Source organism: Halodesulfovibrio sp. (assembly GCF_015482765.1).
GTDB lineage: Bacteria > Desulfobacterota > Desulfovibrionia > Desulfovibrionales > Desulfovibrionaceae > Halodesulfovibrio.
Window position 1 is genome coordinate 1 of record NZ_JADMLB010000040.1, and the last position, 57,671, is coordinate 57,671.

Below are 57,671 nucleotides of genomic sequence, written 5' to 3' on the forward strand. Positions count from 1 at the left end.
CTGCGTGAAAGGCAGGTGTCCTGGGCCAGGCTAGACGATGGGGACGCTTCTTAGTGCTTCGTGAGTTCCCTCACGTGCGAAGAGGTATTTATGGAAAACGGGCTCTGCTGTCAACAGAAAATATAATTATTTTTCATAAAAAATATATTTTCCCTCTTGCCACATTATGCAGGTCGTCTTATCTTAGATTTAAGACAAGGAAGTGAATATCGATATACCTTCCAATTAATATATCCCATCAACCCTAACGGAGGATAAGAAAGGCTAATGGGTAAAAAGAACGAACAGACAGTGAGAGGATCTACCGAACATAAAATTTAGGATTCGGAGCCGATGTACACGGTACATGACAAGGCCGAACCAAGCCAGAATGCGCTAACAGAATTTGTAGGTTGATCCTCTCTTCTTTTGCTTTATTACTTTCAGTCCACCACCTTTGGTGGTCTTTTTTTTTCTTTTCACTAAAAAACGCTGCGCACCTTAAGGCACGCAGCGTATCATTATATATAGGTCGCCGACAAAACTCGACACCGATAAGTGCTAACTATTTTTTAGCAATAATCGCTTTTGCTGGAACAATACCTGTTGCAGCAGCAGACACAATGTTACCTGCTACACCCGGTCCATCGCCGGCAACGTAAAGTCCTTCGATTGCAGTTTCAAGCTCATTGGAAGTTTCAACCTGTGTTGCAAAGAACTTGATTTCCGGAGCGTACAAAAGAGTTCCATCATCTGCGATACCCGGAATAACAGAGTTCAACTGTTCCAACCCATCTACAAGGTTTGTAACAATTCGCTCTGGAAGTGCCATTGCGATATCACCAGGAACAACGTTTGTCATAGTCGGAGCAATGTGTCCGTTATTGATACGTGTCCATGTTGAACGTCTACCGCGACGCAAATCACCAAGACGCTGTAAGATTGGTTTACCGTCACCAATAATGGTTGCCAATTTACCGATGGCTGTTCCGTATCCTGTATTATCAGAAACAGGGTCTGTCAGCACTACTTTGGAAAGAAACGCAAAGTTGGTGTTCTCAGATTTTTTATCACGGAAAGCATGACCATTAACGCATACGAAATCCTGATAGTTTTCGAGTGCGATAAAACCGCCAGGGTTTGTACAGAATGTACGAGTCTGGTCATCGTACTTTGATGTACGAACAAAGAAAGTCGGATCGTACACGATATCAGTGATGTCAGACATCACATCATTATGTGTTTCAACACGAACACCAACTTCAATACCGCGCTGGGAAACTTTCAAACCGTACTCATCGCAAACAGTGCTGATCCAGTCAGCACCGACACGGCCTGGAGCCAAAATCACTTTTTGGGCTGTGTAGGTACCTTTGTTGGTCTCTACACCCTGCACTTTTCCATCTTCCGCAACAACACGCTTAACTTCTTCTTTAGTCTTAATTTCAACACCGCGCTCTGCAATGTAGTTAGACATATTGTCGATGTGATCAGGAAGACAGTCAGAACCAAGGTGTTTCTGTTTAATCAAAAGAAGGTCAATGCCGTTCTTATTAGCTTCTTTACGGATTGCTTTCGCTTTATCCATGTTTGAAGGGTAAACAGGACCATCCATGCCAAACTTATTAAAGATCACCTCTGTCTCATCGATCAGATCTTTTGCTTCCTGCAGTCCCATGAACTGGGTCAAATCAGTCTTTCCAAGCTTGTGGATATAGTTAAGCTTACCATCAGAAAAAAGCCCGCCGCCGCCAATACCGGAAAGGATATGACAGGGTTTACATTTCACGCACTTCTGGGTTTTTCCAATTGGGCATGTTCGATTCTTAACCGCCGGGCCGCGGTCAATCATACATACAGAAAGGTTAGAATTCTCTGCAAGGTAGTAGGAAGCGAACAGTCCTGCAGGACCGCCGCCAACAACGATAACATCAAAATCTGTCTTATTAGACATAGTAACAATCTCCAAATATTCTATTTGGCTCAGGCTGAATTTTACTCCACAAAATACGCAAAAAACAGCCGCAAGCGACGTGCGTTCCATATCGCGCGCACAATGGCTTAGTATATCCTGTACTCAAATCCTCAACGATGTCAACTCACATTTTTTCAATTTTCTAAAAAACCCACATTAGGTCATTCTATAATACTAAGCATCGTTCTACCTGCAATACACTCATAATGACGATGTGCCCTGTCGCATCGTCATTTGTACTTGTATTAACCCCAAACTCCAGAGCTGAGGTACATATGCCTACTGAACGTACGACATACCGAAAGCGTATTTATGGAAAAATCAAAGATCGAAAGATCGTTTGGGTCGGGAGTAGAGGGTGTGATGCTATCCCACTTACCGACTTCAAGAACCCTGTTGTTTCAATCTGTTACGGAAGCCCGTCGCAGCATGAAGCAATTACCGAGTACACCTATGAAAGCATGATGCACCATAGGGTTAACCCGTATACTTTTGACGCCGCTTCCGACAATTCTGAAGGGGTCAAGGAGTTGCGCCGAATCCTTATTAAAGAATTGGAAGAGCCATGCTGTCTTATTCCTTACAAGCCAATGGCTTTTATAGACACAGCATACTTCCTACACCATAAGCACACTAAACTTTTAGGATTATTTTCTGAATTTCAACACCCTTTCAATCATAAAACATGGATTGAGACAGCCCTGCACGACTCGGGAATCCGTACTATTCCTTGGAAATATCTTGAAATCAACGAAGCCTCTAAACAGGAAATCTTCCGAGCGGCTATGGAAGATCCTATAATGTTGCGTGTCCACGCTGCTTCTGCTGCATCGGGACTCGTTAGAATTGACTCTAAAGAAAGTTTTGAAGCAGCATGGGAATGGCTTGTAGAAAAAGCCGCACCGCTTATTGCGTACTCACCATATTTCTCTGGTGCTTCATCGTTATCAGCCTCAGCCACGGTCTTTTCCGACGGCCGAGTTTCTCTGCACCCTCTTAGCTTACAATGTATCGGTGTTCCTGAGCTTACTCCTGTAAACTCAGGATATTCTGGTAACGACTTCGGAATAATTCACGACCTGCCCGTACACATCATCAACCAACTAGAAGCCATGATCCGCGATGTCGGTCATTGGCTTGCATCAAAAGGTTTTATTGGTGCATTCGGCATCGATGCGCTTATGCACGAAGAGCAGTTGTACTTTATTGAAGCGAATCCACGCTTCTTAGGCTCATCAAAGATGTGTGCTTGTGTCGACCAGCAACTTGAGCGTCCTGATGTTTACATGACGCATATGGCGGCTTTTCTGGAACTGCCCCCTCCTCCTCAAATTCCTTTGCGCGAACTGACAACACAGCAACCTCAAATTGGACAGATGATCTTCCACAATACTTACCCGCATACGGTTACCATTCAAAAAAACAAGGCTCAGTACAGCAATCTTCCGTTTGGGGTCACACAGACGCCGGATTCTTCCGTATCCGTGGCACCCGGTGGACCAATCAGTACGCTGGATTGGAATGAACCGTTATTGCAGCCGAACGGCACCTTGAATGAAACTGGGCAATTTATCGCTAATACCTTTTTAGAAAGCATCGCCATTTACCCGCAGGGGCTTTCTCCGACTCGCCCAAAACGGATTATTAAATAACTCTCAAGCAATAAAAACCGCCCCCTTAACCGACTATCAAGGGGGCGGTTTATCGCAACTGACATCACTATTCTCACGGCTACCAGAAACCTCTAGAGCATAAAAAAAGGCTGGCACCGTAGTGCCAGCCTTCATTACTTGCGTAGAACTTAGAACATTTGCTTAAGCAAATCTTCTCCACTCTCAACAGGGTCTTGTTGTTCGCGGGTCAATCGTTCACCTTGCATAATAGTCGGCTGAGTTCCCTGCTTAAACGGCAGGAAATAGCTCTTTCCACTATACGCACTGGCAACACGTCCTGAACCGGCATCAATTCGAACCTGAATAACTCCAGCAGGCATTTCGAAATCTTCTTCTGGGTAATCTTTGATCACAGCCTGAAGATAATCTCTTACAACCGGTGAAGCGGCACGAGATCCGGTTTCCCACTTACCCATAGGAGTAAGCTGGTCAAAGCCAACATATGCAGTTGTCACAAGGTATGGTGTTACGCCAACAAACCACGCATCTTTTTCATCGTTTGTTGTGCCTGTTTTACCACCAATAGGACGTTTAAGTACCTTAAGGCGCCAGCCTGTACCGTCCTGCACAACCTCTTTAAGCAAGGTAGACATGATGTAGGCTGTTTCTGGGTCCATCCCCTGAGTGCGTTGGGTTTCAATGGAGATAATATCATCGCCCCACGCATCTTTTACGGAAGTAATCATACGCCCTTTTACCCACTGTCCACCATTAGCAAAGGTTGTATACGCTTCCGTCAGGTTAATTGGAGAAACCGCAACAGACCCAAGTGACACAGAAAGGTCATACGGGAACGGTCCTTCCAGACCCATTGCTTTTGCGCGCTCAACAACTTTTGGAATACCCAACGCTTTCGCTACACGGATTGTACAGAGGTTACGGGACTTCACAAGCGCTGTTCGCAACAAGGTCGGTCCATAGAAGATACCTTCAAAGTTTTCAGGACGCCAAACTTTGGAGGTAGATTGATCAGTATAAACAATTGGTGCATCAAGAACGATTGAAGCCGGTGTGTAGCCATTATCAATGGCAGTAGAGTACACAATCGGTTTAAACGCTGAGCCCGGCTGACGTTTTGCCTGCGTAGCACGGTTGAACTGACTTTCAGTAAATGAATATCCGCCTACAAGAGCCAGAACATCACCAGTTCTTGGGTTCATAGAAACCATTGCGCCCTGAACATTAGGGTGCTGCTGCAACGCTAACGGAATTTCATCTTTATCAGTCAAAAGACGAGGTTCCCAGCTCTCTTTAAGACGTTCTGGAACATCGATAGACGCCCATACAACATCACCGACTTTAACGATCTTACGCGCATCTTTAATAGACGGAACGTGGTCGGTTGCAACTTTCGGGTTCGGTTTACGTGCCCAATGCATACTTTTTACAGGAATGCGGCCATGCATCTCGCCGAAACGTACATCTGCACCTGACTTTTCTACTTTCGTAACAAGTACCTGAATCCATTTTTTATCTGTCAAAACTGCTGGGATAACTTCCTGCTGCTGCAAGAAATCATCAACCATATCAGGTTCGATGCTTTGGATAGGTCCCTGCCAACCACGACGCTTTGATGAAGATTCCAAGCCAGCACGCAATGCTTTTTCAGCAGCATCCTGATAATCCAAATCTACAGAGGTGTAGACTTTGAGCCCAGCTTCGTACACGGCATCCTCACCATAACGAGGAAGCTCAATACCAAGCTTACGCATATTATCTTCACTCAAGTAGGTAATGAGCTTTCTACGAACTTCTTCTAAATACCATGCACCGCGTTTCCAGCTCGGATCTTCCATACTTTTGTATACAAGCGGAGCCGAAATAGCAGTATCGTACTGCTCCTGTGTAATCCACTTCAGCTCAAGCATACGGCCAAGAACATAACGCTGACGAGCTTTTGCTGATCCCGGAGAACGCAAAGGGTTGTATTTGGAAGGAGCCTGCGGGAGACCCGCCAGAATGGCAGCTTCAGCAACAGTCAACTCATTAACATGTTTACCGAAGTAGGTACGAGCAGCGGCTTCTACGCCATATGCGCCAGCACCAAGATAAATTTCGTTCAAATAAATAGTAAGAATTTCGTCTTTAGAAAGGTAACGCTCCAGACGAAATGCAAGAATAGCTTCTTTTAACTTACGTTCGTAACTTTTTTCAGAAGAAAGGAGTAAACGTTTAATAATCTGCTGTGTAATGGTCGATCCACCCTGACGGATAGAACCGGCACGCATATTTTTAATAAATGCTCGGAAAATAGCTTTTGGATCAACACCGTCGTGATCATAAAAACTATCATCTTCTGCAGCAAGAAAAGCCCGTTTTACTAGATCCGGCATCTCTTCATGAGAAACCAGAAAACGTTTCTCCCTGTAAAAGTACCCAAGTACTTGCCCATCTCGAGCGTACACGGTTGTAACCAACGGCGGCTGATAATCATTAATACGAGTAAAGCTTGGTAAGTCTTTGGAAGCCCACCAATAAAGTGCGGAGGCACCCAAAGTACCAAAAGCCGCTAACAGCGCAACGGTGATACCAACATACAGGAATATTTTTTTCATAAATTAATCTCGTTTGCAGAGTGGCTACTCGCCCTTATCAAAGCCCCAGGCGGAGCGGAGTAATGAAAACAACTCTCGAACTTGAGCTTTCTCCATTCCGAGTAATTCTAAAGAGTCTTCTACGGTGTCTGTTTCGCGGCATACCAAGCATCCCTGCGCCGTAAACATAGTCAGCTCTCTACCTCGAACCCAGAAAGGAAACAGTAGGCAGAACCATGGGCGCGCTTCCCTTGGAAGACAACACCCCTGCTCTGTCAGATAAACACAATAGCCTTTTTCGTTGGAACGCAGAACCCTATGAGTCTCGTTTGCAGGAAATTGTGTATCAATTTTTTTTCCATCATGCGGAAAAAGTCGTTTTAATGTTGTTATAAATTCCGGAGTGTTTGCAATAAAATTCTCGCCATCAACATCAGGTGCAGCCGCAAAAACTTTTTCCCACTCTGAATCAGACAAAGGGAAACAAAGTTCAACATCTTGGGGCTCTGCATGACAACAGGTTTTATATTTTGCTGCACAGCGCTCGCAAACAGTCGGATCATTTTTCGTAGAAATAGGTGCAGTCATTAGTAGCTTCCGCTGTCACGTTTCGGCCAGTTGCCGTTATAATTTTTCAGAATTGCAATATAATATTTCGGCCCGTACCCGCTGGTATGCGTTGTTTGATACTCCATTAACTCAACGGATTCAAACAAACCCTTAAGTGGCCGAACATCAATAGGTTTATGACGAACAAAGATAGCATCCCAGCCCTTTTTGGATTCAGGAGTTTCCCATAGGTCATATTGTGCCTTTCTTCGCCCGAAGTCCGCACAATAAGCCTGCGGCTGCCCCGGCGCATAGAAGGAGAGGTTGGCTGTTACGCCATAGCGGTCAGAAAAATAAAAAACTTTATCAGGGTTAGGCATAGAATCAGTAAGCTCCTTAAGCTTATGAGACATATCAGTCCAACCCATCAAACGCATAGCAGGGTTAAAGGAACGGGTGCGGAATGGAAGCTGTCCCATGGAATGCATAATAAGGAACAGAACAATGCCGATAATTACACCTGTTTTTCGAAGCGGAATTCTTTTACCACGGATAACTAAGGCATCTTTCCCCCAAACACGGCCTTTTTCTACTGCGATAGCAGCAAGCATAATACCGGCGGCATAGCTCATTGCAGACCAGTTCGGGTAAATACGTTTGTGGAAACTCCAGAAAATAAAGAAGCCCCAAAGCATCCAGAATGCAACACTCAGCAACAATGCTTCACGCACACGGCTGTCATCGCCAAGAGCTTCAGCACCCTTTTTTGTCCAGCCTTGTTTTAACGCTGTCCAACCGCCAAAAATGAGGAATGCAAACCACCAAGGGGTAAGCAAGCCTATCTGTGAACCAAAATATTCCGGGAAGCGGTCAAATCGGAAAAACGGCTTTGTGGATGTACCTTGAGCTACACCTGCAAGCTTGGCGACATGACGGAAGCCTACCCAGTTATTCTGCATGTTCCATATCAAAATCGGCAAGAAACCGATAACTGTGCCAACGGCCATTGCTATTGCAATTCGTTTCACAAAAACTTTGCTCAGCAACTTTCTACGCCACAAGCCGATACAGTAGAAGAATACAACGCCCAGCATTGCGAGCATCATGTACTTTGCAAGAATACCTAACGCCATTGCGATTGCCAAAATGACATACGGCGCTTTGCGGTCAGGATTTTCACTGGCGGCATACACGGCAAATAATGCAGAAAGCCAACACACAAGTAGCGGGCTATCAGTCGTCATTAAAATACCGGAAGCAAGGAAAAGAGGAATCGTGTTCGCCAGAATTACAGCCCAGAGTGCAGCAACAGGACGTTTCATCATATGTCCCATTCCGTACAAAAGAATACTCTGTGTCAGGAAAGAATTAAATACAGCACCGATACGAACACCGAACTGTGTATCTCCAAAAATGCTCGTCCAAGCTTTAATAGTCCACGCAATCAGTGGCCCTTTGGAGTAGTAGGAAAACTGCATGTGTCGAGTCCAGTCCCAGTACTGAGCTTCATCGTACACAAGATCAAGCTGGTTGCTCCATAAAAATGCAATGCGGATACATGTGGTGCAAACAATGATCGCAGCAGCCACTAAATATGGGTGTCGCTGCCAAATAGCTGTGTTATTCAAAATAGACCTCACAAAACAATATACTATGATCACACATAATCAGCACTCAACGTAGCCCGCTGAGCGCAAAAAAATGCGTATTATATCCTTAATCATAAAAGGCTCCCTAATTCATACCACTTATGCCCAATTGTCAACTCTGACCCTCTTAACGCAACACTCCTGAATATAAATCGATTCTTATTTTGAAATTTGCCAACGTATTTTTTTATTTTAAGAACAGATATAATCGAGTTCCCTCTTAGCGTTGCAGAAAAACTGTGGTAACATGCCCCACTGTATACCATTTTTGTCTGAATCCTTTTTCGTTGTTCTTGCGAATACACAATGAAAGGGCAAACTAGAGCCCCACTCGGAGGCGGCATGGCATTTTCTTTCTTTCAGCGTTTTCATCCGGCTGTAGTCCTGCTTTGTATTACAATCCTTGCGGGATGCTCAGGGAATGGCGAGCAACAGCAATTCAATGCGCCGCATGTTGATGTTATGGCGGTATACGAAATACCGGTTGCCAACAAATGGGATGCCGTGGGCAGAGTGGATTCAAAAGATATTGTTGATATCAAATCACGAGTGGAAGGGTTTTTAATCAAGCGTGAATTTGTTGAAGGTGACATTGTTCCTAAAGGCAAAGTGCTGTTCAAAATTGATCCAAAACCTTTTGAAGCTGACCTTCTTCTTGCAAAAGCAAGCGTAGAAAAAGCAAGAGCTGCGCTTATTGAAGCCAAACAGAACCTTGAACGCGGCAAGCAGCTCTATGCAGGTAAAAATATCAGTAAATCACAGCTTGATGCCTATACCAGTACAGAACGACAGGCAGCAGCAGAACTGGATGCCGCTAAGGCTCAAGTGTACTCTGCAACAATTAATTTAGGATACACCACGATTAGCGCCCCCTTCAAAGGACGAATAGGTCGAACCATTTATTCTGTCGGAAACCTTATTTCAACATCCAGTGGTACCCTTGCAACAATATTTTCAATTGACCCCATTTATGTCTACTTCACGATCGATGAAAAAGATGTTGTGACCTATCGCTCCAAATGGGGCTATAAATCCTCTCCGAACCTTCGTTTTATGCTGAGACTTCCGAACGGAGCCATGTACGATCAAGAAGGAAAACTCGATTTTGCTCAACCATTTATTGACAAAGACACCGGTACAATCGACCTGCGTTGCGTTTTCCCCAACCCAGAAAGCCTGCTTCTTTCAGGAATGTATGTCTCTGTTATTGTGGAAGATGCAGATAAAAAACGCATGCCGGTTATCCCTCAAGCAAGTGTGCAGCAAACACAGACCGGCTACACAGTCGTTGTCCTCGATAAAAAAAATATTGCGACAACACGGGAAGTTAAGTTGGGAATGCGCCTTGATGCCATGTGGGTTGTTCTAAACGGATTACAGGCTGGAGAGCGTATTATCGTTGAAGGACTACAAAAAGTTCAGATAGGAAAACCAGTTACTCCAAACCTAGTTGCCGTAGATACAAAAACCGGTGCCGTTATCAAAGGAGCTCCAAAGGGAGCACAACAGCCGAAGACGGACACACCGTCGAATGTTGTTCCTCCCAAAACAGGCTCCAGTAACAACACTCCTGAAAACCCACGTTGGACAGAAACCAACCCTGCAGAAAAAAATGAGGCATCACCGCCTCCCGGCTCAATAAAACAACCTAGCGTAAAGCCAAATTCGTTAAAAGGAAAACAACCTGCCACGTCAAATAGCGGGAGCTGAGTATGACAATCAGCCATTTCTTTATTGATAGACCAAAATTCGCCATTGTCATATCAGTGATCATTACGCTTGTTGGCGGATTGGCTCTGGTTACGCTACCTATTGCGCAGTATCCCGACATTACACCACCAATTGTTACAGTGACGGCCAACTACCCCGGTGCCAGTCCTGAAACATTAGAAAGCACTGTAATTAAGCCGTTGGAAGACAACATTAACGGCGTAGAAAATATGATCTATATGTCGTCCTCCGCCGATACGACAGGAACGACGACAACATCTATTACATTTGCTCCGGGAAGCGATCCGGACATTGCTCAGGTGAACGTACAAAACCGCGTTTCACAGGCAGAACCAAAACTGCCGGAGCAAGTACGCAAGCTTGGCGTTAAAATTAATAAGCAATCGACTACCATGTTGCTTGGTATCAGTCTCATCTCGCCAGACAACAGCTATTCGGGGCTATTCTTAAACAACTATGCCAAACAGTTTGTTGTCGATCCGTTAAAACGCATAAAAGGTGTCACAAACGTACAGATCTTTGGCTCACCGTATTCTATGCGCATATGGCTTGATCCAAAGCTCATGGAATCCTTCCGGATGACAACTTCCGATGTTCAAGATGCGTTAAGCCAACAGAATATTATTGTTGCCGCCGGTAGCTTAGGCGGTGGCCCAAACCTCGTTGAGCAACAATTTCAATACACAGTACAGGCACAAGGTCGCTTAATCACAGAAAAACAATTTAATGATATCATTCTTCGCACGTCTCCAAACGGCGCGATTGTTCGTGTAAAAGATATCGGTCGTGCTGAACTTGGCGGCGAAGCATACAACTTCTTTGCAAAATTAGATAATAAAGCGCAGGCGTTTGTCGTTATCTATCAAAGCAGTGACGGGAATGCGCTGGAAATTGCGGAAGAAGCCTACAAACGCATGGAGATACTCTCCAGACAATTTCCAAAGGGCGTTGACTATCTGATACCGTATGACACCACAATATTCATTCAACGCTCAATTGATGAAGTAGTGACCACCCTCTTTGAAGCGGTTTTCCTGGTTATCCTTGTTGTATTCTTGTTCCTGCAAAACGTTCGGGCAACCTTTATTCCTGCGATTGCTATTCCGGTATCACTTATCGGTACCTTTGCTATTATGCAGGCATTGGGCTTTTCCATTAACACTATTTCGCTTTTTGGATTGGTATTGGCTATCGGGGTTGTTGTTGATGATGCCATTGTTGTTATCGAAAACGTAGAACGACATATGACAGAGTCGAAACTGTCTCCAAGGGAGGCAGCCCGAATTGCCATGACGGAAGTTTCCAGTCCTATTATTGCGACTACGCTAGTTTTGTTAGCCGTTTTTGTTCCAGTAATGTTTATGCCCGGTATTACCGGCGGTCTTTATAAACAGTTCGCTGTTACAATCTCGGTATCTGTTCTTATTTCATCGGTTAACGCACTGACACTAAGTCCTGCACTCTGCTCGCTCATCCTTAAAGAGGGACAGCTTGAGCCAATTTCATTCCTGCGCCCCGTTGATCGGGCAATAAAATGGTCTACTGAACGATATGGAACAATTGTTACCTTTATCCTTCGAAGAGGATTGTTAACATTGGTTCTTGTCGGCGGTATCTTTGCTGCTACAGGCTATTTTTATCAAAATACTCCGACAGCATTTATACCAAACGAAGACCAAGGATTCTTCTTTGTTGATGTACAGTTACCAGAAGCATCATCACTAAACCGTACCCAAAGAGTTCTTGATGAGGTAACGGAAATAACAAATAAGGTTGAAGGCGTACTTCGCGTTGTTACCGTTGCAGGACGGAGTATGCTTTCCGGTAACTTATCAAATACAGGGCTTGTTATCGTGATGCTCGAGGACTGGGACGCCCGCCCTAATGGAATGACCCTGCGCGAAATAATGGCTAAGGCGAGCAAACTCTATCACAACTACCCGTACGCCTCGCTCCGTTCGTTTGAGCTTCCGGCTATTCCGGGAATTGGTAATACAAACGGCTTCACGTATCAGTTGCAAGATACATTAAGCCGTCCACCCCAAAACATTGCAAAGGTAGCGCAAACATTGGCGCGTGAAGCAACGCAAGATCCTTCCATTGCGTTGGCCTACACAACATACCGAACAGATGTTCCGCAGTATTTTCTGGATGTAGATCGAAACAAAGCAATGGTACTCGGCATTCCTCTTGGAGATATCTATGCAACCCTGCAAGCTCAGTTCGGCTCACTGTACGTAAACGATTTTGTTCGTGAAGGACAAATCTATCAGGTAAATATTCAGGCAGATGCTCCATTCAGAGCAAATCCAGATGATTTCAGACTTTTTTATGTCCGTAATCGGAATAAAGAAATGGTACCAATTACATCTGTTGCAGCCATCAACCCTATTCAAGGCCCTGCTCAGGTGTTCCATTACAACTTATATAAAACCGTTGCTATCAACGGTAATGCAGCCCTCGGATATAGTTCCGGAGATGCCATTTCAACAATGCAGAGGCTCTCTGAAAAGCTCCCTCCAGGCTATACGTTTGAATGGACAGCTCTATCATTACAGGAAATTGAAGCAGGTAACCTTGCTCCACTGATTTTCCTGTTATCATTCACTTTTGTGTACCTATTCCTTGTAGCTCAATACGAAAGCTGGATAATGCCTATCGCCATTGTGGGAGCAGTACCTTTGGCTATTTTCGGTGCAATTCTGGGCACTCATTATTGGGCATCAATCTTCCAACTCAGTAACAACATTTATGCACAGGTGGGGGTTGTACTTCTTATAGGTATGGCAGCTAAGACCTCTATTCTTATTGTTGAGTTCTCTATGGATCTCTACAAGGAAGGAAAGTCTGCTAAAGAAGCTGCATTTACAGCAGCAAAGCTTCGTTTCCGTGCAGTGCTTATGACTGCTTTCTCCTTTATTCTCGGCGTATCTCCACTGGTAGTTGCTACAGGCCCTGGCTCTGCAAGCAGGCATTCTCTTGGTATTGCTGTTATGTGCGGCATGATTACCGCAACAATTTTCGCTCCACTTCTTGTTCCGGGATTCTATTACCAACTCCAGCGCTGGCTCGAATTTTTTGAAAGAAAAATAAGCAAAAGCCCTGAACCTTCCAAAACTGAAGAGGATAACAAAGTCTAATTTCAAATTTTTTGATAAAAAAACATTTTCTTGTTGACGGCTACACGGGTTCCATATAAACACCCTTTTCGCAGCACGTAAGACGTGCTTTCAATACAGCTCTCTATGATTTCAGCTTATTCTGAGATCTTTATATAGAAGCTCTTGTAGCTCAGTCGGCAGAGCGCATCCTTGGTAAGGATGAGGTCAGCAGTTCAATCCTGCTCAAGAGCTCCATTTTTTAGCGGACAACTTACTTTGTAAGTTGTCCGCTTTTTTATTCATACGCTCTTTCACCGCAGCGCCCGCTTTAATCTTTCTCCAAGCCACTTTTCAGCAGGACGCAACGGATAATCTTTCTTCCATAACAGATAAAAAGACCACGTATTGCCCTCCTGTAAGAACGATAGCGGCAATGAAACCATTTCTTCACGCTGACGCAACCGTAAAGTTTGTGATTCTGCAAGCCATGCCCAGCCCACACCTCGCCGCACAAGATCAATCATCAGCTTGCTATCCTCGCACAACCAAATTTTCTCACTGAATATACTCGAATCCGGCTCTCGCACACCATCTGTACTGGAAGCCACAAGCTGTTTATGCTCCCAAAGGTCATCTGCAGTAACAGAAGAAAGTTTTGCTAAAGGATGAACTGCCCCCACCATAGGCCAAAAACGTTCGCTTCCCAGTTGTTCCCATGAACACGACTCATCTGCCAAACCGGTTGAAGGCATTGCAACCCCCACATCGACTCGATCCTTTAAAACAAGTTCCTTAACATCCCCGATAGCAGCCCAAAGAACCTCAACTTGTATATATGGGTACTCCTTAGCGAAATCTGCCAAAACACCCCCGATAACCTCGCACGATACCAACTCTTCGACAGCGAGCCGCAAAAGTACCTGAGGTTTCTCAATAATCTGCTCCGCAGTGTCTTCTACAACTCTGCACTGATACAATACTGCTCTGACGGTATTCAACATTCGTTCTCCGTCGCTCGTCAGAACTGGGAACTTCCCGCTACGATCAAAGAGCGTTACTCCTAAATCAATTTCAAGATTCGCTACCGCCGTACTTATCCGGCTTTGGGCTTTCCCTAAAGATCTTGCAGCAGCTGAAAAAGAGCCGTGTTCGACTGCGGCAACAAAAGCCTCTAATTGTTCTAATGAAAACAGCATATTTCCTCCGCCTTCATTTCACCTTTCACAATTATACCTATCTGTTTTTCGGATATTATCTAATTAGAACTATATCTTTTTATGACATATTAGAAAAGGAAATCAAAAACAAATGGAATGATACTTCCATTAATAAAGGTGATTAGAATGAATACAGCAATGCGTACACCAAAAGACCGCGTACGACACACAATCCTTTTCGAAATACTACTGCTTGCTCTTTGCGTACCGCTCCTCTCTTTTCTTCTTGGAAAACCCTTGAAAGACGTCGGAGTAATGAGTGTTATGCTCAGTGTCATAAGTGCGGTATGGAATTACATATATAACTACCTCTTTGACCATGCATTACTTAAACTTGAAAAGCCGTTATACCCTAGAAGCGGCAAGCTCAGACTCACACACGCATTACTTTTTGAGCTTACCCTGCTGACTATCTCAATTCCTACGGTAATGATCTATCTGGAATGCAGCTTTATTAAGGCGTTAATGGTCGATATCGGTTTTGTGGCTTTTGTTCCTGTATATGCGTATGTCTTCAACGTTATGTACGACAGAGTGTTCCCGCCTCCAGCGGCACAAATTGTTTAATTTTCGGTTGTTCAAACAACTTTCTTTTGTTTCCTACATCTGCCATAATCCAGTTCGACGAAAATCACCGGCACATTGTGCCAATTATAAAACGGGGATTGTATGGAAACTAAAAACGCAATCGATACTACTGCCAACTGCAGTGACTACGTTCAGGGCAGTGAGTGCTTCGACGTAAAAAGTGCCTCCATGCCCCTCAAATATGGAACCGTTATCAAGAAAGTATAATGAAATTCCACTCCCATACAAAAAAAGACCGGACAAAAGGCTTGTCCGGTCTTTTCCATTTCATGATTACCTTCACTGAGCGTTTTCGCACAATGAGAGCATGAGAAAGGAGCCGCTGAGAGACGCAGCGACTCCTAAGTTCGATCCACTTTCCCTACATATACTAACAGTGTCGATAAACTGCATGACAGGTAAAAAACGCCACACCTGCCAGCGAGTCCTGAGGGGGCATACTTTTTAAAAAAGCATTAATAACAGAGCACAAATTACTCATGGCATAAGCTGGAATCATCAGCCACCAATTATGTGCTGACACATGTATATAAATGGATCGTACAATCTGTATATATGTCGTTGTAGCTTGTCTGTCGAAAATGCAACGTATCTCTTGCATCTACAACATACACTACAACTTCAACGCATTACGGTGTGCACATCTATACATCATAATGTTGCTTATAACACCTCCCTAAAGTGGTAGGTGCACAGCCTTTCATATCCAGCAATGGGAGACTGAAATGACAAAAAAATTGCACGATATTCTTGAAACAATTGTGACAGCAGATTCCAGCGATAAGTTATGGAAAGAGTTTGTCGAGTACACAAAAGAAATGGGAGCTGCTCAGATTCACACGTGGTTTGGACAAACCAACGAAGAACTGGTTTGTTATTCGACAATTCCAGAATGGTGGCAGCAATACTTCATTGAAGTTAACGCCATTGAATATGACTATCTGGCCAATCACACCACCAGGGGTAACGGCCCCCTTTTGTACGGATGCGATAAGGACTTGGAGAACCCTAGCCTTTGCCAGAAAGCACGTGATCTTATTAAAATGTCCACTGGGGAATTTAATTACGGAAGCGGAATCACCATGCCGTCATTTCACAATAACCAACGCATTGGTGGTATTAATGTCTGTTTTCCGGAGACAGTATCCGAACTGAACAACGTCTCTACTCAAAACATTTTAGAGTTGCTTCTTGTTTCAAGTACAGCTCACGAACGCCTATTTATACTGAGATCTCAAAAAGAACAGTCAACGCTGTTAACCCCACGACAACAGGAATGTCTGACATGGCTTGCTCTCGGGCTTACCTCTCAGGAAATTGCCAATAAAATTGGGATAAGCCTTCACACTGTTAAAATGCATATTGATTCTGCAAAAGAACGCCTAGGAGCGACTACTCGGATTCAAGCTGTTGCTAAAGCACTTTCTGCCGGATTGATTACTGTTCCTTGAAAGAACTCATCCGTAAGAAACAAAAAAAGCCTGAATAATATTATTCAGGCTTTTTTTGTTTCTGCATCACCTACATTGTATACACAACACGCACTGCCAGTCCCATTAAAACAAGTCCGGTAAGTCTATCCACAAGAACAGCACGAGATTTTATGGTGTCCAATATACTTGGCCTTGTAAGCAGGAAACTCACAACTGTGTACCATAGTCCGTCTATAAGAACAGGCGTTGCAACAACAACCGCCCTGCTTTGAGAAGCATTGCTGGCTGCGACAAACTGGCTGAACAGGGCTAAAAAAAACAAAGCGAGCTTCGGGTTCAACATTGAGATCATGGCACCATCACGGGCTGATTCCAACAAAGAACTCTCACCACCGGCTGTAAGCTTTGCCGCCACTCCCCCCTTTGACTGAACAGCATTAAATCCCAACCAAAACAGATACCCTGCTCCCAGATAAGCAATAGCTTTAAACAACGTAGGATTATGCTGAAGAACAATCGCCAGCCCAAGCACAGATGCCAATGCATATACACCAACGCCCATGGCATGTGCCCACGCAGTCGCGACACCGTTTTTCCAATTACCCCCGAGGCAGTTTTTAGCAACAACAGCTAAACTCGGGCCCGGAGACATTGCTCCGAGGATACAAATAGTCACCAATGAAAGCCAAACACTTACAGTCATCTAATATTCTCCAATAGAACGCATCTGCGCATTTATCTTCTCCTGCACGCGCGCACAGATGGCTATTATCTATGTATTGAGGAAAAACTTTGCAAATGACAATTTGGAATTGTCAGTAGTCTTGAACCGCAATACACTGCTGCTCATTGAATTTACAATCAAATTTTCCATAGTGCTTTTTTATAAGTAAATAGACCATTCAAACTACAAGGAATTGCAATGAAAATAGTTACCCTGCTCGGTAGCGCAAGAGGAACCGGCAACACCGCAACAGTTCTCGGATGGGTGGAAGATGAACTGCGTGCTCTGGGACATGAAATCGAACGAATTAATTTGACCAAAAAAGACATTAAACCATGTCTCGGCTGTGCCAAGTGCAAAGAATCTGAAACAGAAATCAACTGTATTCAGCACGACGACGCAGAAGAAATTTTGCAAAAAATGATCGGTGCGGATGTAACACTCTTTGCTTCACCAAACTACTTCTGGGGATACACTGCTTCTGTAAAAGCCCTTATGGACAGAAGCTGGAGCCTTGTTACCAACTACCATAAACCAAACCACGCTTCGTTGATTGAGGGAAAACGTCAGGCTTTACTCCTAACGGGCGGTGGTGTGTATGAAAACAACGCCGAAGGATTAGGCTTTGCGTTCAACAAGCTTCAGGCATTCTACAAAACACAAAATGCTGGTGAATTATTCATCGAAAAATGTACCATCGACGGAAATCGTCCAGACGACGCGCAGCAGCGTGCTGTTGAATTCGCCCGCAATATGGTGAAATAGCAACCTACACGATTAAAAAGGTGCCCTTGAATGTTCAAGGGCACCTTTTTTTTGTGCTACTACCGAAGTTATTTCGGTTGATAATCGAAATACTTTATCTTGTGATTAATATCACAATCTACACCTTTCTACATCGTAATATTCCGCCATAACAACATAATTCATAATTATTTTTGTCTGTTTTTTCACAATATAAAAACTGTATTACATTCTTTTTTATCTATTCTATTAAACAATCCGTTTTACTATTTTTTATTAGTTCGGAAAATTGCGTTATATGGTTTTCTTTCAAAAAAGTTGTCCCATATAAACATCATTACGACAGAGGTTACGTTATGAAACTGTTTTGGAAACTGTCTCTTCCCCAAATCATACTTGTACCGATACTGGGAATTATAAGCTACTTTATCATTAGCAGCTGTTTTGTATCCATGCAGCAACGTAATTTGACATATATTACTAATGATACGTTTCTATCTATAGAAAGAAATATTAATCAAGTAAGTCTCTCTGCACAGGAAACTGCATCTCTTTTTGCCCAGCTTCCAGAAGTAATTAGTGCCTATGAACTCGCCCATACAGGTGATATTGACGATCCAAAATCACCTGAAGCACAAGAAGCCCGAACGTTGCTTCGAAACACCCTAGCCCCGCAGTTACAAAGCTATAAAGAAGCCACCGGCCAAAAGCTGAAATTGCACTTTCACCTACCTAATGGAAGAAGCCTCGTGCGCTTATGGCGCAACAAACAGGCAAAAAAGAACGGAACGTGGGTTGATATTTCAGATGATATTTCATCCTTCCGTCAAACCGTTCTTGATGTAAATCGTACTGGAACGCCTGTTAAAGGTATTGAACTTGGTCGTGGTGGTTTTGTACTACGCGGTATCGTCCCGGTTAAAGATAAGGATGGCATGACCATCGGTTCTGCTGAAGTGCTCAAAAGCTTCTCTTCAGTTTTTGACATAGCCAAGCAAAAAAATATTCCGATGATGCTCTTCATGGACAACAAGTTTCTCAATATTACAACCCGCCTGAACGATGCTTCGAAATATCCTGCCATATTCAATAACACATTGGTAAACCCGACAAAGGAAAATGAACCTTTTGTCGGAATGATCACTGATGACTTTTTACAACGAGCTTCAGAAGGAAGAATTTCTGAACAGACAGGAAACTACACTTTGATGGGCTCTCCGATGTTAGACTACCGTGGACAACAAATCGGTATCCTTGTGGGAGCAATTGATTATTCAGAAGCCCTGTCTCTTGCAAGTACTGCAAACACTTCGCTCGTAACAACATTGGCAGCAATTTTATTACTTCCTCTTCTTGGTATCATTTTTGTCCTCAAGCGATACATCACTACACCGTTGGGAACCATCACACATACCATCAAGATGCTTGCTGAGGATAAAGCTGATCTAAAAGAGCGCATCACAGTTAACCAGCATGATGAAGTGGGTGATCTTACCCTTTGGTTTAATACGCTAATGGAGCGGCTGACAGCCATGCTCAATGAAATGGAAGGATTCAAAACAGTTCTGAACACCATTCCAGACCCTATATTTGCTGTTGATACAAACTTCAATTTCCTGCTTGCGAACAAGGCAGTTGAGCAGGCGGCAAACGCCAATCAAAAAGAACTTACTCAGCTTCAATGCCACAACACCTTTAATACTGAAGCCTGTCGTACGAAGAACTGTCCTGTTGAACGGGTAAAACAGACACAACAAAAAGTTGTTGCCGAAGTCATCACTGTTCCGGGTGAAAACGGACCAAGCTATGTGCAGCCGGTCGCAGACATCATGGTTGACGCTGAAGGAAACCATGTAGGCTACATTGAAGTCGCACGAGATGTTACTGATCTGGTTATTTCTGAACAAGAAATTAACCTTCAGCTCTCTACAATCGAAAAAGTTTACGAAGAAACAAAAGAAGCTGCACATGAACTATTAGCATCAGCGACCACACTGGAATCTAAAATTACTGATGTTTCACATTCTGTAGACTCTCAGCAACAGCGGATACACGAAACGTCAACCGCTATGGAGCAAATGAATGTTTCTGTGTTTGAAGTCGCACAAAGTGCCTCTACAGCCGCCCAGCGCGCCGAAGAAACTCGAGAACGAGCTGAAAAGGGAGCTGGTATCGTTTCAAACGCAATCGCATCCATCACCAGCCTGCATACTCATGCAGACTCTATGAATGGGGCTATGAAGCAACTGGGAACGCAAGCTGATGAGATAGGAAAAGTACTCGGTGTCATCTCCGACATAGCAGATCAGACAAACTTACTGGCTCTGAATGCTGCGATTGAAGCAGCCCGTGCAGGTGAAGCAGGTAAAGGCTTTGCTGTTGTTGCAGATGAAGTTCGAAAACTTGCTGAAAAAACCATGCATGCAACTCAGGAAGTAAATAAAGCAATCACAGCTATCCAGCAACATGCTGTTACTTCAATCGAAACAACTCAAGAAACAATGACATTGGTAGATTCCGCTACGTCATTTGCGAACGAATCGGGCAACGCCCTTTCCCAAATAGTCGATCTTGCAAATGAAGCTGCCAGTCAAATCGGAACCATTGCTACTGCTGCAGAAGAACAGTCCTCGACTTCTGAGCAAGTGACGCGCGCAATGGAAGACATTACAATCCTTGTAGGAAGCGTTACCGCAGAAATGCAAGAGTCTGCGCAAAACGTTAAGGATTTATCTCGACTGGCACAACGTTTGGACACATTATCCAAACAATAAGCGCTTCTACCGTTACCCCCCGCACTGCACAAGCAGTCACATTGAGAAGCCCCGCATAGTGTAGAATGCGGGGCTTCATGTATGTTAACACCCTGCGCGACCTAAATTAGCCACTAGCCGCTTACATAAGGCAGGGTACGGACACAGCCGTAAGGGATTTGCTCTTACCGCATATAAGGGCATCGAACCATATGGATATTATGGTATCTGAAGCCGTATGCAGTGTTTTGTAAATTCGGAACCATATCGATACGTTTAGGAGCTGGTTTCATATGATAGCCACGGTAGTAGCGTTTGTAACATGGTCTGGCGTATGGACACATAACCATGTATTCGCGTGTCATTGGAACCATATAGACTGTACGGCATCGAGGCATCATCATAGGGCGCACCACTATTGCACGACACGGTGCAACTCGATAATCGCCATATTTTACGGCTTCAACTTTTACAGGGGTTCCTTTTTTAAGTACTACAACCTTTTGCGCAAATGAGTACGTAACTGTTGAAAAAATCAATGCTGCAACTACAAATGCAATAGCGATAAGCTTTTCCTGTCGCATAATTTTCTCCTTTTATACTAACATGCTGTATTGTTGCAGATACTTTTGCGTATAATATTCGGAATAGTTTCCTTGTAACTCTGCCATTATTCAGCTTTTTTGAATATGGCAGCAAGTACTGCAACAATAAGAACAGGCATCTCGCATTCCACATAACAGTTTTCACCGCTATTGTAGCAAAGAGAGCATCTCGCTCAACAGAATTTCTGCCGTTTTCTGGCCTGTAATCGAAAGCCAATGAAATACTGACGTCTTTTAACGTTATAGATTTTCAAACTGCCTCATTGGACTACAACCATGACATCATAATGAAAATCACTGTCTAACAATCTGATAAAACAGAAAAAAGAAGCACTGCTTTAAGCAACGCTTCTTTTTTTGTACATCATTTCTTCTTTTATTCTGGAATAATAGAGCCAACTCCTTTAACCATACTTACTGCGCTCAATCGCCCCGCCTATAATCCGGCTACAGCTCTATGCCTTACTGAACAACCATCCTTGCTCTATGTTCAAAAACTTGAGCTCCATTACGCCTAAGTACAACATACCCTTCCAGTATTGTTCCGGCATATTGAGAAGAATCTTTTTTTCCTATGTAGTCATATCGCTGAGCAGTGTAGTGGGTAATATGAACTGTCTTTTCAGCGAGCAAAATTCCTTCCACTGTTTTCAATTCTAAAATAAGCATATCACCCTCTTGAAGCATTGCTGTAACTGCTGAAAAGACCAAAGGCATGTGACCAGATTTCAAAACGTTGACTGAGTTTGGACGTTGGAGGATTTCCTGTGCGGAATGCGGACGGCTGTTCAAATACACTGCCCGCAAAACTTGTGAAGGAACATACTGAAGAACCTCTTCTGAGCTATCTTCCCATAACGGTTCTTGAGAAGGATGCTGGACAAAAAGCTTACATCGCCCTGCTGCCATGGCTCCCATACAGGCACCGGAAAACGGACAGACAATTTCTCCGTCTCGTGAAACTTGAAAATGAATATGAGCAAACTCTGTCTTCCCAGACAATCCAACCTGACCGATAACGCTTCCAGCCTTCACTACATCACCAGCCTTCACTAAAACAGAATCCTTTTTGAGATGACAATACAATGTATGCCAGCCATCTCCATGATCGATAACCACACCATTCCCGCACTCTCGCCCAGCGACATTCGACTCACCAGATGAGAAATAAACATCCTTCATTTCATCGCGTGTTCGTAAAACCCTTCCGTCTGCTGCTGCAACAACATCCACGCCCGCTAACATTGCATCATATGACACGCGAAAATCTGTCCCTTTATGTCTGCTATAACTTCTGGAACGGGTATGGAAGTCCTGCCCTCCCTGCATGGGGCTGACATCAACATAGTTCTGTATGAAGCAGTATCCTTCATCCGGTGGCAGTATTGGCGGAACCAGCGTAATTGCCAATACTGGTGTGTTATACACAATACAACATACAACAACTATCACACGCATACACTGTATATTCATACTCACCTCAAGATAAGAAGATCATAAGAATATTACTTATTTTATGTATATCATGAGATGATTTTAATACTTCATAGCAGAGCTTTTAGCATTTTATACAAGGAATACGATCATATAAGTGGTAAATATTTTTTCAATGCAACAAAAGAATATAACAAAAAACATATAGTAAATATTTTCTAAAAGTTACTTTCTCCATTGATAAAAACATTAGCTAATATTGATTGAATACAATGCTGTGATACATTGACATAGTACAACGTCACAAAAGACAGTACACAATGAACTATTACATTACATACTGAACAATTACTGCAATCGTTATGCAGTCCTATTTAATGTTTATCATGTTTTGTATACTAATTACAGAGAGTTGTGTGCTGAACAACCTAAGGAGATGAGACATGACAAGTAGATGTACCTTACTCGCTTTTGCGCTCGTTTTGGTGACCGCTACTTTCGCAAGCGCAATGCCGCAAACTGTCATGGTTGAAGAAGTACAAGTAATAGAAGTTCAACCAATGACCATGAGCGAACCAATGATGATGGACTCCAGAAAGGCCTATGTCGATGCAATGCGCGGCACAGGATACCTTCCGCCAACAATGATGTTCCAACCTGTACACACTCCTGCTGGACTGCGTGTGATCCGCACTGACAACCCTATGGGATTGCACCCAAGAATGTCAGGCAACTCACCGCTGAACATGCGTGCACTCTACCAGAACGCACCATACGAGACTGTGTACACAAGAGAAGACGGCAGATTTGTAAAATACAGAGTGCCGACCAAAGTACGCAACGCACCTACTCTGATGCAGTTAGGTCCGAATATGCATCCAATGGTTATGAGCCCTCAGCAGGCTAACCCATCAATGCGTGGCATTATCGTTCCATAACTGGTTCCGACACTACCAACAAAAAAAGAAGGGCTTCCCGCATAAGCAGGAAGCCCTTTTCATTATTCAAAGAGAATCTGTTGTTATTTTTCAGAAGGCTTTCCGAAAACAATGGCAGCAGCACCAGTAAAGGCAAGAATCAGACAGTACCAGTTACTTACGGCGATATCGACTGGAGAAACCTTTGCAAGAGAGCCAGCAAGCAGTACCTGAGCGGCATAAGGAACCAAGCCCTGAACCACACAAGAGAAGATATCCAGAAGACTTGCACTACGTTTTGCGGAAATGCCGCTGCGAGCTGCAATTTCTTTCGCCATGCCGCCGGAAAGGATAATTGCAACAGTGTTGTTTGCAATACAGCCATCTGCAAGAGCAGCAAGCGCTGCGATACTGAACTCGCCAGCTTTTTTGCTTTCGCCGGTTTTACTGAATCGTTTAGCAATATTGCCGATACGACAAACAATCCAAGTAAGGCCGCCGTTATGACGAATAAGCTCGCCAAGACCACCTACAAGGATGGACAGCACGAGAATCTCATGCATACCGACAAAACCGCTGTAAATATCCTGAGCAAATGTAAGCAGTGCGTAATCCGGAAGCGTTGCCAGTCCAACAGCGCCTGCGAGAACAATACCTGTTGAGAGAACGATAAATACGTTAACACCAGCAACAGCAAGTCCTAAAATGGCAAGGTACGGTAAAACTTTAATGAACTGCCATTCACCCGGGTTTGCTACAGATCCGGAAGAACCGGAAATAGCATAGAGAACAATAGTAGCGATCGCAGCAGGCAACGCAATCAGAAGGTTCATGCGGAACTTATCACGCATGTTACACCCCTGAGTACGGGTAGCAGCAATTGTGGTGTCAGAGATCATAGACAGATTGTCACCGAACATTGCACCACCGACAACTGCACCCATGAGCAGAGCAATAGACATATCAGAATGGGCAGCAACACCGGCAGCAATCGGGCCGATAGCAGCAATTGTGCCCATGGATGTGCCCATAGCGGTAGCAACAAACGCCGCGATAACAAACAGACCTGGCAGAACAAGGGAAGCCGGAACTAAAGAAAGCCCCATGTTTACAGTAGCATCTACACCGCCGACCGCTTTTGCAACAGCAGCAAAACCACCGGCGAGCAAGTAGATGACACACATGGTCATGATGTTAACGTCACCTGCACCTTTAAGGAAAATGGTGATCTTTTCATCAAGGGTTTCTCTTCCCATCCACAGCGCAACCATGATTCCCGGAATCACAGCTACTGTCGCTGAAAGCTGGTAGAACGCCATTGATACACCAGACATCATCAGAACAGAGCCTGTGCCGATAAAAAGCACCAGAAAAATTACAAGGGGGAGCAAAGCAATACCATTGCCCTGCTGAGCCTCTGTTGTGTGCGTCTTTTCTAACAAACTCATTTCTTCATTTTCCTTATTGCTACAACAAATTTCTGTCCAACATCACGAGTTTTCACTGGAACAAGCAATATTGTTTGTGTCCTCATTCACCTGAATTAAGGACCTCCCGACAACTGATGAGCCTTTCTTAGACACACTTTAAAACCCTGTCTACTTACAATATTGTCAAAAACAGCGTTTTTTGCATATTAACTATGTGCTTTTATTATTAATTCACTTAATTTGGATATAGTGAATTTATTTTTTCTGCTTATTTAGATTTCTTGAAATAGAGTACTTACTGCTTTTTCTAACGCCTTTCTCCTTGCCAAAATTTATTTGGTTATATAAACAGCCTTTCACAATTTCGGATGACGGTTGCAGGAGAGAGTGTCGCGAGACACCGCCGAAGAAGTAAATCTTTCAGGCAAAAGGACTGCTTCCCGACGAGCCTCTGGAGAGACTTCGCATGTTGCGAAGCACCGAAGGAGCAAGCCTTGCCGTGCAAGGTGAAACTCTCAGGTACCAAGGACAGAGTGGTGTAATGCACAGACATACCTTTTTTCTGTGCTGCACAAGCTATTCCCTTTTCCGCTCAGAGACTCATCTCATCCATCCTGATTAATTCTTTTTTTAGGAGACGAGATGCAATACATCACAGAACTGCTCAGTGCTATCGATTCATTTGTTTGGGGACCACCGCTTCTTATTCTGCTTGTAGGAACCGGACTTTTCCTCACTTTCCGCCTCGGCGCATTGCAGGTTGTTCACCTGCCGAAAGCACTCAAATTAGTTTTTTCCCCATCTTCACGTAAGTTATCCAGCAAAACAGGTGACGTTACACCATTCGCTGCACTTTGCACCGCGCTTTCAGCTACTATCGGTACTGGTAATATTGTCGGTGTTGCTACAGCAATCGCAGCCGGTGGCCCCGGTGCACTTTTCTGGATGTGGATCGCCGCATTTTTCGGCATGGCTACCAAATACGCAGAAGCACTGCTTGCTATCAAATACCGCGTTATTGACGAAAACGGTCAGATGGCAGGTGGCCCTATGTACTACCTTGAGCGTGGGCTGAATAACAAACTGCTTGCCCGTATGTTCGCTCTTTTCGGTATCGGCGTAGCGTTCTTCGGCATCGGTACCTTTGCACAGGTTAATGCCATTGCAGAAGCTGCCAAACTTACATTTGATGCACCAATCTGGTTAACAGCGGCTCTGCTGACTGCTCTTGTTACCTGCGTAACACTTGGCGGTATCCGCTCAATCGCAGCAGTAGCAAGCCGAATTGTTCCGTTCATGGCTATCATCTACATCATCACATCCGTTGCTGTTATCCTGCTCAACCTTTCAGAAGTTCCGGCAGCTATCAGCCTCATCATCGACAGCGCGTTCAACCCGTCTGCTGCATTCGGCGGCGCAACAGGTATGACGGTGCTTATGGTAATGCGTAACGGTGTAGCCCGCGGTGTATTCTCTAACGAATCCGGCCTTGGTTCTGCGCCTATCGCAGCTGCTGCCGCAAAAACTGACTCCTGTGTTCGTCAGGGACTTATTGCGATGACCGGTACTTTCTTCGATACCATTATCGTTTGCACCATGACCGGTATCGTGCTGGTTCTGACCGGCGCATGGAACACCCCGGGTCTTGCCGGTGCAGCTATGACTAACTCTGCTTTTGCAATGGGTCTTGGCAGCGACATTGGTAAATACGCTGTAACCATCGGACTCATGTTCTTTGCTTTCACAACGATCATTGGTTGGAACTACTACGGTGAACGCTGCACAGCATACCTTTTCGGTGTAAAAGCTATTAAACCTTACCGTCTTATCTACATCGGTCTTATTGCTTGCGGTGCTTTCCTCAAGCTCGACCTGATCTGGATCCTTGCTGATATTGTTAACGGCCTGATGGCAATTCCTAACCTTATCGGCCTGCTTGGTCTCTCCAGTGTTGTCGTTAATGAAACCCGTGACTTCTTTGCTAACGAACGTACTGAAAACGCATCTTCCGGTGCTGTTCTCACAGAAATGTAGCACAACTTTGAGGCTGCACTTCTGACACATTGCTCAAGCCTACAGCTCTCTACTCTTTTGCTTTCTTTGTAGGCTCCCGTCAGCAACGTACTGTCCTCAAAATAATGAAAGGGATGCAATCGCAATCGCGAATGCATCCCTTTTTCTTTTCTAATCATGGCTGTAAACACTGGGGCCTTACGATAAAAGATCCCGTATTCTCTAGTACACCTGCTGTTCTTTTGAAATAATAGGACGTTCCCAAACACAGTTCATGACTGCCCGCTTAAAGAAACGACTTCGAGATACGTAATCTTCAAAATGTTCGCATGTGAGGTCAAAGGCTTTACGCATATGGGCATCATCAAAACGATCACCATATTTTTCTACCATGGCTTCACGCACTTCATCCCATAAATCGGAATCTGTTTTATCCGGCCAAATCTGTTCTTCAGACATATAAGACATCCCCTCTCTAAAACTTACAGCTTCTCAATAACCAGCAAGTGTTCTTTATTAAGTTCTTTATTAGGAAAGTCATATCGGCCTACACGATACTCTTTCCATGGCAAGGAGGTTCCCCATGCCAGCACAGCATCACCCTCAACGGTACCGCCTTCATGCCCGGTATAAATATGAACAGTAACAACACCGTTTGATTCCATTTTAGGCAACAACGCCTCTAAGGATGCAATCGTTGTTTGTGCTCGGGTTATCACGGCATGATCGCTACCGGGAAGGTAGCCGAGATTGTACATACCACCCGCGACAGAAGTACCTTCAGGCAACTTTTCCGCCACAGTTTCGTGCCCTGCATGAATAAGAGTAACCCGATCCGCAACGCCGGCTTGCTCCAATCGTTCTTGAGCATTTGCCAAGCCGGACTCCTGAACATCAAAACCAAAAACCTGTCCTGATTCACCGACCAGCTCTGCTAAAAAAAGTGTGTCGTGTCCATTTCCTACTGTGCCATCGACAACAACAGCCGCCTTGCCTGCTTTTTTCCAATCATCAGCGACATGCTGCCAGATTGATTTCGTAAACTGTAATATAGAAGGAATGTGCCTAGGGCGCATGTTTTCTCCTGAAAATTTGCTTGAATAACCATTTTTTTACCATTTGGTGTTCGCAAAAAATACGTGAACTCAGAAAGAAGTACAACACCCCCCACGCAATCCGATTTTGTGGATATAAAGTGCACATTGTGCAAAATTCGTATCCATGTGCACACTACATATTGCACAAGTTGCACAATCAATGAACAGTCTTTTTTCCACAACATACTATATTTACAGTAAAAACAACTTTGGCACGCTCCCTGCTATAAAGAAAACAACAAACGAAACCAATCACATCACACTCCGTGATTGTTAACATAGAGAGCAATAAAAAGTATCCATCTAACGATCTAGTATCGTTAACACTTGAGAATGCGTTAATCGCACACCTCTTTAAAGTAGACGACTGAAACACCTACTCCCGTTGGGACGGCAGGCATGCCGTCCCCCTTAGAAAACAAAACGCAAAATGCGTTATATATAAATTACATCCTCATCCCTTAAGCTCCAACACTGTTTTGAGCAGGAACAGTGACCGGAGGGGAATAAAAAGAACGAGAAGTGCAGAGCAGGCACTTCTCGTTTTTTTATGCTCTCTATACAAATCAGCTAATTTTAAATATTCAACTAAAACAAGCTATTAATTTATATTTGCAGAATCAGTTCGTAAAAGGGAAGAATTCTGGTTCTTGCCCTACCCTACACCATTGGGGTACACCGCATCTCGTTCTGGCGTTTCGCCATAAAATTTGCAGAAAACGGTACGTGGATACAATGAATAATACGACACTTTACCTTGCCCCGCGAGGCTTTGAAAAAGAGCTGGAAAAAGAGCTTAATAATATTGTTGCCCACAAGGGACGTCTCTTCATCGCCAAGGGCGGTGTCCAAAAGACGATCTGGGCACAAAACATCTGGTTGAATCCGGTAGAAATTCCTATCGCCTCAATCGGTGACGGAGCAAAACAGCTCAAAGCTATTCAACGAAACTGGTGGCTGCACAGCGCAGACAACCATCGTCGTGCAAAACTTATCCAAGCCAAGCTCCCGCATGTTTCTGCAAAACGTATTGAATACGGTGCACCAAAACCTACAGCCCCTCTTGGCTCATGGACTCTTTGGGAACCTGATACAATTATTGCCGCCAGCAGGTGCACAAGCCCATATCCGGATGGTGAGCTCAACTTTGTAGAAGACAAAGAAACCTCACCGACCCGTGCTTACTTAAAGCTGTGGGAACTATTCACTGTTCTTGAACGCAGCCCTAAAGCAGGCGAGCTCTGTCTCGATCTTGGAAGCTGTCCGGGCGGCTGGACATGGGTTATCGCCAACACAGGCGCGCATGTATTCAGCGTTGATAAGGCTGAAATTCACCCACGTATCGGCTCCATGCCGAATGTTAACTTCTGCACGGGAAGCGCGTTCGGCCTTGATCCACGCCATGCGGGTAAAATAGACTGGCTGTTCAGCGACGTTATTTGCTACCCGGAACGCCTGTACACGTTGGTAGACCGTTGGTTGCAGCATGGAGAGTGCCGTAACTTTGCCTGCACCATCAAATTTCAGGGTGAAACAGACTATGAGACATTGGAAAAATTCAAGAATATTCCAAACTCAAAAATTCTTCACCTCTCTTGTAACAAGCATGAAGTAACATGGGTTAAGCTTGAAGAATGGGAAAAATAGTCTGAATAACAAAATATAACATCAACAACTGATTGCAAATATACATCATCCGCTGCAGTACAACACGACTGCAGCGGTTTTTTGTTTTTATACTATTTTGATTGCCATAGAATAGTGCAAAACGGTTGCATGATCGCCCATAAAACTTTACTCAAATAAGACAGGCAGGCTAAACCATGCACAATGGGACAGGTGCTACGGATTAGCTTTTACGCAACCATATCACAAAATAGGAAGGAAAAACGGGCATATATAGACAACACTCTGTGATAACAGGAGACGTGCATGCATGTTTTCACCCTGCCACAAATCATATTAATTCTCATACTCGCAGGACTCATTACTGTTGTAGTCCTGTCTAGACTTACGCCCGATGACCAAAGCCTCAGTGGCGCGGCTGACATCTTGCGCATGCACATCAGACATGCCCAAACCTTTTCCCAATCCTATAGCCACATGTATGGCCTGCAGAGCAGCCAGAACATCGGCTACTTCCTCTTTGAGCATACACCGGAGAACCGTATAAAACTTCCCGGCACAGAGGACATCTACCGCCTTTCCGGAAGTATGACCATCTCCAGTTTTACTCTCTATTTCAATAAAGAAGGCACCCCCTGCACCGATAAAACAGGGAAAGCCCCGCTGCCCCATGACCTGACGATTACATTACAAGACGGAATTGAATCTGAGACTATCACTGTCATGCCGGATTGTGGTTTTATTGGATAATCTCAAAGCTCCCCGAAAAAATTTCTCAAAAAAAGCCCCTGCTGAGTTCTCTCAGCAGGGGCTTTTTTATATTCGAATACAGTCTGTTAGTAGAGTCCGTCCGGATGGCAGGCAGACTCGTAACATCCAGTCATTTCCTTATCGTTACCGAATTCTTCGAGGTGACAGGAAAGACAAGAAGGACGTACACCTTTTTTATGCATAGCACGGAAGTAAGAACGCCATTTATTGGTTTTCTTAAACTCAGTGTCGTTATGGCAGGACACACAGCCTTTCGGTGGCTCTGTATCTTTCACTGGGGCACTGAATTTAGGCTTCTCATCCGGATCCTTCCACTTGTGGTGGCAGGTATTACATGAGTACCCCTCGTGACTGGAGTGATTAAACGTCACAGACAAGTCACGGTCGCTATTACCTTTGATACGGTTAATAACAATATCATCAGGACCGGAGGTCACTTCTTCTGCAAAAGCAACTGTTGCAACTGCACACAGACAAAGCAGACAAATGATACATAATTTTTTCATGGTATCTCCCTTGCTCTATGCTTTTTCGTTTCCGCCGAGCACGCTCTTGAACATACCGCGACGGGTTACAGTTTTAGCTTTTGGTGCAGATGCCACCATGGTTTCACGCTGTGCTGCAGAAGCAACAAGGGTTCCGTGGTAGTTTTCCGGAGCGGATTCACAAAGGTAAATTACGCGCACATGCTCAGGATCAGCAAGGTAGGCATCCGGGTTGGTTTTCTGTACTTCGGCAAGACGTGCTTTTGCCATTGCAAGCATCTCGTCACGGTCACCGAAGTTCATTGTACCGGTAGGACAACTCTTAACGCATGCAGGCAACATTCCCTTGCTTACACGGTTAATACACATGTCACACTTGTTCCAGATACCAGTCTCTTCATCACGGCGCGGAACGTTGTACGGACAAAGCTCCCAGCTTTCAAGGCGGTTCATGCCTGCTGTTTTCTCTGTCATAACGACAGCACCGGTTGCAGGGTCCTGCTTTACAGCACCCTTAGCGTACATGTTGCCGATGTATTTACACGGAGGTTCAATACAGTGACGGCACTGCTCAGGAAAGAACAACCACTTAAGCTTTCCATCTTCCTTCACTTCATTGAAGCGAACAAGACGAATAGTTTTTGAAGAAAGATCCTGAGGGTTCTGGTGAGAACCCACGTTGCGGGTTTCTTCAGCCGGAAGGTCTTTCCACTGTTTACAAGCTACCTGACAACCACGACAGGCTGTACACAGAGTAAGGTCTACAAAAAAAGCTTTACCTTTAATCATTATGCATCACCCTCCTTCCATTTACGTACGTTAACCATAAAGGCTTTGTACTCTGGAATACCGGTGTTCGGGTCACCTACGTTCGGTGTAACCAAGTTTGCAGAATCACCACCGTCTTTCGGTGTTACCCAGCCGTAGTGCCAAGGCATACCGACCATATGCACATCTTTTCCGGCAACTTTGTACGGCTGAATTCGATCAGTAACCATTGCAATTGCCCACAGGGAACCACGCACACTTTCAACAACAACCTTTTCGCCGTTTTCAAAACCGCGCAATTTTGCAAGCTGAGGACTGATCTCTACAAACATCTGCGGTTCAGTTTCCACAAGCCAGCTCATCCAGCGGGTCATGGAACCTGTCTGCCAATGTTCAGTCACACGATATGTAGACGCAACAAACGGGTAACGTTCATCGGCTACAGCTTTTTCTTCTTTTTCAAAATGAACAGCAGTCGGGTTATGCAACTGCTTGGAGAATGCATGAGTATCAACAGGACATTCAAGCGGCTCGTAATATTCCGGCAACGGACCATCTACACGACCCGGCCCAAAAAGCTGTCCCATACCATGCTTCAGCATGATAAACGGATGCTTGGTACCCGGAGCCCAGCCGCCATCCGGCACATCGCCGATCCATTTTTCACCATTCCACTTGATAACAGCTTTTTCAGGATTCCAAGGGTTACCCTTAGGATCACAGGAAGCTCTGTTGTAAATGATGCGACGGTTAACAGGCCAGCACCATGTCCAGTTAGGATACAGGCCAATGTTTGCCTGCTCCGCTGTCTGGGTGCTGTCATGACGCTCTGCTTTGTTTCCTTCATCAGTGTAGGAGTTACAGTAGAGCCAGTTACCGGAAGTGGTAGAACCGTCATCCTGAAGGTACGCGAAACTTGGAACCTGCTGACCTTTCTTAAACTTCTTACCTTTTACTTCTACATCACGGGTGAACCAGCCGTTACATAAACGAGCTGTCTGCTGAGCGCTGAAATGGTAGTGCCCTTTGTCGTCCGCTTCACACATGCTGTTAAAGGTAAGGTGGGTAATCGGTTCAGGGAACGCACCACCCTCTTCATTGTAAAGGTGGACAAGTTCTTCCCAAAGTTCATGGAAGTAGTGACCGTCGGTCAACACGCCGCCCTGTGGTTCCTGTGCTTTGTAACGCCACTGCATCCAACGGCCTGAGTTGGAAACAGAGCCTTCTTTTTCGATTGCAGAGGCACATGGAAGATAGAACGTTTCTGTTTTAACGGACTTAGGGTCCATGCCCGGTCCTTTCCAGAAATCGCTTGTTTCACAAGTAAAGAGGTTTACGTTTACCATCCAGTCCAACTCACCAAGAGCCTTACGGGTCTTTTCAGAATCTGAGCCAGAACAGGCAGGGTTCATACCCCAGATAAGAGCACCGGAGAATTTACCGTCCGCCATGCGGTCGATAAGCGGCAGCCAAGAATATTGACTGGCTTTATGTGAATCAAGACGCGGCAGGTAGTTGTATGCGTCTTTAGGATCATCATTTTCATACATAGCCTTAATAAGGCTTGCAGAATATTTAGGGTAGTTGCTCCACCAGTTAGCACTCTTCGGATCATTGGAAACCGGAGTAAACGCTTTGTTATACTGCTCAAGAGTGTCTTGACCAGCAAGTGGAGTTTTTAAGTACCCAGGGAGAATATGGTACAGAAGAGCGTAGTCTGTAGAACCCTGTACGTTACATTCACCACGCAGCGCGTTAACACCGCCACCGGCAACACCCATGTTACCAAGCATAAGCTGAATCATTGCCATAGCGCGGATGTTCTGCACACCGACGGAGTGTTGAGTCCAACCCATAGCATACATGATTGTACCGGCTTTTTTCGCTGTACCGGTTTCAGTGTACATTCTGTAAAGCTGTTTCAAATCTTCGATAGAAACACCTGACATGGAAGAAACTTTATCAAGCGTGTAGCGCTCGTAATGCTTCTTCATAATCTGAAATACACATCGTGGATGCTCAAGAGACTTGTCCTGCTTAGGATTACCTTTGCTGTCCATTTCAAATGCCCATTTGGACTTATCATATGAACGGGTTGCAGGATCAAAACCGGTAAACAAACCGTCTTTAAAGCCGAAATCTTTACCTACAATAAACGATGCGTTGGTGTATTCCACCATGTACTCTTTGAAGTAACGCTTTTCGTTCAAGATATAGTTAATCATACCGCCAAGCACAGCGATATCTGTACCGGAACGAAGCGCCGCGTGCATGTCTGAACGCGCAGAAGTACGGGTAAAACGAGGATCAACATGAATAACTTTTGCACCAGCTTTCTGTGCTTTCGTTACCCATTTGAAAGAAATTGGATGGTTTTCAGCAGGGTTACTGCCCATAATCAAAATGCAATCACTGTTCTGTAAATCATTCCAGTGGTTGGTCATCGCACCGCGTCCGAACGACTCTCCCAGAGCCGCTACAGTAGCGCTGTGTCAGATACGCGCCTGGTGTTCCACATACACCAGACCAAGGGAACGCATGAAAGAATGCATTGCATAACATTCTTCGTTATCGAGAGCAGCAGAACCGAGGGAAGCAATTCCCATGGTACGGTTAACAACCTTGCCGTCAGCATTTTTTTCTTCAAAGGACTCATCACGGGATTTTTTAATCAGCTTAGCAATACGCTTTTTACACCAATCCCAGTCCTTAACTTCAAATCGGTCACTGTATGGCGCGCGGTACAGACATTCTGTAGGTCTATCCGCGTTTACAGTCATCTGAATGGAGCTAGCACCTTTAGCACATAAAGAGCCGCGGTTAATCGGATGGTCGCTGTTACCTTCGACGTTCACCACACGTCCGGTTGATTTGTTAGTATGAACCAACAAACCACAGCCTACAGAACAGAACGCACAGATAGATGTGGTCTGACTGCTCCACTGGATTTTATTACCACCAGCTTCTTTTACTACATTATCCATCGCAAACGCAGGCCCCAACCCTGTAAATGCGGTGGCTGTGACTGCCGCTGCAGTCGTCTTCAAAAACGTTCTTCTTTGCATTCGCAACTCCATAACAACTCAAATATAAAGAAAACCAGCACATTCACTACATCATTACAGTTCCACATCTGTTTTGATGTACAATGCAAGCACAATATAGTTTGTATTCATTGTGTAATGCATCATTTTCTCTATTATTGACAATAATTGCAGGTAATACACTGTACTTATGCCCTACCACACTGCAAAGTACTACATATTAACCGCTATATCCCCGCTTTTAATAGAAAACATAACACAACACTCATTGCTCATTTGACGATCAAACAAATGAACATAGTTTCCGTAAAAGGAAATCTCTTACTACACCGCAATCTCAGTGCACTATATAAGGAATGTACGTGGCATATCTGTAGAACAGAAAAATTGTAACAGTGTCAATGACTCTACTTTTTGACAAAAAGACATACCCCATGCAATATTTTGCACATACTTCTTAGAGTTACTGTATGGTAAAAATTCTTTATTCATTCATATCGAATGGTTAAACAATCAGATCGAGGCAGTGTCAATCCAAAAGTAAGAATATTTTTTGTGCAAAAAAAGCGTAAAAACAAATTCTCAGAAAACCGTATTTTCTACTGAAATAGTCAGAATTACCTAGACGCAGTCGTGATACCGCCCCTTTCTCCACCCCGTTTTTTCTGCCAGTTCTCTACATTTTTCATCAACAGTTAAGAGTAACCTTATCTTTCTCTCAAGACAGTCTTCACCCTGACAACACACATACCTCGAAACGCCAACCTATGTTTGAAAAAACAACCAAGTTGTCTCAGACTCCGATCACCCCAATTCACCGCAAAGGAACAAAATAAAAAAAGGATGTTGTTTTTGATAAACAACATCCTTTTTACACAGTAATAAAGTCTCAACGCCGCAACTTACATCCATTACAATAAAAAGACGGATGCACCTATCGCCGAAGGCACACCCGTCAATATTCCCTACCCTGTCGTCGATATCATCGCAGTAAGGCTGCTTTGTAAATTTGTATAGTATGCAAGCTTCCCATCAAGCACTGAATATTTACGACGCAAGTCCGCTTCTTTTTTAGCTAACCGCTCTTCCTGATTATAAATATCATTTTCCAGTTTTGTTGCAGTTGAACTATATGTCTCAGAAAGCGTTGTAAGAGTTCCGTCTTCAGCATTCGTCCATGAATCCAACGCATCTTGCAGCTGAGGAACAACCCCTTCCTTTACACGCAGGTCAGCAGCATGTTTACCATCAGACAAATCTGAAATTTCAATAACCATACCTGCTGCCGGAGTTCCCGCCGCAGCGGTAATCACATTTCCGTCGATACTGGCAGGCTCCCCGTTAAACGTTGCGGAAACCACCTCTCCGTCCACAACGGTATATTCAAACTCGTAGGCACCGGGAGCAGTAATGCCATCAATGGTAGACGTTACCTGAACGCCTCTGGTGTCGCTAATTCCAGAGTTTGCACAGCCAAGTAATTCAGCAACTGCGTAGGGATCGTCCTCTAAAATTTCATCAAGCTCTTCTTCATTAATTAAAAGCTGACCAAATGTTTCAGAACCTTCATTCGTATCTGTATAAAGACCTAGCTGGGACAGAGCATTATAGCTATCATACTCTCCGCTGAACCCTACAACCGACATCGACAACTGACTTTTGAGATCGTTATACACCATATCCATTGAATTACTATCAATAGTGTATGCTTCCATCTTTTCACCAGTATCTTCATCTTCCACATACGTAACAATTCTGCCGCTAAGAACTTGAATATCATAAATCAACGTATTCACCTGCTCTACAAAGGACTCAATATTTTCCTTTGTCACTTCTGTATCGCAAGAAATAGTTAAGTTAACAGGCCCTTCTGTAACGTCTGAAAGAGTCAGTTCCAAACCGGGAACAACATCGTCTACTGTATTAGATTCACGCTCCATCCAAGAATCCGGATCTGAAGGAAAGCCATCAATTTTGATCTGTGCATTTTGAGCAGTTCGAACGTTTTCAAATTCTGCGGTTGTATAGCCTGTAAGCGTTGTTGTATCGGAAAGGGTAATAGCATGGTCTGCACCGGTATCTTTACTCGAAAGCCTGAAGTACAACGTATCCCCATCGGATAAGAGATCCGCATTGACCAGATCACGAGCTACAGGATCATTATTGATCATGTCTACAAGCTGCTGGGCTGTTGTATTTGCAGGAACTTCAATAGTAATTTCTTCACCGTCACATTCAAAAGCAAACACAGCGTCGACGTCAGTCACGACATCTGTCGGTTCTGAATACGATATTCCAGAATTAACCCACACATCATTCTGTGCCAGCTGGTTCACTTCAATAGTATGACTTCCCTCTTGTATATCCCCTGTAACCTTCCCGGACACACTCTCATTGGAGGATGTCACAGACATGGCCAAAAACTCACTCATAGAATTCATATCATCGAGTGTCTTATCAAGTTCACCCATTGATGTAACAAGATCATTCAGTAACGACTGGCATGCTTCTGTTTCAGCAAGTTGAGCTTCATATTTTTTCTTGGCAAAGCTTTCTGCTTCTATCTGAGCATCAATAATCTCATTAAAATCTGTGCCGTTACCAAGACCGGTAAAGTTTACAGCACCTGATGAGGTAGCAGGTGTATACGCCGTAACATCGGAAGATACAGAAGAAATATATGACATGGGAACCTCTTACAGGTAACTGAGAAGGTTAAGCTTAAATACGTTCGAAGTTGTCGACAGAACAGCTTGATATACGTACTCCGCTTGAGCCATCTCAACTGAAAGCTGTGTCGCATCAGCATCTTCAACGGAGCTGATCTGAGAAATACTTCTATCTTTTGTTATACCTATCGCAATAGCTGTATTCTGCGCAGTATTCTGCCTTGCACCAACACCGGCAGCCTCTTGCAATAGTTGCTCATAAGCCTCGTTGATTGTGTCCAGACACGATGCAACACCATCGGTATTCCCTGTTTCCATATAGGCTACAAGGTCACCCATTGCTTCAAACAAATTCGGCTCAGGATACGGCTCTCCGGTAGAAGGATCTACTCCTCCAAAGATATCTGACCCGTTAGAGGTCACATCAAGACTTGTATCCTCACCAATTGCGAGAGACAGCTCCTGTTCACTTCCCGTGTATTCGTATGCAGGTCTGATATATAAATTAGTGCCTTCTCCGCTTCCATCTTCTTCAGTAACTACAGTACCGGCAGCAAGAGTAATTGAAACATCACCTGCCACCAGCTCTGTATCACCAGCAGCCAATGTAGCAGTTACCCATGTGTCACCACCGTCTACAGAATACTGATACTCAAGGTCATCCGGGCCACCAATGGTGCCGGAACCCGTCATCTGAATATAAACAGTTTCCGGAGCCTTTCCTTCAATCGATACCACATCTGCATGTGTCATTGTCGGATCATCAATGGTGACACCAAGGGTCTTTTCATAGGCACTATTTTCTATATCGTTTCCAGCAAATAAGTATGCTTCACCAAGCTTGGTATTGCTGACCTGATAAATAGAATCCATCACCTGTTTCAACTCAACAGCCATGGCCTCCATCTGCTCTTTTGTATACGTCTCTGTAGCACCCTGCTCTGCGAGCTCACTTACTTTCATAATAAGCTCACTTGCCTGCTGCAATGCACCGTCAGCAGTCCCAAGGTAGTTTCCTCCGAGCGTGCAGTTTTCTTCATAGGTCAACAATGTTGCAGAATATGCTCGCAACTGCATGCTTAAGGCGGCACCGGATGGATCATCAGAAGGCGCATTCAACTTCTTCTGAGTACTGGTCATCATCTGTAATTCCATCACACTGCTCAGAGATTTATTAATCTGCTGCAATGATGAGGTGTATATCTGGGATGTAGCAATTCTCATAACGGCCTCCTAAAGCATGTTCAGCACTTCATCGAGCATATCGCGTGCTGTAGTAATAACCTTTGCACATGCTTCGTACTGCTGTTGGTATTTAATAAGGTTTATCTGCTCCTCATCTACGTTCACACCATTGGAAGAAAGCTGATAATCGTAATAGTACTGGTTGGAACCCTGAGCATATGCCTGATTCTGTTCCGCAAGCATCACACCTGCACCGACATCCGCGACTATCATGCTTGAAAAGCTTGAGAGCGAGTCGTTAAAGGTCACATTCCCGACGGTAATGGAGACATTTTTTTCCGCCAGTGCTGCCAGAAGCGTTGCTGTGGTGTTATCTCCACTGACAACAGAACCGTCTTCCGCAACTGCTCCTGCATTAATATGCTGCGGGTTATTGGCCACGTAACTGTTCACGGCAATGGTTTCAGCAGAAGTTCCGGTAAAAAACGTATTCAGCCCAAGCCCTGCCATAAGGTTTGCATCATCTTGCGCCACCTCAAAGGAAAGACCGGTTGCAGAAGCCATTTCCAGTGTCCCGTCAGCGGAAATAGAAGCTGTCAAATCACCACCGGATGCAGCATTGATTTTTGCTGCTATGTCTTCAAGAGAATCTGTAGCCGGATCAACGGTAATGGATACGGTTGAAGCAACAGAGCCGTCATCATTATATAGAACGTACTCTACATCACCCGCTTCAAGCTTATCCCCGTAAAACAACCCGCTTTCTGCCAAAGGAAGCGTTGCGTCTTTTACTGCATACGATCCGGAAAGACTGGTATGATGTTCAAGGCCTGCGCCTTTTGAATGCGCAAGGTTTGTTTCCCAAATAAGTGACTCTGCAAGCCCGTCCAACGCATCCATTGTCGGCATCACAGAATCATCACGTGTAAGGAACAGTCCGGCGATAGACCCTGAAGCGGCTCTGTCTGAGGCTAGAGAATTCTGCCCGTCGGATAACGGAGTAATATTCAAAAATGTTCCGTCACCGTTTTCAAGATACAAGCCGGATTTGGGAGTAACAAAATGCCTGTCTCCGGCGGCATGACTGCCGGATGATGTGTCAAACCAGATATCAACACCTGCTATGTTCTCCGGATTATCCGCATCTCCTGCTTCATAAACAACGGGATTTCCACTTTCATCCGTGATCCATGTTTTGCCGCCATCAAGGGAAGCGTAATAGTGCGTGTCATCAATGAACTCGACCATTATCTCTTCACTTGATTCTCCGCTGAACTGAATATTACCGTCATAGGTAGAGGACGGCATTAAAGACTGACGGGATTGTGGCGGCTGATGAGAAAGATGATGTGTTTCCTGTCCCTCAACAAGCGAGTAACGCCCTTCAGCCAGCACAGTTGCAGTACCGTCCACCTGATATTCTACAGTAACATTTACATAGGTTGAAAGCTGTCTGATAGCCTGATCTCGAGCATCCACGGCCTGATTATCAGTCGGATTCGCCGCAACCTGTGCATTTAAAGCTGCGATCTGGTCTATCAGTGAATTTGCTTCCACAACCTGTGCGGAAATTTCCTGATCAATGGAATCATAAATCTTTTCCATTTGCGCATAGGTATCATTATATGTAGATGCTATTCCCTGCGCAGTACTCAACACCTCTTCCCATGCCCCAGGTTGTGTCGGGTCACCTGCAAGAGTGTTCCAAGCACCAAAAAAACCGCTCAAAGCTGCGTTCAGACCTGTCGTATCAGACTGACCGAGCGTACTCTCCAGTTGCATCTGGTAAATCAATTGCTGATTGTACTTTGAGGCATCTGAGGATGTTGCAAGGTACTGTTGCTCCACAAAGTAGTTCATGGAAGCAGTAATACCCGCAATTTCCGCGCCGGTTCCAAGCGTCAGCCCTCCGGACTGAACTGTGCCAGAAGTTTGATAGATGGGGCTTTGCTTCTTATAGCCCGGAACATCAGCATTTGAGATATTGTTTGTAGTAACATTGACGCTGGTCTGCGAATTCATCATACCGTTCAGACCAGTATTGTAGATAGCATTAATCATACGTCCTCCTCAGGTAACGAAAGCTAGTTCCGCTTCAGATTAATCGCTGTCTGCAATAATGTATCTGCAGTTGTAATAACCTTACTGTTGGCCTGATAAGCAGATTGCAAAATGATGAGGTTGGTCATTTCCTGAGCCATGTCCACATTGGAAATTTCCAGGGTGTTGGACAAAATGCCACCCAGACCACCTACTCCCGGAATACCGACAATCGCCTCACCGGACTCTGCTGTAGCAAGAAACTTGTTGCCGCCCTGCGCGCTTAAACCGTCTTCATTGGCAAAATCTGCAATGGCCACGTTATATAGTTCAATGGTCTGCCCGTTTGAGTACTCGCCAATGATTGTACCGGATTGATCGACGGTAATGTTTTGCAGTGTTCCAGTCGGAAAACCATCCTGATATAATCCGAGGGTGGCAGAGCTGGATTCATATGAGGTTGTGGCTGAATAGTTTACGTATGGATCGTTAAAACCGGGGAGTTCTGTGTAATCAACGTCAGCACCGGCATTTTGCAAATCAGCCAATGTCATTGCGCCATCACCGTCATTATCCACAGCTCCGCTCCAGCCGTTTCCGGTATCATGGTCTTTATTCACCATACCGAAGTTCATAGCAATTTGCTGATTTTCAGCACCACCGGAGAAATTTGCTTCCATGACAGGGACACCGTCTGAATCAAACTCTGCAAGCGTCCAGTTCGCAGGATCTTTTCCATCAAAACCTGCTCCGGTTGATGCCACCGGAGTATACGCAGACATTGAGGTCATAGTACCGGAAGGAGAAAACGTCATAGTACCTGCCATCAACAAACCCGCAGAGCTTGTTCCGGCAAAGCCTTCACGCATATCTTCTGATGGGTTACTGGCGATAGTGTACTCCCAAACAGTATGCCCGTCCGCATCAACAGAAACTGGGTCCATATATACTGTTACTTCGTGAGTACCGCCCGCCTCATCATAGACTGTGATGGTAGACTGGTATTCATAGCGGCTCTGATCCAGCGGCGGGGAAGCAGTGCCGTCATACATATCGAATAACGCAGTATATGCGCAGCTTGTTGTATCATCTGTCGGATCGCCAGGTGTTCCATTGTCATCAACAGTCGCAGTACTGTTATCCTCAGCAGAAGCATTAAGGTTCAATGACATCTGAATACTGTCTGTAGCCTTAGGCGGAGACTGAGAATCATCAATTTGAATATCACCGATTGCACCAGTCGGGCTGCCTTCATCCATTGCCCAGCCTTGAACTCTGTTTCCCTCTGGATCAACGAGGTACCCTTGAGCATCGAGATCAAAGTTACCGGCGCGGGTGTAGTACAGCGCTCCATTGTTAGGGTCCTGAATCATGAAATATCCGTCACCGGAAATTGCCATGTCTGTACTTGATCCTGTTGACTGATATGAACCTTGAGAGAAATCTGTATCAATGTTGGCGACAGAAGTACCGTTACCGGTCTGGCCTGCATTCACAGTTTCATAAAAAACATCCTGAAAAATGACACTGGAGCTTTTGAAGCCAACAGTGCCGGAGTTTGCAAGGTTGTTACTGACTACAAGTGTAGCCTGACTCTGCGCCTGCAATCCTGAAATACCGTTATACATAGAACCTGTGATACTCATTACGCGTCCTCCTCACCAAGACCTACAGAAAAGATATCTGTGTATTTTACTACAGTCCCATTTTTCAGGGTAAACAAAGCTCCATCAGCACCGTTGGTAACAGAGACAACTGTATCGTTAATAGTTGTAGTTGCCCCTACCTCCTTACCATTCGCATCCGTGGCACGTATCTCGACAGTGTAGTTACCGTCGGATGCTGATTCACCGGTAAGCAGCTCTCCATCCCACTCAATTTCCATAGAGCCGGCCTTAATAGCACCAAGATCCTCTGTCGCAACAATATTTCCGGCAGAATCGTAGATATCGACATAAACGGACTCAGCATCTTCAGCCAGATACATTGTCATATCTGAAGATTCGCCGTCTTCCATCGTCAACGTATTACCGGACACTTCGACATCCCGACCAAGGTATGACACAGGGTCAACCCTGTTTCCCAAGGCTTCCTCCAGTCCTGCCAATTGATCACTGATACTCTGCACGGCATCCAGCTGTGCAAACATGCAAGTCTGCTCAGTGATCTTTTCGGTATCCATAGGATCTGTCGGGTCCTGATACTGGAGCTCAGTTGCCAACAACAGCATGTAGTCAACTTCACCCAAAGTACTGCTGGATGAACTTTGATAATTAGATGTTGTTGTATCAACATTGGAGTTGATGCTGCTAATGGTCATGCTTTCCCCCGTAGGAGTCATATTTAGTGTAGTAATTACGTAACCGCCGTAATGCCTGATGCTTAATGCATCGGACAGCACTTTCCGATAATGACAATAAAGTTGAGGCTTCTTTTGTTGAATAGTCTTTTTCAATAGTAAGAAGTAAAATTTCCATTTGTCTTTCTGTAAGTAACGTCTTTGGAATATAGTTCTGAACAGTAAAGAAATGTGTTTTTACAGCTACTGAAAAAGTTTCGTCTAATATTTCCGTTTTGTGTTTTTGTTGTTTTCGTAAATCATCAATAATAGAAGACTCAACTATTACGTAAATCCAAGATGACAACTTTGCTTTTGCGCTATCGTATTTATCAAGATAATTGTTTTTGATAATTTTAAGCGCAACATTTTGAAACACTTCATCTACTATTGTAGAATCGATGCGTGAGTTAAACTTTTTCAAAACCGCTATGATTGTTCTTTTTATTAATGTTGTATGGTCAACGAAGAAATCATTATAGATATCTGAACTAGATTTATCTCTTATGCATTGTTTCATCTTGAACTCCATGCTTACTATTGAGCAACACACATGCCCAACAACATTACGTTTCCGTAAAATTGCACTAAAGTTACAATCACAAGAGCTAAAGGAAATGTTGAGAAAAACAAAAAGCGATTAAGGTGGGAGATTTTCACTTAAGCTTTCTTTAGATTCAGGCGTTTTTTGGCGTGTTTTTTTCGGAAAAAAGCAGGAAATTTTTGCCTAGTGGAGGGTTTTACAGTGCAGTTTTATCAGGCGGTAAATATTGCCTAACATTCAAGCGTAAAAATTCAGGGCAAAGGAAAAGGAGGTGGGCAAAGAGTACCCTTTCAAGAAATACCATCTGTAAAAGATAGAGGGGTACCAGCGTAAATTCATGGAAGCAGTTGTCCTGCCACTATAAATGAATGATTGAATCAATCTCTTAAAAAACAAGATCACTCTACAAAAATATCTCAATATAACAGTCCAGTACAAAGACAAACGCAATATTCTAGAGCCCGAAACGAAACACTTGCATTCAATCACAAACTGACTAGGCGTTAGCTCACACAAAAGTTAGCTGGCCAATCTTGTAAAAAACCTTTTCTAAAAGAGCTTCCATCACCTTTTATTTTAAGCTGTACCCAGATGCTGCTTGTTTTGCGCCCACAAAAAAGCCCCCGATTCCTGCAGGAGAATCGGGGGCTTGCAGCATGCTGCATGAGCTTGCTGCTTCCAAATATTTCGCGTTAACCAATCAACTTTAATGCAGTTTCAGGAAGCGAGTTGGCCTGTGCAAGCATTGAAGTAGCTGCAGAAGAAATTGTCTGACGCAGTGTGTATTCAGTCATTTCTGTTGCAACATCCACATCGGAGATGCGTGATTCAGCTGCACCAAGGTTTTCAGCCTGAATCTCAAGGTTAGAGATAGTTGCCTCAAGGCGATTTTCATACGCACCAAGGTTTGCACGGTTTTTATCTTTCATCTCAATGGCTTTACCGATTGCATCAAGTGCTGCCTGAGCGCCTTCCTGAGTCGCAATGCTGGAGCCAGCATACTCACCTGTTTTACCAAGCTCTTTTTCAAAAGCAGATAATTCCTCATCAGGAATTGTAGAAACACTCATGGCAAACGCGGTATCAGCAGTTGTGCCTGTCAACGGTGTACCGGTGCCGGTAAGAGCATAGTTCGTTCCGTTATCCTGAATAGTTACTGTACCAAGGGAAGCACTGCCATCTGAATTAATTGTGAAACTCTGATCTACCGCATCCTGAGCAATATTCATCACTGAAGCATCCGCTGGGATATCGGTTGATTCGTCTTCAATGAAGTACTGAGCTGAACCATCAGAAGCAGTTGAAGTCATTAAGTGCTTATCTTCACCCTCAATATTAACGGTAAGATCGCCATTTGCCCCAACAATTACAGGGTAGCCTGCTTCCGGAACAGTAGCCGATGTAGCCTGCTGTAATTTTACAGAACCATCTGCATCAATGGTTGCGTACATAGCTTTACCATCTACAAGCAGCATTCCGGTATCTGCCTGAATTTCAGCGTTGGCTGTGCCACCAACCCCGTAAACAAGATTACCGTTCGCATCAAAACTCACATTAAGGTCTGCGCCATCAATGGTAATAGCTGTGTCAGCACCACCCATTGCCGCTGTATGAGCGTCACCTACAGTGGTTTCTCCACGCGCAACCAAATCATCTTTTGCCTGCTGTTCTTCCGCCGGATCACCAACAACACGTTCTTTTAACTGAACTTGTGTATACCCCTCTGCCGCCAGCTTTGCTGCATCCATTGTAGGGTCTGTACCATCAATGTAGATTTCACCATCGGCGTTCTGGTAGATGGCTTTTCCATCCTGTGTTGTAGCAAGTCCGTTCTCATCAATTTTATAGTCCAGAGAATCGCTGCCAAGGCCAAGCGCGTCGGAACTTACATCACCGATATTAATGGAATACTTGTCTTCATCTTCATCGTTTCCGGTACCAAAATGAATACTCATAGAACTGCCGGTCTGAGTCTGCCCGTTCTCATCAATGTATTCCGCGCCTTCATCCAAAGAACCGTCCAACAACTTGGTTCCATTAAAATCTGTTGAATCAGAAATACGAGTAATTTCATCAGCCATAGACTGGTACTCCTGATCAATAATAGCGCGCTGCTCATCAGTGTAGGTACCGGTAGCAGCCTGCTCTGCTAACTCACTCATACGAATAAGTTTTTCATCAATAACAGACAACGCACCATCAGCTGTCTGAATCATAGAGATAGCATCGTTTGCGTTACGAACACCCTGATTCAATGTGGTAACCTGTGCACGCATCATTTCACGAACAGCCAGTCCTGCTGCGTCATCAGCTGCACTATTAATACGCATACCGGAAGACAAGCGTTCTGTAGATTTAGTCAAATCTGCATATGCACTGTTCAAGTTACGGGCTGCGGTGTTTGCCATAGAGTTGTTGTTGATAATGAGAGACATAGTAAACCTCCAGGTTTGTAATTCTGCATCCATGCAATGACTTTTTCATTTTCGCTTTACGCTATGCATATGAATACGCGGGAGACTTACTGTTTCGTTTATAAAGCATTATATGTTTTTACTGATTTTTTATGTAAAAACGCGCGCCATTAACACGTTCTTTAGAATACATAAAAAGACGCAAACAAAACCTCACAAACCCTTAAGAGTTCTTGTGAGATTCTTTGCGTCTTCTTTTTCATAAAACCGCCCCTGATCCCTGGAAAAAATCAGGGGCGGTAAGTCATTACAGCGTAAAGCCAGAAAAGTCGGCTGGCTTTGAATTATTTATCCGATAAGTTTCAATGCGTTCTGCGGCAGTGAGTTAGCCTGTGCAAGCATTGAAGTTGCAGCTGAAGAAATGGTCTGACGTAAGGTGTATTCAGTCATTTCTGTTGCTACGTCCACGTCGGAAATGCGGGACTCAGCAGCTGAGAGGTTTTCACTCTGGATCTCAAGGTTAGAGATTGTAGCCTCGAGACGGTTTTCGTACGCACCAAGGTTCGCACGGTTTTTATCTTTCATATCAATGGCTTTACCGATTGCATCAAGTGCTGCCTGAGCGCCTTCCTGTGTCGCAATACTGGAGCCAGCGTATTCAGATGTTTTACCAAGCTCTTTTTCAAAACTCGCAATTTCGTCATCTGAAGCCACTTTTACACCCATATCAAATGTTGCCGCGGTACCACCGGCAAGCTCATAGTTACCACCGTTGATATTAACGGCAGCACCGTCAAGTGTTGCGGAACCATCAGCTGCAACGCTGAAGTTCTGTTCTACAGCATCTTTGCCAACATTCATCATGGTAGCATCTGCTGGGATGTCAGTACTTTCGTCTTCGATATGATAGTTTGTTGAGCCGTCAGTATTGGTAGACGTCATCAAACTCTTGTCATCACCATCGATATTTACAGTTAGACTACCATCAGCCGCTACAGACACCGCGTAACCTGCATCAGGAATAGTTGTACCGGTAGCTTCATGCATGGAAACAGTGCCATCAGCATCAATGGTAGCGTACATTTTGTTACCACCAATAAGCAGGTGACCTGTATCTGCTTCAATCTCCACAGCATCACCACCAGCACCAACACCGTATGTCAGTTCACCCGTAGTTGCATCAAAAGATGCTTCCACAGCTTCGCCGTCAATTTCTACAGCGGTTGTAGTACCACCCGCAGCCGCTGCCTGAGCAGCTGTAACACCTGCTTCTGCAAGTGCCGTCAGGTCGTCCTTGGCTTTCTGTTCCTGTGTTGGATCAGCAACTTTTTCTTTCAACTGAACCTGAGTAAAGCCCTGTGCAGCAAGCTTTGCTGAATCCATTGTTGGGTCAGTACCATCGATGTAGATATCGCCATCTTCATTCTGGTAAATTGCATTACCATCCTGAGTTGTAGCCATACCATTTTCGTCGATTTTGTAGTCCAAAGAATCACTGCCAAGACCTAACGCATCTGAACTAACATCTTCAATTTCAATGCTATACTTATCTTCATCAGCATCGTTTCCGGTACCGAAGTGGATAGTCATTGAGCTACCAGTTTGCGTATTCCCATCACCATCTACATATGTTGAACCGTCTTCGAGCGCACCATTAAGCAAGCTCTGGCCGTTAAAGTCTGTAGAATCTGAAATACGGGTAATCTCATCCGCCATAGTCTGGTATTCCTGATCGATAATTGCACGCTGCTCATCGGTGTACGTACCGGTAGCAGCCTGTTCTGCAAGCTCATTCATACGGATAAGCTTTTCATCGATTACGGAAAGGGCACCGTCAGCAGTCTGAATCATAGAGATCGCATCGTTTGCGTTACGAACACCCTGATTCAATGTAGTAACCTGTGCACGCATCATTTCACGAACAGCAAGGCCTGCTGCGTCATCTGCTGCGCTGTTGATACGCATACCGGAAGACAGTTTTTCAGTAGATTCGGTCAACTGTTTGTATGCGGTGTTAAGGTTACGAGCTGCGGTATTTGCCATTGAGTTGTTGTTAATGATGAGAGACATAGTAAACCTCCAGGTTTGTAATTTTGCATCCTTGCAATTGTCTTTCGTCAAGAGCGACATGCTCTATGCAAATGAATACGGAGGCAGCCCCTCATTTTGTTTATAAAGCGGAAAATTTTTCCTAGTTGGAGCTTTTACACTCAACAAATATTTTTCATACGTTCACTTAACATTTATTAAGTTGATGAAAAAAACATAAACATCGTATGGTTCACCTATGTTTCCGTTGGAGGTGGTATGAAACGCATTTTATTTATCGACGACGATTTTGAATTAGGTGAGCTGCTCGGAAGCTACTTAAGTGGAGAAGGCTTTTCGCTCCAAACAGCACACGACGCTATGACAGGTATCGAAAAACTTAAAGAAGATACCTATGACATTGTGCTGCTTGATATCATGCTTCCGGACATGAACGGTTTTGATCTGCTACAAAAGATCAGAGGCGAGTACACCATGCCAGTAATCATGCTCACAGGCCGTAGTGATGAAATAGATAAAGTAGTCGGGCTGGAAATGGGGGCAGATGACTATGTTTCCAAACCTTGTCCTCTAAGAGAACTTGCTGCGCGTATCCGTGCTATTTTGCGCCGCACTGTTCCTGTAAAAGCTGCAGGGGTTCCCAATGCGCCGACCAAACTGGACCCGGCACACAAAATTATTATCGGCAACATGTCACTTACTCCATCTGCGCGTAGCGTACAGATTGATGATTCACCGGTACAGCTGACCAGTGCCGAATACAATGTTCTGGAAATGCTCACGAGTAACGCAGGGGCACTCATTACACGCGAACAACTTCTCGAAGATGCCTTGGGGCGTGATCCATCCTTGGACGACTATGTTCTCAACGTGCACATGAGTAATTTACGCCGAAAGCTCAAACACTGCGCTACTATTAAAACAATTCGCGGAAACGGCTATCTGTTAGCAATTCCAGAACAAGCAACACAACCAGTTATGCACATGTAGTATTTCCCCCTCTGCCACCATAAAACTGTCATTCCCCGACAGAGGCAGCGATACAATACTCATGGGTTCAAGGCATCCGGAAATCATCCCCCCCCTTCCTTTCCGGATGCCTATTAACTACTTTCAACATAACGAGCACAAAAATGTTCCGCTCTTTTTTTGCGCCCTTAAACCGACGTATCATTTTTTCCATAACAGCAATGAGTGCGATTGCGATTTGTACTGTTATTCTTGTTTCCGCAACGAGCATAATGCTTACCAAAAACTCCCGTTCTGCCAGACGCCTTGAGGATTGCACACGCAGCCTTGCATTCAGTCTGCCCCAGCCATTTGCTGTTGAAACCGCTGTTCCGATAATACGTAAACTAAGTAACGCTAATCCATGGCCGTGGCCTTTTGCTGATTACCTTGCTCTTGTAACTCCTGAAGGAATCATACTGGAGTCTTCCGGTGATGATTTAGACTTTGATCTGAAAGAAGTTCTTGCAACACGAAAAGTACAAAATTCATCTGTGCTTGTTGTTGCCCAGCCAGTGGTTGATAATGGGAAAATACATGCCTATATTTTACTTGGCTCCCATTCAAAAGTCCTTGGCAAGGGACTCACAATGTACTTGCTGCTTTCAGCTATTGCCGGAGCAACAGGTATCCTTGTGAGTTTTCTTATTGCTCAAAAGCTCTATAAGAGAATGCTCCAGCCACTGTATGATTTAACGGCAGCAGCAAAAGAAATTGGTGAAAGCAAAGACTATACCTTACGTGTGCCCTACACGGGAAAAGATGAGCTTGGTGATCTGGTTACACAGTTCAACTCAATGCTTGATCAAATTGAAAAACGCGACCGCCTTCTCACATCACACAAGAGAATGCTGGAGCATGCTGTTAAATTACGTACGGCTGAGCTGGCCAAAAAAAATGCCCAGCTTGTCCTTGAAGTAGCTGAGCGAGAAGAAGCAGAAATGATTCGATGCGAAGTTGAACGCATCAACCAGCATGATCTGAAGTCATTACTAAACCTTGTCATTGGATATCCTGAACTTCTTCTCTCAAAAGGCAGCCTTACAGAGCATCAAGAAAAGTATATTAAAAAAATCGAAATGGCTGGTTACCGAATTCTCGATATGATCAACAACAACCTCGACATCTTTAAAATGGAACGAGGTATCTATAAGCTTCGGGCAACTTCCGTTGATTTGGTACAGTTGCTCTTTGAGATTCAGGACGACATCACATCCATGCTCACGCGACAAAATGTGATGCTGCGGATAACATTCAACAACCACCCTGTCAGCACCACTAACAACTTCTTAGTTGCAGGCGAATATCGTTTGCTCCAAACCTTATTTTCTAACCTTGTTGTCAATGCTGTTGAAGCCTCAAACAGTGACGATATCGTCACTGTAGCTCTCCAGACTGAAGATCACTCTGTTACAATTCACAACAGCACCCTTGTACCTGAAGAAATTCAAGACAAATTCTTCAACAAGTATGTAACGCACGGCAAAGAGGAGGGGACGGGGCTTGGAACGTACTCAGCAAAATTAATCGCAAACGCCCATAAAGCAGATATTTACATGACAAGTACTAAGACTCGAGGAACATTGCTTACAGTTGAATTCGCAGAACAGTTAAGCCCAGCCGAATGTGCTAATCTCGAACCCGCAGTGGAACAGATGTTCGGATAATAGGTATTCGCCTCCCGACAAAACAAGTATCTCCAACAAGACCCCATAGAATACGGCAAAGAGGTTCCAACGCAACTCTGCCCCAAAAAAGTCTTCATTAGCTCATCAAATAAAAAAGCTTCTGCAACCAAATGCAGAAGCTTTTTTATTTCAGTATAAAAGAACACTAAGCAGGATATACCGTATCTCTCATCTTTTCGACTTTTCGATAAAGTGTTGCTCGAGATATCCCCAAACGTCTTGCAGACTCAACCATATTATTGTTTGTTTCCTGCAACGTCGCTTCTATGAGTCTATGTTCCATGTCTTTAAGCGTGCCTGTCGGAACATGTCGTACATGCTCCTTAACTGGTAACGCAAAATGCTCTGCATCAAGAGTTTCTCCTTCACATCTATGCAAAGCTCTCTGAACAATATTTTCCAGTTCGCGAACATTACCCGGCCAATGGTACGACACCAACGCCTGTTGAGCACTTGGCGAAAACGTACGTGGAAGAGGAGTACCACGGTTTAAGAAGAGCATAGCGAGTTCTAAAATATCTTCATTTCCCCGTTCTCGTAACGGAGGAATGTTAATTGGCAGTACATTCAATCGGTAGTACAAATCTTCTCGGAACCGTCCCTGCTCTACGGCTTTACTCAAATTCACATGAGTGCTGGCAATAATACGGGTATTAATTTTTACCGGCTTTCTTGCTCCAATTCGATACACTTCGGCAGTTTGCAAAACACGCAGCAGTTTTACCTGCATATGATGCGGCATATCACCAATTTCATCTAAGAGAATAGTACCGCCGTCAGCCAATTCAAACTTACCCGGACGTCCTCCTTTCACCGCACCAGTAAACGTCCCCTCGACATATCCGAACAGTTCACTTTCAAGCAACTCCGCGGGAATTGCACCACAGTTAATTGGTACAAATGGATAGTGACTGCGGTTTCCGTGGTTATGAATGGCTTGAGCAAACAGCTCCTTGCCTGTGCCTGTTTCACCTTGCAACAAAACAGTTACTGTTGAGTCTGCTGCCTTTTGCGCAAGATCTATTGCTTCCAAAAAACGTTCTGAACGCCCAACAAGCATCGGGAATGTATAGTGCGCTTTTGCGCCGGCAATGTTCTCAGCAAGCTTTTGGATCTCGCTCATTTCGTTAAAAACAAGTACCGCACCCAGCATTTCATTTGTTTCTGAAAGAACGGCCTGTGCTGTATACAATATCGGTACTGTTCCGCGCTCGCAGCGTACCCAGCACTCTTTGTTTTCCCAACGACGAGAGGAGGAACGCAGTTGTTCAATATCCAGAGACAAACCATCCAGCGCTGAAATATGTTTCCCTTCCAGATTATCAGATTTTAAAATGCGGGCTCCCTTTCCGTTAATCTTCCAGATCTCTCCCTCACCATTCAGAATAAGAAGCCCTGTACTGGCAGATTCAATCACTTTGTCGAAGAACCCAATATGCAGTGCCAATGTCTTATTACGACGCGTAACACGCAGCTGTCTTTCAGCAGCACGTGCCGCAGTCGTAACCATGTACAACGTATGAGGGTGCGTAAATTCTTTAGCGCCGGATACAACAAGAATGCCCAGCAACTCCCCTCCCTCCCCAAAAATCGGAGCAGAGGAACTGGTTAAATGATGCGCAAGATTACAGTAGTGGTCTGCACCGGTAAGTTGAATAGGGATATGATGCTTATGACACATACTTATTGCTGTTGTGCCTACATCTTTTTCGGTCCACCGAAACCCCGGAGCACAGTTACGCTGTCGGTACTGCTTCTTCAAAAGCTCAGATCCGGTAATATGTAAGATGTACCCGTCTGCATCAATCGCAGCGATAAGAAAATCATCCGGAGACAGCAGATCAAAAAATTCAGCAAAATGTGGGAGCACAACCTGCAACAATTCATCATTGGCTGCACGTCGTTTTTCCAAATCAACATCTGAAATACACTCCTGTGACGTATTACGGCTCATGGAGTCTATTCCGAATTTCTGTGAACGAGCATGGGATTCGTCAATGAGCCGACCCATTGTTAATGAATCAACCACATGCCCTTTTTTCATTTTTCCAAGCTCTTGTTCTCTCATAAAACGTAACCAGTTACCTTATCTTACCCACTTAAAACATTAGCAAAAATATAAGCTATTCTCAAAATAAGACATGTCTCAAAATAAGACACTATATTTATCCATTTGATTTAGCTCACTTTTTATTTTCTAATCATTTCTGCAACGCCATAGTGACTAATTTTGAGACACTAATCACGCCCCCCCTGCTACCACTTATTCTTGCACAAAGCTAACCCATCGAAAAAACTTCGCTTGTTGATTGTTTAAACAATCTTGTCGAAATCAAGCATAAACATTGGATTTTCACAAGCTGCACCTAAAAGAAACAAATATGTAATTTTTATATACCAACGGTTCGGCATCAAAAACGGAACATGCGTTGCATATAAGCACAACAATCACAATACACCCACTAACTCACATAACCATAGAAGGAGAAAAGTATGGAGAAGCAATTTCGGTATGGCCTGACAATACTGTTAAGCTCTGTAGCTATTCTGCAGTTTATACAGGTCATATGGCGCTACATACTGCAAGCCCCACTTATGGGACTGGACGATATACTAATCTACCCTACTCTATGGCTTTACTTGCTCGGCAGTGTGAACGCTTCCCGCGAAGACACACAAATTAAAGCGAACGTTCTGGACGTGTTTTTAAAAACCGACCGTTCTAAGCTGAGCGTGCGTATCGTAGCGGACATCATGACAGTAATTGTTTCCGCATGGCTCACTACTTGGGCATGGGACTACTTCCGTTATGCTTTCCGTGTCTGGAAAGAGACCCCTACAATCTACCTCCCGACCTTCTACGCAGAATGTGCCCTTTTCCTCGGTCTGCTCTTCATGACCCTTTTTGGTCTGCAGCACTTAGTTCGGAACATTCGTCGTTTTATGCTGCTGGGAAGCAAACCAGTCACTACAAGTTTGCATGAAGCAAACGAAGGAAGCGCATAGCAATGGTTGAAATTTCTTTAATGGCAATCGGATTACTCATCGTAATGCTGAGCTTTGGTGTTCCATTACCATTCTGTTTCGGCGGCGCACTTATGTTTATGCACATTGTGGGCGGCGCTACCATGAAAGGAACCATGCTCTGGGGCTTCAGTCAGCTTTCCAACCCGGTACTGCTCTGTATCCCGCTCTTCGTATTTGCCGGTGCGATTATGAGTGAAAGCGGTATCGCGAAGAGCCTACTAGACTTTGTTAATATTTTTGTTGGTAGAATCCGTGGCGGCCTCGGTATCGTAGCGTCTTTAAGCTGCGCTATCATCGGTGCAATTTCCGGTAGTGGATTAACCGGTGTTGCAGCAACAGGCCCGCTTCTTATTCCGGAAATGGCAGCCAAAGGATACCCAAGAGGCTACGCAACTGCTCTGGTTGCAAACTCTTCTATTCTCGGTCTGCTTATTCCACCGAGTGTTACCATGATCGTTTACGGCTGGGTAACAGACACCTCCATTCTTGCATGTTTCTTGGCAACAGTTGGACCGGGTCTGCTTATCACCTTCCTGTTTGCTATCGTTAACCTCGTTATGTGCCGCAAGTTCCCACTCGTTATCGACGAGCCGAAACCAATTGCGGAAACAGTACGCATGGCATCAGCCTCTACACTGCTCGCTCTGCCTGCGCTTGTTATGCCTATTATCATTCTCGGCGGCATTTACGGCGGCATCATGACGCCTACAGAAGCTGCTGCTGTAGCGGTTATCTACGCTTTCCCTGTTGGCTTCCTTGTGTACAAGGGCTTAACCTGGAAAAAGTTCCTCGTAGCATCCAAAGACGCTGCAACTGCTATCGGCGCAATCATGGTTATGATTGTATTCAGTCTTATGCTCAGCCAGATGTTTGTAATGGAAGAAATTCCACAGGCTCTTGTTGAAGGCATCTTCACTATTACTACAGATAAAACATTACTGCTGATCCTTGTTAACATTCTGCTCTTCTTCATCGGCATGATTGTTAACGACATCACTTCTATTATTCTTACTGCTCCATTGCTGCTCCCGTTAATGCAGGCAATTGGCGTAAGCCCTATTCACTTTGCTGCAATCATCGGCGTTAACACTGCTATGGGCGGCGTTACACCTCCGTACGCAAGTATTCTCTACCTTGGTGTCCGCATCGGGGAAGTAGAGTTCGTTGATGTAATTAAACCCGCAATGATTCTTATTTTATTCGGGTATGTTCCGGTTGTTTTTCTCACGTCCTTCTGGCCACAACTGGCTCTCTATTTACCTAGCCTCTTAGGCTACTAACAATTCGTAAGGAGTAAGGGATATGCAAAAGAAACTTTCAGTCGTTGTTGTTATGATGCTTGTCTGTATCCTCGCTGCGGGCACCGCACAGGCTCGCAAGTGGAAAATTTCCCACGTACGACCTCAGAACACAGCAATCGACAATGACCTCAAAGCGTTTTCCGCTGAACTGAAAGAAATCAGTAAAGGCGACATGCAGGCAAAAATCTATGCAGCAAACTCTCTTGGTGACTACACCGTAGTTCAGGAACGAGTTGGTCTCGGTGCAGTAGACATGGCATGTCAGCCTGTAGCTGTAGCAGCAGACAAACGTATGCAGATTGCCAACTTCCCGTTCATGATGACCACATGGGCACAGGCAGAAAAAAACTTTGCTGCCGATGCACCACTGCGTAAAACCATTGAAAGTCTTTATGCAGAGCAGGGCATTAAACTTATCGCAACTTGGCCGGCATACTTCGGTGGCGTTGCGTTAAATAAAGAGCCACAGAACCCGACTGACCCTAATGCTAAAAAAGGTTTAAAAATCCGCGTTGTACCAAGTAAGTCATTCAAACTTATGGCAGACAGCATCGGCTTTATCGGCACACCAATTCCTTTCTCTGAAGCATTCACAGCGGTACAGACCGGTGTTGTTGACGGCGTTGTTGGCTCCGGTGCTGAAGGTTACTACGCTTCTTTCCGCGACGTAACCAAGTACTACCTCCCGCTCAATACACACTTCGAAATGTGGTACCTCATCATGAACGCTGAACTCTACAACGATCTTGATGATTCCCAGAAAGCACTCGTAGACAAAGCTGCAAAAGACTTTGAACAGCGCCGCTGGGCTCGTGCAGAATCAGATCAGGCTGCAAACGAACAGCGTCTTGCAGACTACGGTGCAAAAATCATCTCTGTATCCACAGAAGATATTGAAGCAAACGCAGCAAAAGTACGCGAACAGGTATGGCCGGTTATTCTTTCTGATGTTGGCGAAGACTGGGGACGCAAAGTTCTCTCAAACATCATTCAGTAACGGCAACTGCTGAATAACCATACTTCCTAAACCAGCCTACCGGTCTCAGGGGGCATAGTCCCCCTGAGACACAAATTCCCCATAGTGTGAGCGGCATCCCCTGCTCCACTGACACCTTATTCATCTTTGTCACACTGCTGTATGTAGTTGCATTACGTTGGAGGATTTCAGTGAAGACAACTGATATCATAGTTATTGGCGGAGGCATTACAGGTTCTGCCACAGCGCTCGGCTTAGTTAAAGAAAAAGCGGGCAAAGTTTTGATGTTCGATAGCCAGCTGCCCACGCAGCGACTGTCCCGTGCTAACTTCGGACTCACATGGTTCATGTGTAAAGGCGGCGGAAGCTCCACCTATGCACAGTGGTGCCGTAATGCTTGCAGGCAATGGCCAGAGTATGCAGCTGAGCTGGAAGATGAAACCAAAATGAATATTGAACTGGAATGGACCGGCGGAGCGCTGCATGCTTTCGGTGAAGAGCAGTTACAAGCTCACGCTGCCAGCGTAGAAAAGCTTACGGGCATCTGCGGTGAAGTAGGTCTTGATTATCCGGTATCTGTTCTCGACCGCCAACAATTTTCTGAGCTTGTACCAAAAATGCAGCTCGGCGAAGACGTGTCCGGCGCCATGTACACACCACAACAGGGACACGTTAACCCGCTCAAACTTTTGGGAGCAATGCGAAAAGCCTTCCAGCTGCGCGGCGGGGAATTTATCGGGAACCAAAATATTCTTGAGATCATTCCAAACGGCAATACCGTAACCGTAAAAACGAAAGATGAAGAATACAGTTGTAATAAGCTGGTAGTAGCAGCCGGACACGGTTGTGAACGCCTTCTCTTCCCTCTCGGCTACAAACTTAATGTTTACCCTCAGCGTGGACAGCTTCTAGTTACAGAACGTTGTGAACGTAAATTACCGTTCCCGTTACTTGCGGTACGCCAGACTCAGGACGGCACATACATGATCGGCCTGTCTACCGAAGACGTAGCTCACGATATTCGCGTTACCCCTCAGGCAATGCAGCAGCAGGCACAAAATGCTATCCGCATCTTCCCTGAACTTGCTTCTGTGAACTGGGTACGCGCATGGGGAGCAATCCGCGTAATGACTCCGGACGGTGCGCCGATTTATGACAACCTTCCGAATCATCCAAATATTTATGTCATGGCACTTCATAGTTCTGTATCGCTCAACCCAATGCACACTTCTGTAGTGGCACCTTGGATTCTTGACGGCAAAAATGCAGAAGCTCTTTCTCCTTTCAGCAATGGACGTTTCAATGTTTAAAATCGACCCTTCCCAAGCTCAACAGACCGTAACCGTTTTGCTCGATGGTAAACATAAAGCTCTTCCTGCAGGAATGAGTGTAGCAGCAGCCCTGTTAGGCGCAGGAGAAATCATCTCTCGCGTATCTCCGTCTTCCAAAAAGCCGTGCAGCCCTCACTGTCTTATGGGCGTATGCTACGAATGCCTTATGGAAATTGACGGAACAAAAAAGCAGGCATGCATGACCGAGATTGCAGAAGGAATGGTTATTAACCGTAACTTCACTGACGAGGAGGACAACTA

The 57,671-nt window shown here is 44.6% G+C and carries 40 protein-coding genes, 1 tRNA gene, 4 pseudogenes and 1 riboswitch (1 of these 46 running past the window's edge); of the genes and pseudogenes, 20 read left to right on the forward strand and 25 right to left on the reverse strand.

Annotated features, from left to right (window positions below):
* Positions 1-544: 544 nt before the first annotated feature.
* Positions 545-1,933 (reverse strand): FAD-dependent oxidoreductase, encoded by a 1,389-nt coding sequence (locus QZY95_RS05870; RefSeq protein WP_290920530.1) that lies wholly within the window; start codon positions 1,931-1,933, stop codon positions 545-547.
* A 296-nt stretch (positions 1,934-2,229) separates the two neighbouring features.
* Here QZY95_RS05870 and QZY95_RS05875 point away from each other — a divergent pair, with 296 nt between their 5' ends.
* Positions 2,230-3,606, forward strand: a complete 1,377-nt coding sequence (locus QZY95_RS05875; protein ID WP_290920533.1) for an ATP-grasp domain-containing protein — start codon at positions 2,230-2,232, stop codon at positions 3,604-3,606.
* A gap of 149 nt (positions 3,607-3,755) precedes the next feature.
* On the opposite strand, the gene QZY95_RS05880 is transcribed toward QZY95_RS05875, so the two are convergent.
* Genes QZY95_RS05880 through QZY95_RS05890 form a run of 3 tightly spaced genes read right to left on the reverse strand, consistent with a single transcriptional unit; the run spans position 3,756 to position 8,338 of the window.
* Positions 3,756-6,182 (reverse strand): PBP1A family penicillin-binding protein, encoded by a 2,427-nt coding sequence (locus QZY95_RS05880; RefSeq protein WP_290920536.1) that lies wholly within the window; start codon positions 6,180-6,182, stop codon positions 3,756-3,758.
* Between the two features lie 24 nt (positions 6,183-6,206).
* The gene (locus QZY95_RS05885; protein ID WP_290920539.1) at positions 6,207-6,749 is read right to left on the reverse strand and encodes a zinc/iron-chelating domain-containing protein; all 543 of its coding nucleotides are present in this window, start codon (positions 6,747-6,749) and stop codon (positions 6,207-6,209) included.
* Positions 6,749-8,338, reverse strand: a complete 1,590-nt coding sequence (locus tag QZY95_RS05890; protein WP_290920542.1) for a glycosyltransferase family 39 protein — start codon at positions 8,336-8,338, stop codon at positions 6,749-6,751. The genes QZY95_RS05885 and QZY95_RS05890 overlap by 1 nt, the downstream gene beginning before the upstream one ends.
* A 363-nt stretch (positions 8,339-8,701) precedes the next feature.
* Here QZY95_RS05890 and QZY95_RS05895 point away from each other — a divergent pair, with 363 nt between their 5' ends.
* The 3 genes from QZY95_RS05895 (at position 8,702) to QZY95_RS05905 (ending at position 13,446) form a co-directional block, all read left to right on the forward strand.
* Positions 8,702-10,069 carry an efflux RND transporter periplasmic adaptor subunit gene (locus QZY95_RS05895; protein WP_290920545.1) on the forward strand — a complete coding sequence of 456 codons (1,368 nt, stop codon included), beginning with the start codon at positions 8,702-8,704 and terminating at the stop codon, positions 10,067-10,069.
* A 2-nt stretch (positions 10,070-10,071) separates the two neighbouring features.
* Positions 10,072-13,230, forward strand: a complete 3,159-nt coding sequence (locus QZY95_RS05900; protein WP_290920547.1) for a multidrug efflux RND transporter permease subunit — start codon at positions 10,072-10,074, stop codon at positions 13,228-13,230.
* A 140-nt stretch (positions 13,231-13,370) separates the two neighbouring features.
* Positions 13,371-13,446, forward strand: a tRNA-Thr gene (locus QZY95_RS05905).
* 56 nt (positions 13,447-13,502) lie between these two features.
* Here the strand turns inward: QZY95_RS05905 and QZY95_RS05910 are convergent.
* Positions 13,503-14,387 (reverse strand): LysR family transcriptional regulator, encoded by an 885-nt coding sequence (locus QZY95_RS05910; RefSeq protein ID WP_290920550.1) that lies wholly within the window; start codon positions 14,385-14,387, stop codon positions 13,503-13,505.
* A 147-nt stretch (positions 14,388-14,534) separates the two neighbouring features.
* Here QZY95_RS05910 and QZY95_RS05915 point away from each other — a divergent pair, with 147 nt between their 5' ends.
* The 3 genes from QZY95_RS05915 to QZY95_RS05925 all read left to right on the forward strand — a co-directional run bounded on the left by QZY95_RS05915 (position 14,535) and on the right by QZY95_RS05925 (position 16,447).
* Positions 14,535-14,975 (forward strand): PACE efflux transporter, encoded by a 441-nt coding sequence (locus QZY95_RS05915; protein ID WP_290920552.1) that lies wholly within the window; start codon positions 14,535-14,537, stop codon positions 14,973-14,975.
* A gap of 102 nt (positions 14,976-15,077) precedes the next feature.
* A complete protein-coding gene (locus QZY95_RS05920) occupies positions 15,078-15,203 on the forward strand; it encodes a hypothetical protein (protein WP_290920555.1) in 126 nt (41 codons plus the stop codon).
* Positions 15,204-15,721: 518 nt separating this feature from the next.
* Positions 15,722-16,447 (forward strand): LuxR C-terminal-related transcriptional regulator, encoded by a 726-nt coding sequence (locus tag QZY95_RS05925; RefSeq protein ID WP_290920557.1) that lies wholly within the window; start codon positions 15,722-15,724, stop codon positions 16,445-16,447.
* Between the two features lie 70 nt (positions 16,448-16,517).
* Here the strand turns inward: QZY95_RS05925 and QZY95_RS05930 are convergent, their stop codons facing one another.
* The gene (locus QZY95_RS05930) at positions 16,518-17,132 is read right to left on the reverse strand and encodes a LysE family translocator (RefSeq protein WP_290920561.1); all 615 of its coding nucleotides are present in this window, start codon (positions 17,130-17,132) and stop codon (positions 16,518-16,520) included.
* Positions 17,133-17,351: 219 nt separating this feature from the next.
* Here QZY95_RS05930 and QZY95_RS05935 point away from each other — a divergent pair, with 219 nt between their 5' ends.
* The gene (locus QZY95_RS05935; RefSeq protein ID WP_290920564.1) at positions 17,352-17,918 is read left to right on the forward strand and encodes a flavodoxin family protein; all 567 of its coding nucleotides are present in this window, start codon (positions 17,352-17,354) and stop codon (positions 17,916-17,918) included.
* Between the two features lie 335 nt (positions 17,919-18,253).
* Positions 18,254-20,671 (forward strand): methyl-accepting chemotaxis protein, encoded by a 2,418-nt coding sequence (locus QZY95_RS05940; protein WP_290920566.1) that lies wholly within the window; start codon positions 18,254-18,256, stop codon positions 20,669-20,671.
* A 164-nt stretch (positions 20,672-20,835) separates the two neighbouring features.
* Here the strand turns inward: QZY95_RS05940 and QZY95_RS05945 are convergent, their stop codons facing one another.
* Complete coding sequence (locus tag QZY95_RS05945) at positions 20,836-21,234, reverse strand: hypothetical protein (protein WP_290920569.1); 399 nt, start codon at positions 21,232-21,234, stop codon at positions 20,836-20,838.
* A 483-nt stretch (positions 21,235-21,717) separates the two neighbouring features.
* Positions 21,718-22,728: a M23 family metallopeptidase gene (locus QZY95_RS05950; RefSeq protein ID WP_290920572.1), complete on the reverse strand. Its 1,011-nt coding sequence runs from the start codon at positions 22,726-22,728 to the stop codon at positions 21,718-21,720.
* A 404-nt stretch (positions 22,729-23,132) separates the two neighbouring features.
* Here QZY95_RS05950 and QZY95_RS05955 point away from each other — a divergent pair, with 404 nt between their 5' ends.
* On the forward strand, positions 23,133-23,627 hold the full coding sequence (locus QZY95_RS05955; protein WP_290920574.1) for a hypothetical protein: 495 nt from the start codon (positions 23,133-23,135) through the stop codon (positions 23,625-23,627).
* A gap of 83 nt (positions 23,628-23,710) precedes the next feature.
* Here QZY95_RS05955 and QZY95_RS05960 read toward each other — a convergent pair whose 3' ends face one another.
* Positions 23,711-25,054: a Na+/H+ antiporter NhaC family protein gene (locus tag QZY95_RS05960; protein WP_290920577.1), complete on the reverse strand. Its 1,344-nt coding sequence runs from the start codon at positions 25,052-25,054 to the stop codon at positions 23,711-23,713.
* Positions 25,055-25,477: 423 nt separating this feature from the next.
* A riboswitch (glycine riboswitch) is annotated at positions 25,478-25,578 on the forward strand.
* A gap of 100 nt (positions 25,579-25,678) precedes the next feature.
* Here QZY95_RS05960 and QZY95_RS05965 point away from each other — a divergent pair.
* A complete protein-coding gene (locus QZY95_RS05965; protein ID WP_290920579.1) occupies positions 25,679-27,070 on the forward strand; it encodes a sodium:alanine symporter family protein in 1,392 nt (463 codons plus the stop codon).
* Positions 27,071-27,271: 201 nt separating this feature from the next.
* On the opposite strand, the gene QZY95_RS05970 is transcribed toward QZY95_RS05965, so the two are convergent.
* Together QZY95_RS05970 and QZY95_RS05975 are read right to left on the reverse strand one after the other, a co-directional pair.
* On the reverse strand, positions 27,272-27,508 hold the full coding sequence (locus QZY95_RS05970) for a hypothetical protein (RefSeq protein WP_290920582.1): 237 nt from the start codon (positions 27,506-27,508) through the stop codon (positions 27,272-27,274).
* A gap of 23 nt (positions 27,509-27,531) precedes the next feature.
* On the reverse strand, positions 27,532-28,125 hold the full coding sequence (locus QZY95_RS05975; RefSeq protein WP_290920583.1) for a class I SAM-dependent methyltransferase: 594 nt from the start codon (positions 28,123-28,125) through the stop codon (positions 27,532-27,534).
* A gap of 756 nt (positions 28,126-28,881) precedes the next feature.
* Here QZY95_RS05975 and QZY95_RS05980 point away from each other — a divergent pair.
* Positions 28,882-29,793 carry an SAM-dependent methyltransferase gene (locus QZY95_RS05980; RefSeq protein ID WP_290920586.1) on the forward strand — a complete coding sequence of 304 codons (912 nt, stop codon included), beginning with the start codon at positions 28,882-28,884 and terminating at the stop codon, positions 29,791-29,793.
* A 285-nt stretch (positions 29,794-30,078) separates the two neighbouring features.
* Complete coding sequence (locus tag QZY95_RS05985) at positions 30,079-30,522, forward strand: hypothetical protein (RefSeq protein WP_290920588.1); 444 nt, start codon at positions 30,079-30,081, stop codon at positions 30,520-30,522.
* An 86-nt stretch (positions 30,523-30,608) separates the two neighbouring features.
* On the opposite strand, the gene QZY95_RS05990 is transcribed toward QZY95_RS05985, so the two are convergent.
* From QZY95_RS05990 to QZY95_RS06045, 13 genes and pseudogenes are all read right to left on the reverse strand, one after another.
* Positions 30,609-31,049: a cytochrome c3 family protein gene (locus QZY95_RS05990; protein ID WP_290920591.1), complete on the reverse strand. Its 441-nt coding sequence runs from the start codon at positions 31,047-31,049 to the stop codon at positions 30,609-30,611.
* A 15-nt stretch (positions 31,050-31,064) separates the two neighbouring features.
* Positions 31,065-31,817 (reverse strand): 4Fe-4S dicluster domain-containing protein, encoded by a 753-nt coding sequence (locus QZY95_RS05995; RefSeq protein ID WP_290920593.1) that lies wholly within the window; start codon positions 31,815-31,817, stop codon positions 31,065-31,067.
* The gene (fdnG, locus tag QZY95_RS06000; RefSeq protein WP_290920692.1) at positions 31,817-34,867 is read right to left on the reverse strand and encodes a formate dehydrogenase-N subunit alpha; all 3,051 of its coding nucleotides are present in this window, start codon (positions 34,865-34,867) and stop codon (positions 31,817-31,819) included. Before fdnG ends, QZY95_RS05995 begins: the two co-directional genes overlap by 1 nt.
* Positions 34,868-35,805: 938 nt before the next feature.
* Positions 35,806-37,527 carry a flagellar filament capping protein FliD gene (fliD, locus tag QZY95_RS06005; RefSeq protein WP_290920595.1) on the reverse strand — a complete coding sequence of 574 codons (1,722 nt, stop codon included), beginning with the start codon at positions 37,525-37,527 and terminating at the stop codon, positions 35,806-35,808.
* Between the two features lie 9 nt (positions 37,528-37,536).
* On the reverse strand, positions 37,537-38,733 hold the full coding sequence (locus QZY95_RS06010) for a flagellin (protein WP_290920598.1): 1,197 nt from the start codon (positions 38,731-38,733) through the stop codon (positions 37,537-37,539).
* 9 nt (positions 38,734-38,742) lie between these two features.
* Entirely contained in the window at positions 38,743-40,755 is a 2,013-nt protein-coding gene (locus QZY95_RS06015; RefSeq protein WP_290920600.1) for a flagellar basal body rod C-terminal domain-containing protein, read from the reverse strand.
* A gap of 23 nt (positions 40,756-40,778) precedes the next feature.
* On the reverse strand, positions 40,779-42,380 hold the full coding sequence (locus QZY95_RS06020; protein WP_290920603.1) for a flagellar hook protein FlgE: 1,602 nt from the start codon (positions 42,378-42,380) through the stop codon (positions 40,779-40,781).
* Positions 42,380-43,054 carry a FlgD immunoglobulin-like domain containing protein gene (locus tag QZY95_RS06025; RefSeq protein ID WP_290920606.1) on the reverse strand — a complete coding sequence of 225 codons (675 nt, stop codon included), beginning with the start codon at positions 43,052-43,054 and terminating at the stop codon, positions 42,380-42,382. Before QZY95_RS06025 ends, QZY95_RS06020 begins: the two co-directional genes overlap by 1 nt.
* Entirely contained in the window at positions 43,044-43,592 is a 549-nt protein-coding gene (locus tag QZY95_RS06030; RefSeq protein ID WP_290920609.1) for a sigma-70 family RNA polymerase sigma factor, read from the reverse strand. The genes QZY95_RS06025 and QZY95_RS06030 overlap by 11 nt, the downstream gene beginning before the upstream one ends.
* A 716-nt stretch (positions 43,593-44,308) precedes the next feature.
* Positions 44,309-44,614 (reverse strand): annotated as a pseudogene (locus tag QZY95_RS16625) (flagellin); the annotation flags it as partial.
* 861 nt (positions 44,615-45,475) lie between these two features.
* Positions 45,476-46,051, reverse strand: a pseudogene (locus QZY95_RS16630) (flagellin); the annotation flags it as partial.
* A gap of 327 nt (positions 46,052-46,378) precedes the next feature.
* Positions 46,379-46,684: pseudogene (locus tag QZY95_RS06040) on the reverse strand (flagellin); the annotation flags it as partial.
* An 840-nt stretch (positions 46,685-47,524) separates the two neighbouring features.
* Positions 47,525-48,100, reverse strand: a pseudogene (locus QZY95_RS06045) (flagellin); the annotation flags it as partial.
* Between the two features lie 237 nt (positions 48,101-48,337).
* Here QZY95_RS06045 and QZY95_RS06050 point away from each other — a divergent pair.
* On the forward strand, positions 48,338-49,069 hold the full coding sequence (locus QZY95_RS06050) for a response regulator transcription factor (RefSeq protein ID WP_290920615.1): 732 nt from the start codon (positions 48,338-48,340) through the stop codon (positions 49,067-49,069).
* A 143-nt stretch (positions 49,070-49,212) separates the two neighbouring features.
* Positions 49,213-50,754, forward strand: coding sequence for a HAMP domain-containing sensor histidine kinase (locus QZY95_RS06055; RefSeq protein WP_290920618.1), 1,542 nt, complete (start codon positions 49,213-49,215; stop codon positions 50,752-50,754).
* A 166-nt stretch (positions 50,755-50,920) separates the two neighbouring features.
* Here the strand turns inward: QZY95_RS06055 and QZY95_RS06060 are convergent, their stop codons facing one another.
* On the reverse strand, positions 50,921-52,843 hold the full coding sequence (locus tag QZY95_RS06060) for a sigma 54-interacting transcriptional regulator (protein WP_290920621.1): 1,923 nt from the start codon (positions 52,841-52,843) through the stop codon (positions 50,921-50,923).
* Between the two features lie 425 nt (positions 52,844-53,268).
* Between QZY95_RS06060 and QZY95_RS06065 the strand changes: the two genes are divergently transcribed.
* The 5 genes from QZY95_RS06065 to QZY95_RS06085 all read left to right on the forward strand — a co-directional run.
* Entirely contained in the window at positions 53,269-53,781 is a 513-nt protein-coding gene (locus QZY95_RS06065; protein WP_290920623.1) for a TRAP transporter small permease subunit, read from the forward strand.
* A gap of 2 nt (positions 53,782-53,783) precedes the next feature.
* Positions 53,784-55,082, forward strand: coding sequence for a TRAP transporter large permease (locus QZY95_RS06070; RefSeq protein WP_290920626.1), 1,299 nt, complete (start codon positions 53,784-53,786; stop codon positions 55,080-55,082).
* A gap of 22 nt (positions 55,083-55,104) precedes the next feature.
* The gene (gene dctP, locus QZY95_RS06075) at positions 55,105-56,100 is read left to right on the forward strand and encodes a TRAP transporter substrate-binding protein DctP (RefSeq protein ID WP_290920629.1); all 996 of its coding nucleotides are present in this window, start codon (positions 55,105-55,107) and stop codon (positions 56,098-56,100) included.
* A 170-nt stretch (positions 56,101-56,270) separates the two neighbouring features.
* A complete protein-coding gene (locus QZY95_RS06080) occupies positions 56,271-57,389 on the forward strand; it encodes an FAD-dependent oxidoreductase (RefSeq protein ID WP_290920631.1) in 1,119 nt (372 codons plus the stop codon).
* On the forward strand, positions 57,382-57,671 hold the 5' portion of the coding sequence (locus tag QZY95_RS06085) for a (2Fe-2S)-binding protein (protein ID WP_290920633.1). The gene runs 1 nt beyond the window's last position; only the first 290 of its 291 coding nucleotides appear in the window; it begins with the start codon at positions 57,382-57,384; only part of the stop codon is in view: it crosses the right edge, with 2 bases visible at positions 57,670-57,671. The genes QZY95_RS06080 and QZY95_RS06085 overlap by 8 nt, the downstream gene beginning before the upstream one ends.

What these genes read in the sequence shown, in the direction of transcription:
- QZY95_RS05930 (WP_290920561.1), bottom strand. Translation starts at nt 17,132, where the DNA reads ATGACTGTAAGTGTTTGGCTTTCATTGGTGACTATTTGTATCCTCGGA.
- QZY95_RS06065 (WP_290920623.1), top strand. Translation starts at nt 53,269, where the DNA reads ATGGAGAAGCAATTTCGGTATGGCCTGACAATACTGTTAAGCTCTGTA.
- QZY95_RS05975 (WP_290920583.1), bottom strand. Translation starts at nt 28,125, where the DNA reads ATGCGCCCTAGGCACATTCCTTCTATATTACAGTTTACGAAATCAATC.
- QZY95_RS06015 (WP_290920600.1), bottom strand. Translation starts at nt 40,755, where the DNA reads ATGATTAATGCTATCTACAATACTGGTCTGAACGGTATGATGAATTCG.
- QZY95_RS06070 (WP_290920626.1), top strand. Translation starts at nt 53,784, where the DNA reads ATGGTTGAAATTTCTTTAATGGCAATCGGATTACTCATCGTAATGCTG.
- QZY95_RS05885 (WP_290920539.1), bottom strand. Translation starts at nt 6,749, where the DNA reads ATGACTGCACCTATTTCTACGAAAAATGATCCGACTGTTTGCGAGCGC.
- QZY95_RS06060 (WP_290920621.1), bottom strand. Translation starts at nt 52,843, where the DNA reads ATGAGAGAACAAGAGCTTGGAAAAATGAAAAAAGGGCATGTGGTTGAT.
- QZY95_RS05970 (WP_290920582.1), bottom strand. Translation starts at nt 27,508, where the DNA reads ATGTCTGAAGAACAGATTTGGCCGGATAAAACAGATTCCGATTTATGG.
- QZY95_RS05910 (WP_290920550.1), bottom strand. Translation starts at nt 14,387, where the DNA reads ATGCTGTTTTCATTAGAACAATTAGAGGCTTTTGTTGCCGCAGTCGAA.
- QZY95_RS05880 (WP_290920536.1), bottom strand. Translation starts at nt 6,182, where the DNA reads ATGAAAAAAATATTCCTGTATGTTGGTATCACCGTTGCGCTGTTAGCG.
- QZY95_RS06030 (WP_290920609.1), bottom strand. Translation starts at nt 43,592, where the DNA reads ATGAAACAATGCATAAGAGATAAATCTAGTTCAGATATCTATAATGAT.
- QZY95_RS05980 (WP_290920586.1), top strand. Translation starts at nt 28,882, where the DNA reads ATGAATAATACGACACTTTACCTTGCCCCGCGAGGCTTTGAAAAAGAG.
- fliD (WP_290920595.1), bottom strand. Translation starts at nt 37,527, where the DNA reads ATGTCATATATTTCTTCTGTATCTTCCGATGTTACGGCGTATACACCT.
- QZY95_RS05925 (WP_290920557.1), top strand. Translation starts at nt 15,722, where the DNA reads ATGACAAAAAAATTGCACGATATTCTTGAAACAATTGTGACAGCAGAT.
- QZY95_RS05995 (WP_290920593.1), bottom strand. Translation starts at nt 31,817, where the DNA reads ATGATTAAAGGTAAAGCTTTTTTTGTAGACCTTACTCTGTGTACAGCC.
- QZY95_RS05955 (WP_290920574.1), top strand. Translation starts at nt 23,133, where the DNA reads ATGACAAGTAGATGTACCTTACTCGCTTTTGCGCTCGTTTTGGTGACC.
- QZY95_RS05960 (WP_290920577.1), bottom strand. Translation starts at nt 25,054, where the DNA reads ATGAGTTTGTTAGAAAAGACGCACACAACAGAGGCTCAGCAGGGCAAT.
- QZY95_RS05900 (WP_290920547.1), top strand. Translation starts at nt 10,072, where the DNA reads ATGACAATCAGCCATTTCTTTATTGATAGACCAAAATTCGCCATTGTC.
- QZY95_RS05935 (WP_290920564.1), top strand. Translation starts at nt 17,352, where the DNA reads ATGAAAATAGTTACCCTGCTCGGTAGCGCAAGAGGAACCGGCAACACC.
- QZY95_RS05920 (WP_290920555.1), top strand. Translation starts at nt 15,078, where the DNA reads ATGGAAACTAAAAACGCAATCGATACTACTGCCAACTGCAGTGACTAC.
- QZY95_RS05870 (WP_290920530.1), bottom strand. Translation starts at nt 1,933, where the DNA reads ATGTCTAATAAGACAGATTTTGATGTTATCGTTGTTGGCGGCGGTCCT.
- QZY95_RS05915 (WP_290920552.1), top strand. Translation starts at nt 14,535, where the DNA reads ATGAATACAGCAATGCGTACACCAAAAGACCGCGTACGACACACAATC.
- QZY95_RS05945 (WP_290920569.1), bottom strand. Translation starts at nt 21,234, where the DNA reads ATGCGACAGGAAAAGCTTATCGCTATTGCATTTGTAGTTGCAGCATTG.
- QZY95_RS05985 (WP_290920588.1), top strand. Translation starts at nt 30,079, where the DNA reads ATGCATGTTTTCACCCTGCCACAAATCATATTAATTCTCATACTCGCA.
- QZY95_RS05950 (WP_290920572.1), bottom strand. Translation starts at nt 22,728, where the DNA reads ATGAATATACAGTGTATGCGTGTGATAGTTGTTGTATGTTGTATTGTG.
- QZY95_RS06010 (WP_290920598.1), bottom strand. Translation starts at nt 38,733, where the DNA reads ATGAGAATTGCTACATCCCAGATATACACCTCATCATTGCAGCAGATT.
- QZY95_RS06020 (WP_290920603.1), bottom strand. Translation starts at nt 42,380, where the DNA reads ATGAGTATCACAGGTTCTATGTATAACGGTATTTCAGGATTGCAGGCG.
- QZY95_RS06025 (WP_290920606.1), bottom strand. Translation starts at nt 43,054, where the DNA reads ATGACCATTAGCAGCATCAACTCCAATGTTGATACAACAACATCTAAT.
- QZY95_RS05895 (WP_290920545.1), top strand. Translation starts at nt 8,702, where the DNA reads ATGGCATTTTCTTTCTTTCAGCGTTTTCATCCGGCTGTAGTCCTGCTT.
- dctP (WP_290920629.1), top strand. Translation starts at nt 55,105, where the DNA reads ATGCAAAAGAAACTTTCAGTCGTTGTTGTTATGATGCTTGTCTGTATC.
- QZY95_RS05875 (WP_290920533.1), top strand. Translation starts at nt 2,230, where the DNA reads ATGCCTACTGAACGTACGACATACCGAAAGCGTATTTATGGAAAAATC.
- QZY95_RS05990 (WP_290920591.1), bottom strand. Translation starts at nt 31,049, where the DNA reads ATGAAAAAATTATGTATCATTTGTCTGCTTTGTCTGTGTGCAGTTGCA.
- QZY95_RS05940 (WP_290920566.1), top strand. Translation starts at nt 18,254, where the DNA reads ATGAAACTGTTTTGGAAACTGTCTCTTCCCCAAATCATACTTGTACCG.
- QZY95_RS06050 (WP_290920615.1), top strand. Translation starts at nt 48,338, where the DNA reads ATGAAACGCATTTTATTTATCGACGACGATTTTGAATTAGGTGAGCTG.
- QZY95_RS06055 (WP_290920618.1), top strand. Translation starts at nt 49,213, where the DNA reads ATGTTCCGCTCTTTTTTTGCGCCCTTAAACCGACGTATCATTTTTTCC.
- QZY95_RS05965 (WP_290920579.1), top strand. Translation starts at nt 25,679, where the DNA reads ATGCAATACATCACAGAACTGCTCAGTGCTATCGATTCATTTGTTTGG.